This is a genomic window from Litorisediminivivens sp. KMU-197 (assembly GCF_056858395.1).
Genome location: NZ_JBXEQG010000003.1, coordinates 387059 through 444353 on the forward strand (window position 1 = coordinate 387059; position 57295 = coordinate 444353).

Here is a 57295-nt window from a genome sequence, read left to right on the forward strand (position 1 = left end):
GACGCCCTCCTTATACCTTGATGTTCACCAGCCAGCGCATGACGACGAGGTTCGCGGACAGGAACCCTCCGACGACAAAGCAGGCGGGGATGAAATATGCGTGGTCGATGACTTCGTCGTAGTAGTGCGGATCGGTGACCTGAATGAAGACGAGACAGGCAATGGGGAAGCCGGACAGGAACTTGCCAGACCACTGCGCCTCGGCGGTGATCGCCTTGACCCGACGAAACAGCCGGAAACGGGCACGGATCACCGTGCTGAGTCCGGCAAGCACCTCGGCCAGGTTACCGCCAGATTGCTGCTGGATGGTCACCGCCACCGCAAGGAAGCGCAGATCCTGCATGTCCAGGCGGTCGGCCATCTCGCTGAGCGCCTCGCCGACGTCGCGGCCATAGGCACTTTCATCGGCAATGACCCCCAGCTCCGAGGCCAACGGGTCGCGCACTTCCTTTGACACGATGCTCAGCGCGGACGAAAATGGGTGCCCCACCCGCAGCGAGCGCACGATCAGCTCGATCGCGTCGGGCAGCTGTTCCTCCAGCATGCCCATCCGTTTCTTCGCCTTCATGTTGACCCAGGTATAGACGCCGCCGACACCCATCGCGATCGAGCCCGCGACACGGACCACCAGTCCGGTTTCGGTGCCCAGCGTCAGGCCGACGAAGGCCATGAAGGACACCACGACCATGATCACCATCAGTTGCGTGGGCGTAAAGGCGATGGCCGCCTTCTGCGCCTTGGCAGCCAGCAGTGAGTAAAGCGGGATTTTCCGCGACTTCATGTGCTGGGTCATCTCCTTGCGGAGCTTTTCCAGCACCTCGTCGCGGCGGCTGCCCTTGTCCATCATCTCGAGCCGGCGGTTGACCCGGCTGTTGAGGCTGATCGACTTGCCAAAGATGGTCAGGTAGACGCCCTCGACGACCGCAAGGACGCCGATGAAGATCAGGCCGTAGATAATCGGTTCTGCTGTGATTTCCATGACCTACTCCGCAGCGAAGGGTTCAAAGATGGCCGCTGGCAGATCGTAGCCCCAGAGCTTGAAACGCTCGGAATAGTGGCTGCGGACACCCGTGGCGGTGAAATGGCCGACGATCTTGTTGTCGGGGGTGAGGCCGACGCGCTGATAGCGGAAGACCTCCTGCATCGAGATGACCTCGCCCTCCATGCCCGTCACCTCGGTGATCGAGACCATGCGGCGCGAGCCGTCCTGCAGGCGGCTGGCCTGCACGATAAGATTGACAGCGCTTGAGATCTGGGAGCGCACCGCCTTGATCGGCATCTCGATCCCGGCCATGGCGATCATGTTTTCCAGGCGGGAAACCCCGTCGCGGGCGCTGTTGGCGTGGATCGTCGTCATCGAACCGTCGTGGCCTGTGTTCATGGCCTGCAGCATGTCGATGACCTCTTCGCCGCGCGTCTCGCCGACGATGATGCGGTCGGGACGCATCCGGAGCGCGTTTCTCAGACAGTCGCGCTGGCTGACCGCGCCCTTGCCCTCGACGTTGGGCGGGCGGCTTTCCATCCGGCCCACGTGGGTCTGTTGCAGCTGCAGTTCCGCCGTATCCTCGATCGTCAGGATACGCTCGCTGTCGTCGATGAAGGACGACAGGGCGTTGAGCGTGGTTGTCTTGCCCGAACCCGTACCGCCCGAGACGATGACGTTCAGCCGGCAGGCGACAGCGGCCTGGAGATAGGCAGCCATCTCTTCGGTGAAAGCGCCGAAGCTGACCAGGTCGTCGACCGCCAGCTTCTCTTTCTTGAACTTACGAATGGAGACGAGGCTGCCGTCGACCGCAATCGGCGGCACCATCGCGTTGAAACGCGAGCCATCGGCGAGGCGGGCGTCGACGTAGGGGTTCGATTCGTCGACCCGGCGACCAACGGCAGAGACGATCTTGTCGATGATCCGCAGCAGGTGCTTTTCGTCCTTGAAGGTCACATCCGACAGCGTCAGCTTGCCGTTGCGCTCGACAAACACCTGTTGCGGGCCGTTGACGAGGATGTCGTTGACCGTGTCGTCCTGCAAAAGCGGCTCAAGCGGGCCGAGGCCCTTCACTTCATTGTAAAGCTCCTGGATCAGGGTCGCGCGGTCGTCGCGGTTGAGGACGACGCCCTTTTCGTTGAGGAACTCCTGGCTGATGTCGCTGATCTCGGCCTTCAGGTCATTCTCTGTCGCGTTTTCCAGGGCAGCAAGGTTCAGGTTGTCGAGAAGCGAGCGGTGCAGCTCGAGCTTCAACTCGCCCATCCGCTCCTTGCGCTTCTGTTCCTTGTCGGAAGCCTCGGGGCGCGCGGCCTGCGTCTTCACCACCGGACGACGCATCGACACCGGTTTGGCCGGTGCTTCGGTCTCCGGCAATTTGGTGACGTTGTCGGGCTTGGCCTGGGTGGGGCTGGCGGCAGGCTTGCGATATTTGGAAAACATTGGTGTCTATCCTCAGGCAGCTTCGGCGTCGTCTTTGCCGATCTCGTGCAGTGACTTGGCCAGCTTGGCGATCTCGCGGCGCAGCGGGTTTTTCGACGCGGCCGTCGCCAAGGGCAGGCCGTGATCACAGGCCTGGGTGATTGCCTTTCCGCCGTCGGGGAAATGCACGTCGATGGCGATGCCGAGGCTCTCGGCCATGCGCTTGACCCGGCTCTTGCCGGTCAGGTCGGTGAATTTCGGGGCGCGGTTCAGCAGGAACCGCAGCTTTTCGAAGGGCAGGTCTTCGGACTGAAGCGCCCGCTTCATGCGCAGCGCGTTCTGTGCGGACCGCATGTCGATTTCCAGCATCGAGAAGTAGACATGTGCCATGGTCAGCACCGTTTCCGACCACTGCACCAGCGTTTTGGGCATGTCGACGATGACATAGTCGAAGTGCTCGGTCGCGGTATTCAGCAGCTTCTCGATATCACCCGGCGGCAACAGGTCCAGCGGCAGCATGTCGGCCGGCGCGGTCAGCACCTGCATCTTTTCCTCAAAGTCGATCAGGGCCTGGCTGAAGCTGTCGGCGTCCATGTTTTCGATGTCCGACAGCAATTCATAGACCGCCTCGCGGCGGGGCAGGTCGAGGTAGGTCGCGACCGACCCGGTCTGCAGGTCGAGGTCCACAAGGCAGACCTTCGGGGCGTCCGACTTGGAGATATTGGCCAGTTCCCAGGCAAGGTTGGTGGCGAATGTGGTCGATCCGACGCCGCCGGCCAGCCCGTGTACGCCGATCAGCACGCCATCGCGGGGCGCGCCCTTCTTCAGCTTGACCTTCTTTTCGCCAGGCTGGTCCGCTGCGTCTTCTTCTGTTTCCGACGTCTGGACGACCTCGGGCGCGGGGGCAGGGGCGCGGACACGGTCAATGGCGAACTGCAGCTCAGCTTCGGGAAGCGGGTAGGGGACGAACTCATCAGCACCCTTGCGCATCAGGTGATGCAGGGCCGCCGGCGAGACGTCTTCGGTAATCAGGATGGTTTTGATACCCTGAGCGCTCGCGGCGGCGATGATGTCGGCCAGAAGAGGCAGATCCGCTTCGTCCTCGGCGTCCATGGCAATGGCGACAAATTCAAGTGACCTTGCATCTTCCTGACTGAAGAAGGGGATCGCTTCTTCGAAACCGAGATCGCCCCACTGCTCGCCGAGCGCGGTCTCCATGTCTTCGATCAGAAGCTCGAAGTCCTGCACATTGCGACTGATGGTGCAGGCGACAATCGGGGGTATCTCCATCTCAAGCGCGGTCTCGTCGGTCATGGCCTTACATCCTCTACCAAGCTTTCCCGGGAAAACGTTCCGCAAGGTCTGGCTTCTGCTCGTGCCAGCTATCCCCACCTGTCCTCCGGGATCGCGCCGCCAGGGTGATGGACACCCTGAGACGCAACTCACTACTGGGAAAGTGCTAAAAAATTCAGGCGACATTGCGGCCAAAAAACCGTCTTTTCGCGGATTCGCGACAATACGGCGATGCCGGGGGGAATTGGTTACTGGACGCTGAAACGAAAAAGGGGACGGTGATGCCGTCCCCTTTGCCTGCCGGTTACGAGGTTGTTTCTACTCGGCGCCGTCGCCGGTAGAGGTCTGCTCACCCGACGAGATGCCGGTGGTCAGGGTGGATGCGGGTGCGCCGGATACCAGGTATTCGCGGTAAACGACGGCGGCATAATTTCCGTCCATCAGCTGCGGATGTCCTGCCACGAAGCCGATGACTTCGGTCACGGTCCTGCGATTGCGACGCTCACGGCCTTCGGTCACGATCAGCGGCTGGGTTTCGCCGAAGCTGACAACCGCCTCGAGCCGCGACCGCGAGATGCCGTGCGATACGAGGTAATGGACCACCGCATTGGCGCGGCGCTGTCCAAGTGCGCGGTTGTAGGCGGCGGAACCGACCTTGTCGGCATGGCCGTAGACCCGGAACCGCACCTCGGGGAAGCGTTTGATCCAGGCGGCCTGTTCACGCAGCGTGTCGCGCGCGCCAGCGTCAAGTTCGGCCGAGTTGAAGGCGAAATTGACCGTGGTCAGAACCTCTTCGGCGAAGCGCTGGGCCATGTTGTAGACCCACTGCTTTTCGCCGGTCATGTAGGCCTGGTTGTTCAGCGTCGCCGTGCCGAAGTTGCCAGCGTCGATCAAGGCGCCGGATTCACGAAAGAACGAGCCTTGGACCGGTCCTCGGTTGGGCGAACATCCCGCCAGGACGCCGATCACGGCGGCCGTGGCGAAGAGATATGTCAAGCGCGGCTGCTGCATTCGATCAATCCATCACATAGCCATAGGACCCGCTGAAATCCTGCTTGGCGACTTCGGCAACGGGTCCTTTTGAACGTGCCGTGTCGCTGGCCACGCGGCCATGGAGGAAGAGGTCTTTCTCGGACGGCGGACGCACCCGATCGGTGGGCAGCGCCAGCGCCTCGCCACGTGTCGGTGTGACCAGGTGCGGGGTGACGATGATCACCAGCTCGGACTGCTCGCGCTGATACTCGGCCGAGCGGAACAATGCGCCGAGGACGGGCACGTCGCCCAGCCACGGGACCTGACCATTGAGGTCCTGAAAGTCGTCCTTCAGCAGGCCGGCGATTGCAAAGCTCTCACCGTCGCGCATCTCGACCGTGGTCGAGGCCTCGCGCCGGGTAAAGGCGTCCAGCTGGAAGTCATTGAAAAGAAACCCGTTTGTCGGATCAATCGCCGACACCGCGGTCTTGAGTTCAAGGTTGATCAGGTCACCGTCGACGACGCGCGGGATAAAGCTGAGCTCGATCCCGAAAGGCTTGAACTCGACTGTGATCGAGTCGTTGCCGGTTCCGATCGGCACCGGATATTCGCCACCGGCCAGGAAGTTTGCCTCTTGGCCCGAAAGCGCGGTCAGGTTGGGCTCGGCCAGCATCCGGACCATGCCCTTGCTCTCCAGAGCCTCCAGCAGCAGCGCCACCTCGACCGCGCCGAGGTTGAAGCCGAGCGCAGCGGCAATTTCACTTTCGCCTCCGGGAAGACCGCCGCCCAGGATCGATCCTTGCGCCGTGCTGCCGACAGCCGCCCCGCTGCCCAGCTGGATACCGGCGTCACCGCCGAAGATGTCACCACCGAGGGCCAGCGACGAGGCCAGCTTCTTCGAAACCGTCCGCGACATTTCCGCGAAGCGGACCTTGAGCATCACCTGCTGCACTCCGCCGACGCTCATCAGGTTGGACACCCTTTCGGGCGCGTAACGCTGTGCCAGGTCAAGGGCGCGCTGCATTTTCTGCGTCGACGAGGCGACGCCCGACAGCACGATGCCGTCATCGGCGCTGCGCACCTCGATCTTTTCGCCCGGCATGATCTGCCGCAGGCGCTCTTTGAATTCTGTCAGGTCGAATGTGACGTGCACGTCGACATTGGTGATCAGGCGCCCGGACGCGTCCAGCAGGGTCAGGGTCGTGGTGCCCGTTCCCTTGCCCAGCACGTAGATCGTCCGATCCGACAGAGACGATATGTCGGCGATCGCCGGGTTGGCGATGCTGAGTTCCGCAAAGGGAATATCGCTTTCCACCACCACCGCGCGGTTGATCGGCACCGACAGCTTCGACGAGGTGCCTTGCCGCACAACCGTCAGTGTCTCGGCAAAGCTGCTGGTCGCAAATGAACCACTTGTCAGGACAACGCCCATGAGGGCGGCCCGAAGGAATGACTTGAATTTCATGTGACCTGCCTTTCCGATCACGCCTCATTTCGCAGATCTTGCGTCTGCATTTGACGTCACCTTGCGGGAAAACCTGATTTTTTGCAAGAATCAAAGGGTTCGGCCGCAGACTTTATGTGGGTATCTCGCAACAGCCGTTTAAAAACAAAACGCCGCAATACGAGATGCGGCGTTTTCAGGCTTGAGACCTACCCGATATTGGGCTTGGCGGATCAGTTGGTGCAGGGGATGGGAATCTCCACGGCCTCTCCACCTTTGCGGGTGCGGATGGTGCAGACCTGCTCCTTCTCGACTTCCACGACCTCCTGCACCTCGGGCGCTTCGAGGCCCAGCAGGCTCATCTGGTCAACCTCGACCGGGCCCACCTCGCTGGTGTCGCCGTTGCCGACAAGCGCCAGTGAAAGCCGGCCGGTGGATTGCGCCTGTGCCAGAGCCGCAACCTGTTCGGGACGGACCGACACTGTCACTGTCCGCGCGATGGTGGCCGAATTCTTGTCGCCATAGGCCTGCTGGTCGATGGCGATCAGCTTGACGCCGGTCTCGATCAGCTTGGTGACATCGGTGGAATTGCCGCGGGTGTATTCGTCGACCATCTTCTCGACCCGACCGGTCCAGTACACATCGACGCGATCGCTGGGACGCAGGAAACCCGAGACGCCGGATGCCACGTCGACCTTGATCGCGAAGGCGCGCATGCCGCGTCCAAGGCGAGAGGTGATGCCGGCGTCCTGGCCGGGCTCGGTGACACGGGCGGCGACAATGGCTTCGCCCTTCTCGATGGCGCGCAGGACATACCGTTCGTCACCGGTCTCCGGAAAAAGATCGGGGATGTCGGTTACGCGCAGGCCCTCTACTTCCGGATCGAATTCGTCGGTCGCGGCCTTCTTCAGCGTTTTCTGGGTAAGTTCATCGAGCTCTTCCCAGGGTTTGTAGTAGGGGGCCGCTCCGCCTGAGGCGAGGAACGTGCCGTCCGGGACCGACGCTCTGGGGAATTGCACCACCCGCACCGAGTCGGCGAGAAGCTTGTCGCCGTAGTCCAGCCGTTCGGTCGCGACGTAGACGTCGACGGTTGCAACGGGCTCGGCCTCTTGGGCCTCTGCCAGCGCGACCTGGTAGGACGTGACGTAGCCGTTGGCCATGTGGACGGCAAAACCTGCCAGTCCGATGCCAATTATCAACACCAATCCGAATATCAATCGCATAACCTGCCCCTTTCCTTACTGCTCTTCCCGGTCGTTATGCCGGAAAATTGTGGTCAAACTTAGCCAGACCCCGGGCAGCGTGGCGGCAGGCTAGGATTATTCATGGTGATTTGTAGGAAGAGCGTGCCCTCGGTCATGTCCTGTTCCGGAAGGGTGCTCGTGCGTAGGCCGCCCGATGGCGGCAGACGCGAAGGTCTCTGGCTGCTGCGGCGAGCGCCGAGTTGTCCGCGCGGCTTACTTGGAGAGTTCCGCCTGAATGTCGGCAGCGGCTTTGTCGCGCAACAGCAGTGCCTGTTCTTCGATAGAGAGATAGGCGACAGCGGCAAGGCCGACGATGGCTGCGCAAAGCACCACCCAGTCGACAGTGACGGCACCGTCTTCGCTGGTAAAAAAGGACGTGAGTTTCTTGGTCATTGGTACGTGTCTCCTGAACTCTCGATACACCGGCCGGACCTGGCCTGCGTAAATGGCAACCCTTACTGACCTCCCCAGTCTGGTCCGGGGGACGCGCGTGGCTGGGCTTGGCCCGGTGTCACGCCCTGTGTCGTGGCCCTGTCATTAAAAAGCCGCCAGGCTCGGCGGCAGGCCTTGATGGCAGGGTAGACCCGGCAGTCGCGCGTCTTCGCGCGCATCTGCCGGGAAATCGCTCAGGCGATTACTTCGCCAGTTCGCCCTGGACGTCGGCTGCGGCTTTGCCGTACAGCGCGGCGGTCTGGGTCTCGATCGAGCCGTATGCTGCGATGGCCAGGCCGACGATAGCGGCACAGAGCACCACCCAGTCAACAGTCACGGCACCGTCTTCGTCCTTGCGGAAGTTTTTGATGAATTTGGTCATGGTCATTGTCCTCGTGTGGCCGGGTGGCCAGTGTTTGTGGGATCAAGCCTTCGCCCGTGCAGGGGGTGCGGTGGCGAAGGCCTTCATCGTCAGACAGTCAGACGATTACTTCGCCAGTTCGCCCTGGACGTCGGCTGCGGCTTTGCCGTACAGCGCGGCGGTCTGGGTCTCGATCGAGCCGTATGCTGCGATGGCCAGGCCGACGATGGCGGCACAGAGCACCACCCAGTCAACAGTCACGGCACCGTCTTCGTCTTTGCGGAAGTTTTTGATGAATTTGGTCATGGTCTTGGTCTCCGTAGGTCAATTTGCGTTTCGTTAACCTTGCCGGGGTGATCTGACCTGCCTCTCACCTCAGGTCTGTCCGACTTGGTACGACGCAAATAAGCCAGCGGATTGGGGCGGCAGTTTGGCAGCAATCGCGCGATTTTAAATTTCTCTGCGCCCAACTGCGAAAATCTAGTTAACTGTATGTTCAGAAAGGAATTTTTAGTTAATCAGGTTTTTCCGTCGCGATGGAGAAGCGGCCGAGGCCTGCAAATATGGCGCTTATGCCGCTTTTGATTTCGACAAAACTAGCGTCATGGCAGGTTCTTTGCGAAACTGACGACAATAACAACGCCCGCAACGAGGCTGAGCAGGTTAAAGACATGAAAACGATTGCCAGGACCGTGGCGGTCCTTGTCTGTCTGGGCATGGTGCCCGCCGAGGCAGAGACACCCACGCCCCCGCCGTTCAAGGATTTCCAGCCGCGCAGGGTAAAACCGCCCAAGGCAGGAACAACCAAACGTATCCTCGTACAGATCACGGCACCAGCGCCACGTGCGCCCGTCACTCAGCCTGACTCCAAGGTGCCCGAGGCCCGGCCGGCAACTGCGCGGTATGGCTGGTTCTGGAAATCGATCTCGCCCAGCCAAGATGACAGAAGCGCGGGCCGGCTGAGCGAGGCGCTCGCGGCTCTGAATGCCGCACCCGCAGGCCAGCGCGTGGCCACGCCGAGGCTGGACGAATTGCAGGACCTTGCCAGTCTGCGTGGCGTGCAGATCCTGAAGGCCACCATCGGCACACAGGTATCACCGGCGCTGGTACTGGCGGTGATGGCGGTGGAAAGCGGAGGCCGGGTGGACGCGGTTTCATCGACCGGTGCCCAGGGGCTGATGCAACTGATGCCGGACACCGCCGAACGTTTCGGCGTCGTGGATGCGGCAGTTGCCGAAGACAACATTCGCGGCGGCGTCAAGTTTTTGGACTTTCTCGTGCGCAAGTTCGACGGCGATCCGATGCTGGTGCTGGCAGGGTATAACGCGGGCGAAAATTCCATCGGCAAGCACGGCGGGGTGCCGCCCTACGCCGAAACGCGCGACTACGTGCCCAAGGTGCTGGCGGCCTATGGCGTGGCGCAGGGGCTTTGCATGACACCGCCGTTGCTGATCTCAGACGGCTGCGTCTTCGTAACCATGAACTGATCCGCGGATCGGTCGTCCCTGAATGCGACCGGGCGCGACATCAGCCGCGCCCTGTTTCGTTTTCAAGTTTCAGGTTCAGACGATCGTTGCTTCGGTCGCGGCGCGCACTTCGTCCTCAGTCACGCCGTCGGCGCATTCAACGATTTTCAGGCCGCCCTCGACAACGTCCAGGACACCGAGATTGGTGATGATGCGGTCGACAACACCCTTGCCGGTCAGCGGCAGGGTGCATTCCTTCAGCAATTTCGAGTCGCCATGCTTGTTGGTGTGGTCCATCACCACCACGACCCGGCCGACGCCGGCGACAAGGTCCATCGCGCCGCCCATGCCCTTGACCAGCTTGCCGGGAATCATCCAGTTTGCCAGGTCTCCGTTTTCGGCCACTTCCATCGCGCCGAGGATTGCTGCCGCGATCTTTCCGCCCCGGATCATGCCGAAGGAGGTTGCCGAATCGAAATAGGAGGTCCGCGCCAGCTCGGTAATGGTCTGCTTGCCGGCGTTGATGAGGTCCGGGTCTTCCTCGCCCTCGTAGGGGAAGGGGCCCATGCCCAGCATGCCGTTCTCGGACTGGAGCGTGATGTCCTTGTCACCCACGTAATTGGCCACCAGCGTCGGGATGCCGATGCCGAGGTTGACATACATGCCGTCTTCAAGCTCTTCGGCGGCGCGTGCCGCCATCTGGTTACGATCCCAAGGCATTATGCATCCTCCCGCTTGCGGACGGTCCGCTGTTCGATACGTTTTTCGTGCTGCCCCTGAATGATCCGGTGCACGTAAATCCCCGGCAGGTGAATGTGATCGGGGTCAAGCGAGCCGCGCTCGACGATCTCCTCGACTTCGACAACGCACACCTTGCCGCACATCGCCGCCGGCGGGTTGAAGTTGCGGGCGGTCTTGCGGAACACGAGGTTGCCGGTGTCGTCGGCCTTCCATGCCTTGACGATGCTCAGGTCGGCAAAGATGCCCTCTTCCAGGATGTAGTCCTCGCCCCGGAACTGCTTTACTTTCTTGCCCTCGGCGATCTGGGTGCCCACGCCGGTCTTGGTATAGAACCCAGGAATGCCGCATCCGCCGGCGCGCATACGTTCGGCCAAGGTGCCCTGCGGGTTGAACTCCAACTCAAGCTCACCGCCAAGGTACTGGCGCATGAACTCCTTGTTCTCACCGACGTAGGAGGACATCATCTTCTTGATCTGCTTGGTCTCGAGCAGCTTGCCGAGGCCGAAGCCATCCACGCCCGCGTTGTTGGATGCCACCGTCAGATCCTTGACGCCCGACTCGACCAATGCATCGATCAGCAACTCCGGAATGCCGCAGAGCCCGAAGCCCCCGGCTGCGATCAGCATGCCGTCGCTCAGCAGTCCGTCCAGCGCTTCGGACGCCGAACCATAGACTTTCTTCATGGAAAATCTCCCCTTCATGGTGATTGCCGCAATTTGTGGGTCACGCGCCGTAAAGAGTCAATTCGATTGCCGCGCCGCAGCAATCCATGAGGGCCCAGAGGCCGCCCGTGCGATCATTCCACCAAAGGGTTGATTTAACCTGCGCCTCTCGTTATTCAACCTTATGGCTAAACGAGACGACACCCTGAACAACATCCTGAAAGCTGCAAGCGATCCGACGCGGCGGGCCATACTGACGCTTCTGGCGCAGCAAGGTCCGCTGAAGGTCGGCGACATTCACGCCCGGTTTGACATGAGCCTCAACGCGATCTCGAAACACATCAAGGTGCTCGAGAACGCAGGGCTGGTGCGCCGCAGGACGGAATGGCGGGAGCATTTGATTGACGTGCAGATGGAGCCTTTGGCCGAAGTCGACCGATGGTTCCGCGACCTGCGATCGATTTGGGACCTGCGTCTCGACGCTTTGGAAACCCTGATGACGGAAGGAAAGACCGATGACGGACCTGACCCTGCAAGTTGAGCGCACCATTGCCGCCCCGCAAGAGGCGGTGTTCAATGCCTGGCTCGACCCCGAAATGCTGAAGCGCTTCATGTTGCCCGGCGGACCGGACATGTCGGTGCCGCGCGCCGAAACCGACCCGCGTGAGGGTGGGCGTTTCGAGATCATCATGCTGGCAGGTGGGCAGGAGCTGCCCCATCGCGGCACGTACCGCGAAATCAAGCCGCACGAGCGGATCGTATTTACATGGGAAAGCGGCCATTCGACCGAAGCGGACAGCGAGGTGACGCTGGACTTTGCCCCGGATGGCAACGCCACGCATGTGACGCTGACGCATGTGCGCTTTCCAAACGAAGAAAGCCGCGCCAACCATGAAAAGGGTTGGGCGGCGATCTTGGAGGCTCTGGCGAAAGTCGAAGTCGCGGCCTGAGCGTGCGGCGATCCGTCCCCTGACCGGGGGCGGATCGACCCGCTGTCAGATCATCCGGACCTGGGTGCCGATCGGAGTGATTGCGTAGAGCTCTTCGATCTTCTCGTTGTAAAGCCCGATGCAGCCGTCCGAAGACCGGCGCCCGATCTTGCGCGTGTCATGCGTGCCGTGGATCAGATAGGCCGGCCAGTCGAGGTACATCGCGTGGGTGCCCAGCGGATTGTCCGGCGATCCGCCCGCAACCGGCTCCCACTCGGGGAAGCGTTCCAGTTGGCTGGGCGTCGGTGTCCAGGTTGGGCCGATCTTCTTGCGCACGATCTGGGTATAGCCGCGCTTGGTCAATTTGTCGGTCTTTGGCACCGAGGTGGGATAGACCCGGTAATCGCTGCCATCCGCGGACCAATAATGCAACGCGCGCGATTGCGTGTCGCAGACGATGGCGCCTTTGCCCAGGGTATCGAAATGATCCCGCCAGTCCTGATGCACGAATGCCGAAATGTTGTTGCGCACACTGCCCTGCACCGTTTCGGCACGCAGGATGGCAGGTGTCATCAACATCGCACCCGTGGTGGCAAGCAGGCGGCGGCGAGTCATCGGCGGTTGGCTCATGGGTATTCCTTTCGGCCTGGAGTCCATGCGCTTCCAATACGCCAAGCTGACGCTGGGGGAAACTCACACATTCTTGACCATGAATGTCTGTGCGGAAATGCCACAAGGGATCGGCGGGGGCAGGTGCCCCCGTCCGGTCAATCCTTTTTCGCGGTAGCTTTTTTCGCAGCCGTCTTCTTGGCCGGCGCTTTCTTGGCAGCGGTTTTCTTCGCCGCGGGCTTCTTGGCGGCGGCCTTTTTCTTTTTCGCGCCGCCCTTTTCCTCGATCAGCTTGACCGCCATTTCCATGGTCACATCCGCCGGCTCGGTCCCCTTGGGCAGCGTCGCGTTGACCTTTCCGTACTTTACATAAGGCCCGTAGCGGCCTTCCATGACATTGACCGGTCCGCCATCCGGGTGCTCACCCAGTTCACGCAAGGGCTTGGCGGCGGCGCCGCGTCCGCGCCCCGGGTTTGCACGTTTTTCCGCCAAAAGCTCGACCGCACGGTTCATGCCGATCTCGAAGACGTCCGCCGGGTCCTTGAGGTTCACGTATACCGGTTTTTCCTCGTCGGGCTTCTGGTGCATGATATACGGCCCGAAGCGGCCGAAGTTCGACTTGATCGTGCCGCCCTCGGGGTGTTCGCCGATCTCGCGAGGCAGGCTGAGCAGGGTCAGCGCCTTGTCGAGGTCCATGTCGTCCTTGTTCCACCCGCGCGGCAGCGAAGCGCGCGGCGGCTTCTTGTTCTCGGGCGTCGGTTCGCCGCGCTGAACATACGGTCCGAAACGACCCGCTTTCAGCCAAATCTCGTCGCCCTGATCTTCGCCCAGCAGGCGTTCGTCGCCCTCGGCGCCTTCGCCGGCGATGGGGCGGGTATAAGTGCATTCGGGATAGTTGCCGCAACCGACGAAGCCGCCGGTGCGCGAGGATTTCAGGTGCAACTGCCCGGTGCCGCATTTCGGGCAGATCCGGGGATCGGAGCCATCCTCGCGCGGCGGATAAAGCTGATCCGACAGCGCGTCGTCCAGCACATCCAGCACTTGCGCGATGCGCAGCTCGGTGGTCTCGGCGATGGCGGCGCTGAAATCCTGCCAGAACCGCGCCAGCAGCGCCTTGTAATCGGCCTCGCCGGCGCTGACCTTGTCGAGCTCTTCCTCAAGTTCTGCGGTGAACTCATAGCCGACGTACTTGCGGAAGAAGTTCAGCAAAAAGATCGTGACGATCCGGCCCTTGTCCTCGGGGAACAGGCGGTTGCCTTCTTTGCGGACATATTCGCGGTCCTGGATGGTGGTGACGATGCTGGCGTAGGTCGAGGGACGGCCGATGCCCAGTTCCTCCATCTTCTTGACCAGCGTCGCTTCGGTATAACGTGGTGGCGGCTGGGTGTGGTGTTGCAGCGCCAGTACCGACTGGTTGTCGGACATGACGGCGCCACCCTTTTCGGCCTTGGCAAACTCGGCCTTGTAACCCGACTTGGCGAAATGCGCCGGTTCGCCTTCCATGATCTGCGGGAGGATGCGATCGTCGTCGCCCTCGACGACGTCATCCCGGCCTTCCTCGTAGACCTTCAAAAAGCCCTCGAACAGGATCCGCTGGCCATTGGCGCGCAGCCCCACCTGGCCGTCCTTGCTGGCGATCTCGACCACGGTGCGCTCCATCCGGGCGCTTTCCATTTGGCAGGCCATGGTGCGTTTCCAGATCAGGTCGTACAGCCGGCGCTGGTCGGTTTCGGTCAGCCTGAGCGACTCGGTGTCCCTGGTCATGTCCGTAGGCCGGATGCATTCGTGCGCTTCCTGCGCGTTCTTGGCCTTGTTCTTGTAGATGCGCGGCTTGTCGGGGACGAAGTCGGCCCCGTAGCGGTCTTTGATCGCGGCGCGCGTGCCATCCACGGCCTCGGGCGCCATGTCGATGCCGTCGGTCCGCATATAGGTGATGTGGCCGGCTTCATAGAGGCGCTGCGCCGCGTTCATCGCCTGCCGCGCGCCCATGCCGAACTTGCGGCTGGCTTCCTGCTGCAGCGTCGAGGTCATGAAGGGCGGCGACGGGTTGCGCGAGGCGGGCTTGGCCTCGACCGACTGCACGATAAGCTCACGCGAGGTGACGGCTTGAACCGCCAGCTCGGCGGCGGTTTCGTTTTCCAGATCGTATTTGTCGAGTTTCTTGCCGGCGTGAACGGTCAGGCGGGCCTCGTATTCCTGACCGCGCGGGGTGGAGAGCAGCGCCTTGACCGACCAGTATTCGCGCGGCTTGAAGGCTTCGATCTCCATTTCGCGCTCGACGATCAGCCGAAGGCAGACCGATTGCACCCGGCCGGCGGATTTCGCGCCGGGCAGCTTGCGCCAGAGCACCGGGGACAGGTTGAACCCCACGAGGTAATCCAGCGCGCGGCGGGCAAGGTAGGCCTCGACCAGCGGCGCATCCACCTGCCGTGGGTTCTTCATCGCCTCGGTGACGGCGGCCTTGGTGATGGCGTTGAACACGACGCGGCTGACCGGCGTGTCCTTCTTGATGGCGCGGCGTTTGCGGAGCGCTTCCTCAAGGTGCCAAGAAATCGCTTCGCCCTCGCGGTCGGGGTCGGTGGCGAGGATCAGGGCGTTATCGTCCTTCAGCGCATCGGCGATGGCCTTGACGTGCTTGCGGCTGTCGTTGCCGACCTCCCACTTCATCTCGAATTCGTTGTCGGTATCGACCGAACCGTCCTTCGGCGGCAGGTCGCGGACGTGACCATAGGAGGCAAGGACGGTGTAATCCGGGCCGAGATATTTGTTGATCGTCTTGGCCTTGGCCGGAGATTCGACAACAACGACGGGCATGAAATTTCCTTTCGACTCGGACGAACTGCTCTGGCGGCGGAACATGGGGGCGGAGGGGTTGTAAAGTCAATGCGGGCAATCCGAGGCTCTGCCGGACCGGTGTGGAGGGTCCAGCCGGGTCGCAAGGCCATCAACCGGCGATCAGCTTTGTCCGAGGGCAGTCGTCATGCACTGTCGCCGTCTTCGGCACGATCGGCGAGGGGCAGGTCGCCGGCAGGACCCAAGCCGCGACATCAGCTGTCATGACGGGCGGCGTGAAGGTTCCGGGGAACGGGTAGTGCTCGGCTTCGTCCGATCGAGAGGCGGGCCTTACGACGACAACGAGACAAGGCCGCCCGCATGGCGCGTGATCTTGCCCGACAATTCGAGATCGGTAAGCTGCGCCGCGACTTCGCGCGAATTGCCGTCGAGATCGCGGATCAGTTGGTCTTCCGACACCGGAGAAGGCGCGAGCCGCGACAGTATCTCCGTATGCAGCGCCGCGGTGTCCCGCAACGATCGCTTTTGCGATGGAGGATCGGGCAACAGGGGCAGATCGGGTTGTGCTTTTCCCGGCTCGACCGGCGACAGCGCTTCAATCACGTCTTCGGCACGGCGCACAAGGTGGGCACCATCGCGAATCAGCATGTTGCATCCGCTCGCCCGGGCATCGAAGGGGTGACCGGGCACAGCAAGAACTTCGCGGCCCTGGTCAAGTGCGTTACGCGCGGTGATCAGGCTGCCGGATTTCGCCGCGGCTTCAACCACCACGACGGCGCGTGCCAGGCCCGAGATGATTCGATTGCGCAGCGGGAAGTGCCGGGCCTGCGGCGTCAGGCCAATGCGCTGTTCCGACAGCACCAATCCGCGGGCGGTGATATCCTCGGCCAGCTTGGTGTTCTCGGACGGATAAAAAACATCGACCCCGCCGCCGAAGACCGCGACGGTGCCGGTGTCGAGCGCCGCCAGATGAGCGGCCGTATCAACCCCGCGTGCCATGCCGGAGACGATTGCGAAGCCTTCTTCCGCAAGGCCCCGCGCCAAAGCACGTGCCATGCGGGTGCCCAGTGATGAGGCATTGCGCGCCCCGACCAGCGCGATCATCGGGCGTGACAGAAGGGCCGTGTCACCACGCACCCAGAGCAACGGTGGCGCGTCGGAGATATCGGCGAGGTCCGATGGATAATCGGACTCGCCCCGGCACACCAGACGCGCGCCCAGCTTCCGCCCGGCGCTGTATTCGGCATAAGCCGTTTCATGTGTGCAGGGCGTGTACTTGTCGATGCCGGCGTCCTGCGCGATGCCCGGCAGGGCCTGCAGCGCGGCTGCGGCGGAGCCATGTTCAGCCATGACCCGGTAAAAGGTGGATATCCCGACGCGTCGGGAACGCAAGAGACGGAGCCAGTCCAACCGGACGTCTTCCGAGGTGGGTGGGAGTAGGGGGTGAGTGGAAGATTTTGTGTCGTCAGCCATCCAGACCCCGCCTGCTTGCAGAATCATATCTACAATGTGGCTGGTTAACAGCGGGTAAACCAATTCATTCAACTTCTTCCGAACCGGCAAGATACCGGAGCGACGCAAGCAATTTGGAAGCTGGCCATGGGGCAGGCGGGTGTCACGCACCCGCCGCCAGGGTCTGGCCGGAGATCAGGCCGCGGCGCCGCCCACCGTCAGCCCGCCGATGCGCACCGTGGGCTGGCCGACGCCCACCGGAACCCATTGCCCGGCTTTGCCGCAATTGCCCAGCCCCGGGTCAAGCGCCATGTCGTTGCCCAGTGCCTGAATGCGCATCAGGGCCGAGGGCCCGTCGCCGATCAGCGTAGCGCCCTTGACCGGTTCGCCGACCTTGCCATTGCGGACGCGGTAGGCCTCGGTGCAGGAGAACACGAACTTGCCGTTGGTGATGTCGACCTGACCGCCGCCGAAGCCCACCGCCCAGATGCCATCTTCCAGCCCGGCGACAATTTCCGAAGGATCGGTATCGCCGCCCAGCATGTAGGTGTTGGTCATCCGCGGCATGGGAATGTGCTGAAAGCTCTCGCGTCGCCCGTTGCCGGTGGGCGCGACACCCATCAGCCGGGCGTTCTGGCGGTCCTGCATGAATCCGGTGAGGATGCCGTCCTCGATCAGCACGTTGCGGCCAGAGGGCGTGCCCTCGTCATCCACCGACAGCGATCCGCGCCGGTCGGGCAGGGTGCCGTCGTCCAGCACGGTGACCCCCTTCGCCGCGACCTGCTTGCCCATCAGCCCGGCGAAAGCGGACGAGCCCTTGCGGTTGAAGTCACCCTCTAGACCGTGGCCGATGGCCTCGTGCAGCAGGATCCCCGGCCAGCCCGGGCCAAGCACGATGTCCATCACACCGGCAGGCGCCGGCACGGCATCGAGGTTGACCAGCGCGATGCGCAGGGCCTCGCGCGCCTTGTCCTGCCAGTCGGCGGGATCGAGCAGACCGTCCAGCCCGACGCGGCCGCCGCCACCTGCCGTTCCGCTTTCGCGTCTCCCGTCCTTTTCCACGATCACCGACACATTGACCCGCGCCATCGGCCGCACGTCGGTGACATGCAGCCCGTCGGGACGCAGGATCTCCACCTCCTGAAGCGAGGCCATGATGGTGGCCGAGACCTGCACGACGCGCCTGTCCAGATCGCGGGCAAAGGCGTCGATCTCGCGCAATGTCTCGATCTTGACGGGGAATTCCGCGCCGGCGATGGGGTCATCGTCCGTATAGAGCCTGCGGTTGGTGGCCTGCGGCCCGTCGGCCAGCGTGCCGCCCCCGTCGCCCACGGCCAGCCTGGCCGTCTCGACCGCACGTTTCAGCGCGCTCTCGCTGATCTCGGTGGCGTGGGCATAGCCTGCCACCTCACCGCGGACCGCGCGCAGGCCAAAGCCCTCGGACGCATCGTAACTTGCTGTTTTCACGCGGCCATCGTCGAAATGCAGCACCTCCGAGCGGCGCCGTTCGAGGAACAGTTCGCCGTCGTCGGCGCCCGCCGTGGCCTCCTGCACCAGCGCGAGCGCTCGGTCCTTGTCGATAGATGTCTGGAACGGGCGGAAGGGGCTGTCTGCCATGGGGGAAGCCTCGGAATCGTTGATGCGGTTCAAAAAGCGGCTCTTTGACGCGGCCACGGCGCTTTATCTCGTACACAGAATATGATTTTAAACGCCTGCGTTACAATGGGCGGCGCGGGAATGGATTCGACCCATCCCGCAGGGCCGCCCCCCGCAGACAGAACCGCATGAACCGACCAGGGTGTAAATGATGCAACTAAAATCACTGTTCACCGGCGTTGCCGCCTCGCTTGTCGCCGCGCCCGTCCTGGCGCAGGATCTCGAGGTGATCGGCAAGCCGACCCCGGGCGGCATCGGCTTCCAGCCTGCCGTGACATCGCTCGCGGCCGATATTCACTGGCTGGACGGCATGCTGCTGTGGATCATTACCATCATCTGCCTGTTCGTGGCGGGGCTCATGGTCTTTGCCTTCGTGCGGTTCAATCGCAAGTCGAACCCGACGCCGCGCAGCTTCACCCACCACACCCCGATCGAGGTCGCCTGGACCATCGTGCCGATCGGCATTCTTGTGCTGATCGGGGCGTTTTCGCTGCCGGTGCTGTTCAACCAGCAGGAAATCCCCGAAGGCGAGGTCGTCATCAAGGCCACCGGCTACCAGTGGTACTGGGGCTATGAATATGTCGACACCGGCGTTGAGGGCGTGGAGCCGGGCGTGATCGCCTATGACAGCTTCATGCTGGGCCGCGAGGGTCTGGCCGACGCGGGCTACAGCGACGATCTTTACCTGCTGGCCACCGACACCGCCGTCGTCGTGCCGGTGGGCACCACCGTGGTGATGCAGGTGACCGGCGCCGACGTGATCCATTCGTGGACCATTCCAGCCTTCGGCGTGAAACAGGACGGCGTTCCGGGCCGTCTGGCCGAACTGTGGTTCAATGCCGAGCGTGAGGGCGTCTACTTCGGCCAGTGTTCCGAGCTTTGCGGCAAGGATCACGCCTACATGCCGATCACCGTCAAGGTCGTCAGCCAGGAGGCCTACGAGGCATGGATCGCCCAGGCGGTCGAGGAATACGCCGGACTGCCGCAGCCCTACGACGTGGCCTCGGCCAAGTAAGACAGACAGGGCCGGGCTGAAACCCGGCCTGACCATCCTGCCGTAGGCCGGGCTTCAGCCCGGCACCCCGGAGACGCAAATGACCGACGCCAGCATCAACACAGCCAGCGCAGAGCACGAGGCCCAGTTCGGCGATTACTTCGCCCTGCTCAAGCCACGCGTCATGACGCTTGTGGTGTTCACGGCCTTCGTGGGCCTTCTGGCCGCGCCGGTGGCGGTGCATCCCTTCGTGGGCTTCTGCGCCGTGCTCTTCATCGCGGTGGGCGGCGGTGCCTCGGGCGCGTTGAACATGTGGTGGGACGCCGACATCGATGCGGTGATGAAACGCACCCAGCGCCGGCCTATTCCCGCCGGCAAGGTGGCACCCGAAGAGGCGCTGGCCATCGGTGTGGCGCTTTCGGGTTTCTCGGTGGTGCTGCTGGGGCTGGCGACCAACTGGGTCGCGGCCGGACTGCTGGCCTTCACCATCTTCTTCTACGTCGTCATCTATACCATGTGGCTGAAGCGCTGGACGCCTCAGAACATCGTCATCGGCGGCGCCGCAGGTGCCTTCCCGCCGATGATCGGCTGGGCGGCGGCAACCGGCGGCGTCTCGGTCGAATCGGTGCTGATGTTCTGCCTGACCTTCATGTGGACCCCGCCGCATTTCTGGGCGCTGGCGCTGTTCATGCGGTCGGACTATGACGTCGCACGCGTGCCGATGTTGACCGTGACCCATGGCCGCAAGTCCACCCGTGCACATATCCTGGCCTACACCGCGCTTCTCGCGGTGCTGGCGCTGGCCATCTCCTTCACCGGTGCGGGCGGACCGGTCTACCTGACCGTTGCCGTGGTGCTGAACGCGCTGTTCCTCAAGGGTGCCTATGACATCTGGCGCCGGGACGAGGCTGCCTCGGAGGCCGACAACTTCGCGGTGGAACGCCGCTTCTTCAAGCTGTCGCTGCTTTACCTCTTCCTGCACTTCGGCGCGATCCTCGCCGAAGCCGGGCTGGACCGCTTCGGCCTTGGCATGAGCCTCGGAGGTCTGCTGTGAACTTCCGCCGCGAACACGAGATGCACCAGCGTCGCAAGGGCCGAAACATCGGCGTCGGGCTGCTGCTGGGCGCTTTGATCGCCATCATCTTCGGGCTGACCTACGTCAAGATCACCTCGGAGGGCTTTCAGGTGCCTGCATCGGAGGTCAGCCAGTGACCGGTCCGAAAAAAACAGTGATCCAACTGGTGTCGGTCGTGGTGGTGATGGGCGCGCTGGCCTGGGCCTCGGTGCCGTTCTACGACTGGTTCTGCCGGGTGACGGGCTTCGGCGGCGTCACCCAGACGGCGCAATCGGGCAGCGACGTGATCCTCGAGAAGACCATCAAGGTCCGCTTCGACGCTTCGCTCGAACGCGGCATGCCGTGGGAGTTCAAGCCCAAGCAGCCCGAGATGACCATTCGTCTGGGCGAAACCGGGCTGGCCTTCTACGAGGCCTACAACCCCACCGATCGCCCTGTCGCAGGGCAGGCCAGTTACAACGTCGCACCCTACGATGCCGGGGCGTTCTTCACCAAGATCGACTGCTTCTGCTTCACCGAACAGGTGCTGATGCCGGGCGAGCGGGTCGAGATGCCGGTGACCTTCTACGTCGATCCGGAGATTGCCGAAGACCGCGACGCCAAGTACACCAAGCATATCACGCTGTCCTATACCTTCTACGAAATCGACCTGCCGGAGACCGCCACGCTTGACGCGGCACCGGAAAAAACACAAACGAACTGAGCCTTTTGCACGAGGGAAGAGACCAAAAATGGCCCATGTGAAAAACCACGACTATCATATCCTGAACCCCTCGATCTGGCCGTTCCTAGGGGCCGTCGCCGGCTTCTTCATGCTGTTCGGCGCCGTGCTCTGGTTCCACGACAACGGCCCGTGGATGTTCCTGATCGGGCTGGTCGGCGTGCTTTACGTCATGTTCGCCTGGTGGTCCGAGGTCGTGGCCGAAAGCAAGGCCGGCGATCACACCCCGGTGGTGCGGATCGGTCTGCGCTACGGCTTCATCCTGTTCATCATGTCCGAAGTGATGTTCTTCGCGGCCTGGTTCTGGACCTTCTTCAAGCACGCGATCTATCCGATGCACCCCGACGGTCTGTCGCCCGCGCTGGACGGTGTCTGGCCGCCCGCAGGCATCGAGACCTTCGATCCCTGGCACCTGCCGCTGATCAACACGCTGATCCTGCTGTGCTCGGGCGCGGCGGCCACCTGGGCGCACCACGCGCTGGTGCACGAAAACAACCGCGAGGACACCAAGTGGGGCTTGATCATCGCCATCGTTCTGGGTGTGATCTTCACTTTCTTCCAGGCCTATGAGTATTCCCACGCGGCCTTTGGCTTCTCGGGCAACATCTATGGTGCCAGCTTCTTCATGGCGACGGGCTTTCACGGCGCGCACGTGATCATCGGTACGATCTTCCTGTTCGTCTGCCTGCTGCGGCTGATGCAGGGCCACTTCACGCCGGAGAAACACATCGGTTTCGAGGCAGCGGCCTGGTACTGGCACTTCGTTGACGTGGTCTGGCTGTTCCTGTTCGCCGCTGTCTACATCTGGGGCGGCTGAGGCTTCGACGCCTTCTGAAATCAAAGAACGCCTGCCCCTCGGGGTGGGCGTTTTCATTTTGAAGTGCCTCCTTCGCGCGCCACGGCCCGGCATGCTGCGCGCGGTGCAGAGAGGCAGCGCTTTGCGTTTTGGCTCAGCGGGTTGTGGCGCGCAGAGGGCTGTGCACTATGTGGCACACGAGGCCATGAGAGCCTGCCAATACGGGGCCGGAAACGTGCGGATCGCCAGTTACAATATCAGGAAGGCAGTGGGGCTGGATTGGCGGCGCGATCCGGGGCGGATCTTGGCCGTGCTCGAGGAGATCGGCGCCGAGGTGGTGCTGCTTCAGGAAGCGGACAAGCGTGTCGGGCACCGAGCCGGCGTCTTGCCGCAAGATCAGTTGGACGCGCTGGGGTACCGTTTGGCGGATGTGTCGATCCGGCCGGCAAGCCACGGCTGGCACGGCAACGTGATCCTCGTGCGCGAAAACCTCGGGATCGCTTCGTCCAACCGGATCGATCTGCCTTCGGTAGAGCCGCGGGGGGCGGTTTCGGTGGTGGTCGAGGAACCGCGGATCGAGGTGATCGGCGTGCACCTTGGTCTCAATTCTGCAATGAGGCGCAAGCAACTGGCGGTGCTTGACGCCTATGCTCGCGCCAGCGGACACCCGGTGGTAATCGGCGGCGACTTCAACGAATGGCGGCGCGGGACGGACCACGTAGAGGATCTCGGACAGGTGATCGAGCCTGGGCCCACGTTTCATGCCTCGGTGCCGGTTGCGCCGCTGGACAAGTTCATTCTTTGCGGCTCTGTGACGCCTGTAGCCTCCTGCGTGCACACCTCGGCATTGGCGGTGCGGGCGTCGGACCATCTGCCGGTGGTAGTGGACGTCGAGATCGGGAGCACGGCATGATCGTCACCCTGCTTCTGGTGGCGAACGGGTTGGCGGTCTTGTCCTTTACCGTGCGCATCCTCCTGCGCGAGGACCTGTCGCCCCCGGCGCGGCTGGCATGGTTCATCACGCTGCTGGTGCTGCCCTTCGTGGGCGCAATAGCCTATTTCCTCTTCGGCGAGATTGACCTGGGGCATCGGGCGCGCAAGCGGCATGAGGAGATTTTCGAGCGGATCCGCACCCGGGCTGCGGATTACATGGGCGCGGCCGACGATGTGAACCGGCTGATCCGGCGCGAGTTCCAGCCGGCTTTCGGTTATGCCGCCAGCATAAACGGCTTCTACCCTGTGGCGGGCAACAAGGCGGAACTGCTGGCAGATGCGGAGGATTTCCTTGACCGTCTGGTGGCTGATATCGACGCCGCCGAGGAGCACGTGCACGTGCTGTTCTATATCTGGCTGGAGGATTACACTGGGCGTGCCATCGGCAGGGCCCTGATGCGGGCGGCCGAACGCGGCGTGACCTGCCGGGCGATCGCCGACGGGTTGGGATCGCGGCTGATGATCAAGGGGCCGCTCTGGAACCAGATGAAGGAAGCCGGGGTCGACCTCGCGGTGGCCTTTCCGTTGTCCAACCCGATTCGGACCATGCTGACCAGCCGCATCGACCTGCGCAACCACCGCAAGATCACGGTCATCGACGGGCGGGTGACATATTGCGGCAGCCAGAATTCCGCCGACCCGGAGTTTCGCATCAAGGCGCGCTACGCGCCTTGGGTGGACGTGATGGCGCGTTTCGAAGGGCCGGTGGTGAACCAGAACCAGTTGCTGTTCGCCAGCGACTGGATGCAGGCCACCGGCAACGTGCTGGAGGGCCTGCCGCTGCCGGCCGAGGAAATCGCCGGAGGGTTCCCGGCGCAGGTGGTGGGCGACGGTCCGACCGAGCGGCGCGGCGCGACACCGCAGATGTTTTCGCTGTTGATTGGCTGCGCGCGGGATGAACTGATCCTGACCACGCCCTATTTCGTGCCGGACATGACGGTGTTCGAGGCGCTCTGTGCGGCGGCGCAGCGCGGGGTGCGGGTGGTGCTGATATTCCCGCGCAAGAACGACAGTTGGTTCGTCGCGGCAGCCAGCCACAGTTATTACGGACGGTTGCTGGAAGCGGGCTGCGAGATCCATGAGTATCGCGAAGGGCTGTTGCACGCGAAGACGCTGACCATCGACGGCTGCATCAGTCTGATCGGGTCGTCGAACCTCGATCTGCGGAGCTTCGACCTGAACTATGAGAACAACATCCTGATGCAGGATGACGAGATGACGCGCGCCATCCGGGCGCGGCAGGAGAGCTATCTGCCCAAATCGGACCGCATCGCGCTTGAAGAGGTACAGCGCTGGCCGCATCTGCGGCGGGTCTGGAACAACGTGGTGGTGACGGTGGGGCCTATTCTGTAGCGGGTCGCAGGACCATCCATGAACACCCTTTTTAAGGTAATCGAGAGAGGGCCAGCGGCTGCGACCGAGGTCGAAACGGCCTCTCCTCCAGCTTGCATTCTGCGGCTGCATCTGAAATGCCTTTGCCGCAACAGGATGCCAGTTGAGAGGGCGCGAGCCCGATGAAGGAAATGCGCTTGGAGACCTTGGCCGCCGCACGATCGCCCAGTCGATTGGCGCTGAGCGATGTCAGCTATTCCCGTGAGACGCGTACCGTTCTGACCGGGCTGAACTTGAACCTCGATGTGACACGGCTGGGTGTCGTGGGACGCAACGGCTCGGGCAAGACGACGCTGGCGCGGCTGCTGGCGGGGCTGGTGGTGCCGGATCACGGGACCGTCCATCTTGACGGGGTGCAGGTGGCGCGTGATCGCAAGGCGGCGCTGGGACTGGTCGGAATCCTGTTCCAGAACCCCGATCATCAGATCATCTTTCCGACGGTGGTCGAAGAAATCGCCTTTGGGCTGATCCAGCAGGGCCACGCGCGGTCCGAGGCCGAAGACAGCGCCCGCGCCACGCTGGCGCGCTTCGGCAAGGCGCATTGGGAAACTGCCTATGTCAACACGCTGAGCCAGGGACAGAAGCATCTGGTCTGCCTGATGGCCATTGCGGCAATGGGCCCCAAGCTGCTGATCCTGGATGAACCTTTCGCGGGGCTGGACATTCCGACCCGGGCGCAGTTGATCCGCTATCTCGATCACTATGCGGGCAACATGATCCACATAACCCATGATCCCGCCGATATTGCCGGGTACGATCAGGTGCTCTGGCTGGATCAGGGCCGGGTGCGCGAAATCGGAGCAGCAGGCACGGTGCTGGCTTCCTATGTCACCCGGATGACCGAGCTGGGAGAGGCCGATGATATCGCTGAACTCGCCGGTTAGAACCCGGGCGCATGACTGGCCGGCCGGCGCGAAGCTGGCCGGGCTGTGCGTGGCGACGGTGGGGCTGTTCTTCATCGAGGGCGTTTTGGTGCATGCGGGGATCTTGGCCGCGGTGCTGGCGCTTTACGCCATGCCGGGGCGGGTGTTCCTGAAGGCCGGGCTGGCGCGGCTTCGGGTGCTGTGGCCGTTCCTGCTGGTTGTGGCGGTGTTTCACGCCATCGACGGCACGCCGGCGCTTGGCGCCGAGGTGGCGCTGCGTCTGGTCTCGGCCGTGGCGCTGGCCAATCTGGTGACGATGACGACGCGTCTGTCCGACATGGTCGTGGTGGTGCACCGGCTGAGCGCGCCGCTGCGCTGGCTGGGGCTGAACACGCGGGCGCTGGAGATCGCAATCGCGCTGGTGATCCGGATGACGCCGGTAATGTTGACCAAGGGCTCGGACCTGGCGCAGGCTTGGCGGGCACGGGCGCGGCGGCGGCCGACCTGGCGGATCGTGCTGCCGTTCACCCTGCTGGCGCTGGACGATGCCGACCATATTGCCGACGCGCTGCGCGCGCGCGGCGGACTGATTCCCACAAAGGACTGAGGACGATGGAAAGAAATGTAGTGATGATCGCGCTTTTCGCGGCGCTGATCGCCGTGCTGGGACTGATCCCGAAGCTGACGCTGGCCTTCGGCGTGCCGATCACCGCACAGAGTCTGGGCGTGATGCTCTGTGGCACCGTGCTTGGCGCCCGTCGGGGTGCGCTGGCGGTGCTGCTGTTCCTGCTGCTGGTGGCGATCGGGCTGCCGCTGTTGTCGGGCGGGCGCGGCGGGCTTGGGCTCTTCGTGTCGCCGTCGGCCGGGTTCCTGGTGGGCTGGCCGGTGGCCGCATTCGTGACCGGTTTCATCGTCGAGCGCTGGCGCAGTGCGCCGCTGGTCGTGGTGGCAAGTGTCGCCTCGGTGCTGGGCGGGATCGTGGTGATGTATGTGTTCGGCATCGTCGGTATGGCGATCGTGCTTGAGCGGACGATCCCCGAAGCCACCGCGCTGGTGTCGGCCTTCATCGTGGGCGACGCGGTGAAAGCGGTGATCGCCGGGATGCTTACTGCTGCGCTGGCAAAGGCGCGGCCCGCAAGCCTGCTGTCGCGCCCGGTCTAAGCCATGGGCTTTGTGACCACGGCCGAGTGCGACGCGGCGCTGGATCACATCCGCGCCGCGCCGAAAGACGGCGCGGTGATCGAACAACTGTGTTTCCGGCCGGATTATGGCGCGCGGCGCTTTCCGGATTACCTCGACCTGAGCGTTGCCGGCGGAATCGCCGGGGAGCGCTGGGCTGAGGCCGCCTGGCTGCGGCGGCCCGACGGCAGCCCGGATCCGCGCATCCAGGTTTCGATCCTGTCGCAGAGGGTCATGGACCTGTGCTGGCGGGACAGGGACGGTGCGCCGCATCCCGGCGACCCCATTGTCGTCGACATGGACCTGGGCGAGGACAATCTGCCGGTGGGAACGCGGCTTCAGGCCGGGACGGCGGTTCTCGAGGTGTCTGACAAGCGCAACGCGGGCTGCGCCAAGTGGCGCGACCGGTACGGCATGGAGAGCCTTGCGTGGATCAATCGCCGCGATACCCGGCCCTTGCGGCTGCGCGGGGTGTTGTGTCTGGTGGTGCGGGATGGACGGGTGTCGCGCGGCGACCGATTGGTGAAGCTTGGCGCGGGCGTAATCGGTTGAGGTTCAGGCCTGATCCCGTGATCGATCAAGCACTTTCGAGAAGAAGGGCGGTGCCGAGCCCGCCGGCGGCGGCGATGGCCGCGAGCCCGGTGCCGGGGGTGTGCTGCAGCTGGTGGAACAGTCGCACGGCGAGGATCGCACCGGACGCACCGACCGGGTGACCGCGTGACAGGGCGCCGCCGTGGCGGTTGACGATCCCGGGCGGCAGGTGTGCGCCCTGCGTGCAGGCGATGGCCTGCACGGCGAAGGCCTCCATTATCTCGGCGGTGACGAGGGACTTGCGCCTCTCCGGCGTGAGGATGGCCTTGATCGCGGCGACGGGGGCGAGGCCGGGAAGGTCCGGAATGCCGCCGAGGGTCCTGCCGGCGACCAGTTGCACCGTGTGGCCCGTCGATCGGGCTGCGATCCGGGGCGAAACCATGACGACGAAGGCGGCGCCATCGGCGGCGACGGCCATGTTGGCGGCGGTGATGTTGCCGTGGACGGTCGGGGCCTTGCGGCAATGGCGCTCGCTCAGATCGCGGGTAAAGGGGTCGCGCGCGAGGCCATTGAACTTCACCATCTCGGCCGTCAGCAGCGCCGCCGGGCAGGCACGTGCCTTGGCGTGGCTCTGGATCGCCCATGCGTCCTGGGCGGCGCGGTCGATGTTCAGATCGCGGGCCAGGCGGTTGGCGGCTTCGGCCATGTCGGGGTCGCGGTCGGGCCAGGGCGTGAACCGGGCTTGGTCGTACGGCCTGGGCGGCGTGCCGTCCGCAGATGTGCGCAGGCGGAGGGGGCGACGGGAATAGCTCTCGGCGCCGCCGGCGATGACGACATCGTGCTGACCCGAGCGGATCAGGGCATCGGCCAGCAACAGCGCGTCGAGACCGCCGGCGCATTGGCGGTCGAGCGTCAGGCCGGCCACGCGTTCCGGCAGGCCAGCGGCGAGAGCGATGGAGCGCGCCGGGTTGCCGCCTGCGCCGAGGGCATTGGAGACGATGACCTCGTCCACGTGATCCGGGGTGAGCCCGGCGTCGGTTAGAACGGCGCGGATCACCGGGGCGGCGAGGTCATGCAGGTCGAGGGCGGACAAGGCGCCGTCACGCGGGGCCACGGGGCTGCGGCGGGCGGCCGTGATGAAGCTCACGACAGGGCGTCCTGCAGGTGCTGAAGGGCCTGCAAGTCGGGCTTTCCGGCGGGCAGCATGGGCAGGCATTTCAACCGCACGAAGCGGTGGGGCACGGCCTGCGGGCCGAGGGCCGCGCGGCAGGCGCGACGCAGGTCAGGCTCGCTAGCGGTGCCGGTGAGGAAGCAGGTCAGCCGGTGGCCGCGCACGGGGTCGGGCGTCGCCACCACGGCGCAGGCGGTGACGTCAGGCCGCGTGGCAAGCAGGCGCTCGATCTCGTCGGGAAAGACGTTGTGGTCCGCGACGGTGACCCTGCGGTTGGCGCGACCTCGCAGGAAGAGGAAGCCGGAGGCATCGACGTGGCCAATTTCCCCAGTGGCTACCCATGCCCGCGCTGAGTGGGCCGGACCTTCGTCGTAGCCGTCGAAGAGATAGGGACTGCGGACAAGCACCTCGCCTGTGTCTGAGAGGCGGAGTTCGACGTCCGGGTAGGGGCGGCCGACAGACCCCTGCGGCGTGTCGGCGTCGCTCATGGTGATGAAGCTGGTTTCGCTCGTGCCATAGAATTCGCAAATGTCCGCGGCAGGGAAAACCCGGGCGAGGCGGGCATGCAGATCGGGTTGCAGCTTGCCGCCACCGGAGAAGATGTGCCGCAGACTGTCGATCGGTGATGCGGTGCCGAGGGTCAGCAGGTGAATCTGGGACGGGGTGGCGTAGAGGGTGGTGATCCCAAGGTCGGTAAGGGCACCGGCCTGCTGTTTCGGGCTTTGTGAATGCAGCAATGCAAGGTCGGCGCCGAGGTGGAGCGATTCGAGCGCGGCGTAGAGGGTGAGCGAATGACCGAGGCTGCCGAGAGTGGCATATCGGTCATGTGAACCGAGGCCGAAGTGGGTCCGGGTGATCTCGAACGAGGCCTGCCAACTGGACGGGCGGCGGCGGATGGTCTTTGGGGTGCCGGTGCTGCCGGAAGTTTCGCAGAACAGCCAGGGTTCGGTGGTGATCTCAGGTGACACCGGGGTGGCGGACTGGGAGGCGCGGATGGAAGCACCGGTGCGCAGCGCGTGAAGAAGCGGCGTGAGCCCGACGGCGTCGGGGGTAAGCAGGGCGCTTTGCGGCGAGAGTGTGAAGGCGGTGTTCATCGGTGCGTTCTAGCGCAGGCGGCGGCGTGAGGCGAGAGGTCGGGTGAATGGGTAGCGAGCACCCATCCTGCACGATGGTGGCTGGCACAGAGGTGCCAGATCGCGCTTGGGGATCGCGAGTCTCCCGCGAACTGCCTTGGCTCAGTAGTCGCGTTCGTAGAAGATGCCGATGCCGGTTTCGCCATCACTTGCAACGCTGCCCCTCACGGTGACGTTGTCGATCAGGTCGAGGTTCAGGTTGATCTCGCTCTCGCCCTCGGAATTCACGGTCACGTCGGTGTAGATATTGTCCGAGATATAGGTGCCGACCCGGGCTTCGGCATTGCCCTCGGCGTCGGTGCCGATGTCGAGATCGTCGACGCCCAGACCTTCGCGCAGAGTCCCCGTGAGGCCCAGCCCACCTTGCCCCGACAGCGTGCGGATCGCCGCGGCCAATTGCACCGCCTGAAGCGCCGAAATCGAGGTTACGTCGCGCCCGAAGAGGAATAGCGACAGCGCTTCGTCCTGCGGCAAGTCGGGGCTGGAGGTGACGGTCAGCTCGGGCGAGGAGGCTTCGCCTTCGATCCGCAGCGTGATGAGGACGTCCTCGACCTCGGTGGTGGCCTCGAAGAAGATCACCGGATTGAACGAGCCGCGCAGTTGCACGTCGCCTTGCGTGAGCGTCAGCCGCCGGCCGAGCAGGTCCAGCCGCCCGCGGATCAAGGAGAAGCTGCCGATGGGCACGATGTCCTGTGTCGTGCCGGTCAGGCGCAGTCGGCCGCCCAGTTCGGCATCCAGCCCGCGGCCCCGCACGAAGATGCGGTTGGGCGCGTTCACCGTCAGGTCCAGCGGATAGGCCGGGCCGGTGGAGGCAGTGCGCGCCGAGGGGGTCGGCTCGAGCCCGGCAAAGCGCAGGGTGCGCTGCACGTCGGCGGGCGGGCGGAAGTGGGTCAGCCCGTCGAGCGCCGAGTAGGACGGCCCGAGGTTCGGGATGCGCAGTTCGGCCTCGATCAGGTTGACGGTTCCGCCGATGACGGCGCCGCCAGTGAGCGGCCCGGTGACGGTGACGCGCCCGGCCAAGCGCGTCTCGTAGAGTGACGCGTCGCGCAGGATCACGTCGCGCAGGTCGATGGCAAAGTTGGCGGTATAGGGCGCATCCAGCGCCACCGGGCCGGTGATCTGCAACCGGCCGCCCGAGGACACACTGGCCGAGACATCGAGCCGCGCGGTATTTCCGGCAAGATCGGCGCCGCCGGAGATGTTATCCAGCGTGATGCCCTGCGCAGGAAGCGACAGCCGCGCATCGGCAAGGCTGAGCCGGCCAGAGACCGAGGACAGCGCCGGCGGGCCGTTCACGGCAAGGTCGAAGCGGACGAGCCCGGTGATTGCCTGTCCCTGAAGCTGCCGGTTGGCCAGAGCCAGGGGCACCACGCCCGAAGTCGAGATGTCGAGCCGCGATCCGTCGGCGGCAACCCGGCCACGGGCGGAAACCTGGATGCCGCCCGGCCCGGTGCCGGAGGCGTTTATCACATAGCTGTCGCCCTGTTGGGTCGCGGTGCCGGTGACGCTTGCCGGGCCGGGGAAGTCGGGCACCAGCACGCCGACGTTGGGAATGCCGATGTCGAAGGTCAGGTCGTTGCCGCCGGGGCCGGTGCTGCCGGAAATGGTGGCGTCGAGGTTCGGCCCGTCGAACACCGCGTTGCGGATGGTGATGTCGCCGCTGGCATCGCGGGCGGCATTCACATTGAAGCTGCCGGTGCCGCGCAGGAGCGGCTCGACCGCGGGCACGCCGAAGACCGGGCTGGTGACGCTGCCGTTCGCTTGCAGGTCGAAGGTGATGTTCAGCAGGTCGAATCGGCCTTGCGCGGTCACGTCGAAGGCGCCGCCGAGAGGGCGACCCACGATCGAGGAAAATGCCGAGAGGTCGTTGACCTGCGCCTGCAACACCCCGTCGGCCACCAGTTGCGTGGTGCCATCGCCGGTCACGGTGCCGTCGAAGCTGGCGCCGGTGCCGCCGGGCAGGTCTGCGGTGGTGTCGACGGTCCATGTGTCACCGTTGCGTTCGGCGCGGCCGGTCAGGCTCGCCGGCCCGCTCAGCCCGTCGAGTACGGTGCCCGCGTCGGTGAGCGAGACATCGTAGGTGACGCTGCCGGTCTCTAAACCGAAGCCGCCGGTCACGGTCGCGTCAAGCACCTGCCCGTCGATCACGGCGGTATCGATGGTGACGCTGCCATCGGCGGCGCGGGCGGCGTCGATATCGAAGGTGGTGGTGCCGCGCAGCAGCGGCTGGAGCGCGGGGATACCGAAGCGCGGGTCGGTGACGCGGCCTTGGGTGTCGAGGTCGAAGGTCAGGTTAAGCACGTCCACCCGGCCCTGCGCGGTAAGGCTGACCGCGCCGCCGAGGTCGCGGCCCGCGAGGGTCGAAAAGGCCGACAACTGCGCGATGTCGGCTTGCAGCAGCCCGTCGACGATCAGCTCTTCCTGGCCGTCGCCGGTGATGGTGCCGTCGAAGCTGGCGCCGGTGCCGCCGGGCAGCTCGGCCTCGGTGTCAACAGTCCAGGTGTCGCCGTCGCGCTGGGCGCGGCCGGTCAGCGTCGCGGGGCCGGTGAGGGTGTCGAGAACGCGGCCCACGTCCTGGATGGCGACCATGTAATCGAGCGTGCCGGTCTGCTGCGCCACGACGCCCGAGATCTCGGCATCGACTTGCTCGCCCTCGACGGCGACGCGGCGCAGGGTGATCGCGCCGTCGGCGGCGCGGGCGCCATCAAAGACGAAGCGGGTGTCGCCGGTCAGCAGCGCCTCGGCCTGCGGGATGCCGAAGACCGGATCCTGGGTGCGGCCCTCGGCAGTCAGGTCGAAGGTCAGCGCCAGCAGGTCGGCGGTGCCCTCGGCGGTGAACTGCGCCGCGCCCGACAGGTCGCGTCCTGCCACCTGCGACCACGCCGAAAGCTGGCCGACGCGGGCGTTGAGCGTGCCGTCGAGTTGCAGGGTGCCGGGCTCGTCAGGCGTGTCGGCGGCGGTCTGGAGGACGGTGCCTCGGTAGGAGGCCGCGGTCTGACCGGGCAGGGCGGCATCGGCGGTGACGTCCCAAACCTCGCCGTCCTGAGTGGCGTCGATGGTGATCTCGGCCGGGCCGGTGAGCCCGGGCAGGGCGCGCGACAGTTCAATTACGCGGGCGTCGATGTCGATGGTGCTGGCGCCGGTGGCCAGCGCGGCGGTGCCTTCGATCCGGGCGTGATCGGTGCGGACCAGCAAGGGTTCGATCCGGGTGCCGGATTCGTCGCGGGTGATCTCGATGTTCAGGGTGCCTTCGCCCTCGAGCAGCGGGTCGGCCTGTGCGATGCCGGTGGCCAGGTCCCGGGTGCTGCCGTCGAGTGCCAGCGCGAAGACGCCGGTCACAGGCTCGACACTGCCGCTGACAGCAAGGTCGGCGGCACCGGCCAGGCCCAGAAGGCCCGAGAGGTCGGCGAAGCGCGACAAATCCTCTGCCGCGACCTGAAGTTCGGGCACCACGGTGACCGGGGCGTCGCCGCTCAGTCCCGCGACCGAGACGCGGCCCGTGAGGCCGTAATCCTTGCCCGCAAAGTCGATGTCGCGCAGGCGCAGCGGAGCGTCCAGCGACCAGTCGAATTGCAGCGCGCCTTGCAGACGTGGGCCGATGGCCTTGGCATAGGCCGCGTCGGCGGGGGCGATCTCGGCGGCGACGAGCTCTAGCGCGCCGGTGACGCTGCGGGTGTCGCGGGCGATTTCGCCCGAACCGGAGAAGTTGACCGTGTCGACCTTCAGGCCGGGCTGGTCGAAGCCGTTGGCGATGCCCACCACCTGCCAGGTGTCCCCGGCCGCGGAGTCGAAGACGGCCTCCAGCGTGACGCCCTCGACCGAGGTCTGGCCGCCGGGCACCGGCAGCACGACGCTTTCGCCGTTGGGCGGCGTGATGCTGGCTTTTAGGTCAAGCTTTTCTGGCCAGCCGTCGGCGGCGACATAAGCCTCGCCGGTAACCTCCAGCGCCGCCGCCCGCAAGCGCAGTTGATCGAGGCTGAGCGCCCCGTCGGGATCGCGGCCGCCCTCGGCCACCAGTTCGACCTGATCGCCAAGGAACTCCGCGAACTCGGGAATGAATACCGGCGCAATGTCGCCGCTGAGGTCGGCGGCAAACCGGCTGGCGCCCTCTTCGAGGGACATCAGTGTGACGGTGCCCGACAGCCGCTCTTCGCCTTCGGTCGACATTTCGATGGTGGCTTGAAATTCATCGATCGGGTCCTCGCCGGTCACGGTCAGCGCCAGCGATGGCCGTCCGGGAATATCCAGCAGGTTGACGGCGATGCCGTCCTCGGGCTCGATCAGGTTGAGGTCGAGCGCGAGCACCCGGCTTCCGTTGTCATAGGCCCCGTCGACGGTAAACTCGCCATCCTTGTCGAGCCGCTGGATGGCCAGTTGCGCTTCGCCCGCGCCGCCCGCCAGTTGCGCTGAACCGGTGAAGCTGACCTCGGCGGCTTCGCCGAAGACGGTGGCGCCAATCACCGCACGGTCGATGCGCATCTCGGCGATGTCGACGGAAACCGGCAGGTCCGGCAGTGCGAAGGCGGTGCCGGTGGCTTCGGGCGCGGGGGTCTCGGTCTCTGCGGGCAGCGGCAGGCGGGGGAATTCGATCAGCCCGATCGAGATCTCCTCGATCTCGACGCGTCCGCGCAACAGCGCGCTGCGGTTCCAGTCGAGCGCCACGTCACTGGCGGTCAGCCAGACGCCCTCGGGGTCGGTGATGACGATGCGGTCGATGGTGGCGCGGGTCGACAGCGCCCCGGCGAACCCTTCCAGCCGCACCGAGCGGCCCGGGGCCGACAGGGCATCTTCGAGGATGCCCTGAATGAAGCCGCGGTCGCTGTCGTCGTCCTGTGCCAGCGCCGCGAGGGGCGTCAGCAGCAACAAGCAAAAAAGAAGAAATCGCATCAGAAGGCCTGTCCTATGCCGATGTAGACCTGCACGCCTTCGCCGGTATCGCCCGCCACAGGGGCAGCGACGTCAAGGCGGATCGGGCCGACGGGTGTCTTGTAGCGCAACCCCAGACCGGCACCGGCGTGCATCTCGGCCTCGTCGAAGCTGAAGCTGTCGGGCGCGATGTAACCGGCGTCAGCGAAAGCCACCACGCCGATGGTGTCGGTGACGCCGAAGCGGCCCTCGGTGGACCAGCCGGCGAACAGCTTGCCGCCCAGCGTGGTGCCGTCGTCATAGGTGGCGTCGAGCGACTGGAACGGCTGGCCGCGCACGGTGCCGCCGCCGCCGGAATAGAACAGCATGCCCGGCGGCGCATCCGACGCGTCCGGGCCCACCAGCGTGCCCAGTTGCAGGCGGTTGGCGAGGATGAAGCGTTCCTCCTCGCCAAAGGCGCGGTAGGCGCGGGCGTCAAGCGTCAGGTGGGCGCCGGGCTGACCCTCGATTGTCTCGTAGAACGGCGTTGCCTCGGCGCGGATGTAATAGCCCGAGGTTGTGTTCAACTCGTCGTCGCGGCGGTCGTAGGTCAGCGCCCCGGGCAGGGTGAGCAGTTGCAGCGCACGGAAGGTCTCGGGCTTTTCGAAGCGGTCGGTGATTTCGGAATAGCTGACGCCAATGCCCAGTTCACCGGTCAGGTTGTCGGTGAACTCGCGGCTGACGCCGGTGGACAGTTCCACCGTGCGTTCGATGAAATCCGGCTCGTCCTCGTAACTCAGCCCGCCTTCGAGATAGAACGAGGTGTCGGGTCCGTAGACGGCGGGTTTTTCGAAGCGGAACGACAGGCCGTAGTCGATGCCTTCGACCTCAAGCCCGATCTGGCTGACCTCGGCGTCGATGCGCAGGCGCTCGGCCCCGCCGAACAGGTTGCGGTGAATCCAGTAGGCATTCGCCGACAGGCCATCATAGTTCGACAACTCGAGCCCGGCGCCCAGCCGGCGCGGCTTGCGGTCGATGACGTTGATTTCAAAATCCAGCGTGCCGTCGGAGTTGACGGTTTCGGCCTCGGTCAGCACCACCGAGCGGAACGTGCCGGTGCGGCGCAACCTGCTGGCGGCCTTTTCGACCTCGGCCGGCGAATAGACCTCGCCCTGCGGCAGCCCGGCAATCTGGCGCACGCGCGGGTCGCGCACATCGCTGTCGCCCGTGACGGCGGTGTCGCCAAAGCGGACGCGGGGGCCGGGGGCGATGCCGATCGCCACGTCGAGCCGCGCGCTGGGGTGACGGGCGGTGATCCTCTGGTCCGAGACGCGGGCCTTGGCATGGCCGCCGTCCTCCCAGTCCGATACGGCGGTCTGTGCCGCGTCACGCACCACGGTGGCCAGCGCCGGGGCGCCGGTGCGGAATTCCTCGACCGGCGGATTGTCGCCGGCGAGCGGTGCGATCTCGGCCTGACCCAGCGTGAACAGCGGGCCTGCGTCGACCCGGATCACCACGTCGCCGATGCGTGCAGGGGCACGGAAGGGATCGATCCGCGCAGCTTCCCGCCCGTCGATAAGGATGTTGACGACGGCGGAATAATAGCCCTGCGCATACAGTGTTTCGACAAGTCGGGTATAGTCGGACTGGGCAGCGGCGATGACGTCGCGGGGCAGCGTTTCGGGCGCTGTCTCAAGGCTTTCGAGCACCGATGTAGCCAGCAGGCTGTCCGCCAGGTCGGGGTTGTCACGGCCCATCAGTTGCAGCGTCACCTGGTCCAGCGCCATGGCTGCGCCCGGCAGGATCAGCGCCAGAGCGCCGGCTGTAATACGTCTGCCAAATTCGTGGAATTTCACCCGATGAGCCCCCCCCGTTTGCCGTCAGCCTATTTCAGCAGAAGCTGGCCTTCCATAAGCAATCGGCAATCCTACACGGGGAATTTATCGTCGGTGCTGCCAACTCCGACAGGGGCGTCATGCAGAGACCTGCTGATTTTGCAGGCAGCGATGCTTTGGCGTGACAGGTGCCACCCGGATCGGTTTGACTCTGCCGGCGGGGCTGCGCGAGGGTTAGGCCACAACGGGGACACCAGAAGAACCGAAACGATCACGAGGCCCGAACATGTCCAGACCATCCGGAACGTTCAGCGCCCGGCTCACGGCGCTGGTGCGCGAGATATATCCCGATCTGGACGCCGACATCCTGTCCAGCCAAATCATCGATGCCTTCTGGCCCGAGGGCACCCACCGCCGCAAGCGTGGCCGGCCGCCGTCGAACAACCTGTGGTCCGAGCATGACGCGGTGCTGATCACCTATGGCAACTCGATCGTGGACGGTCAGCACAAGCCGCTGGACCTGCTGAACGATTTCCTGCTGCGTCATATGAAGGGGGTGGTGAACGGCGTGCATATCCTGCCGTTCTTTCCCTATACCTCGGACGACGGTTTCGCGGTGACAGATTACCGCGCGGTGAATGCCGAACTTGGCGGCTGGGCGGACATCCGGAGGATCGCGGACGGCTTTGCGCTGATGTCGGACCTCGTGCTCAACCACGTGTCGTCGCAGGGCCCGTGGTTCAACGCCTACCGGCAAGGGCAGGCACCCTACGACCGCTATTTTTTCGACGCCAGCCCCGAGGATGATCTGGACACGGTGGTGCGGCCGCGGACCAGCCCGCTGCTGCGGGAAGTCGAGACGCCGAACGGGGTGCGGCACGTGTGGTGCACCTTCAGTCACGACCAGGTGGACCTTGATTTCCGCAATCCCGAGGTGCTGATCGAGATGCTGCGGATCATCCGGCTGCACATCGACAACGGCGTGCGCATCCTGCGGCTGGATGCGGTGGCGTTCCTCTGGAAAGAAATCGGCACCTCCTGCATCCACCTGCCGCAAACGCACGCTGTGGTGCAGCTGATGCGGCTGCTCTGCGATTTCGCGACCGAGACGGTGGTGCTGCTGACCGAAACCAACGTGCCCAGAACCGAGAACCTCAGCTACTTCGGCAACCGCAACGAAGCGCATATGGTCTATAACTTCCCGCTGCCGCCGTTGATCCTGCACGCGATGCAATCCGGCACGGCGCGTTATCTGCACAAATGGCAGACGACGATGCCACCGGCGCAGCTTGGCTGCGGCTACCTGAACTTCACCGCCTCGCACGACGGCATCGGCATGCGCCCCGCCGAGGGCGTGCTGCCACCGGACGAAAAGGCGCGCATGATCGAGACGGTGCGCGAGGCGGGCGGGCTGGTGTCGATGCGCACGCTGCCGGGAGGCGGGGAAGAGCCCTATGAACTGAACTGCTCATTCTTCGAGGCGATGCGCCGGACCTTTCGGGGCGAGGACGCGTGGCACATCGACCGCTTCCTGTGTTCACAGACCATCGTGATGTCGCTGGAAGGGACGCCGGCGTTCTACATCCACTCGATGCTGGCCACGCCTAACGATCACGAGGCGGTCGCGCGCCGCGGGATGAACCGGGCGATCAACCGGCACCGCTGGGATTACCCGACGCTGCTCAAGCGGCTGGAGGACCCGGACAGCGACCAGTCGGTGGTGCTCAGGCGGATGTCGGAACGGCTGAAACTGCGTGGCAGACAGGCCGCGTTCCATCCCAATGCCACCCAGTTCACCCTGACGCTGGACGAACGGATCTTCGGGCTGTGGCGTCAGAGCCTTGACCGTTCGCAATCGATCTATGCCTTGCACAACGTCAGCGGCGACGAGGTGGCGATCGTGCCGTCGGTGCTGAACCTGATCGACGGTGACACCTGGGTGGACCTGATGACCGGCGAAGAGATCGCGGCCAGCGGCGACCAGATCACCTTTGCGCCCTATCAGTGCCGATGGATTTCCAACCGGGGGTGAGGAGGCGGCTCAGGCCCCAGCATAGTCCTTTTCGTCCGCCGCCACCGCTGCCTTCAGATCGCCCAGGAAGCCCGGTTCGGCCGCATGAACGCGGTTCCATGTCGGGATGAACGGTGTCTCGTGCGGGTTGTCGAGGAAGACCTGACCGGCGCGAATGATGTTCTCGGCGAAAAGCTCGATGGATTGCTCCTCGCTGTGACGGTCGAGCGACAACCCGTTCATCCGGGCGTCGGTGTAATATCCTTCAAGCAGGTCCAGAGCCGAACGGTAATAGGTGGCCTTGAGCGTACGGAAGACGTTGGGCGTGAAGACCGTGCCCTCGGCCGCCAGCTTGCGGAACACCGCCTTGCAGATGTCGGTGGACATGCGCGACAGTCCGGTCGAGGCGTCCTCGGCCGAAAGCTGCTGGTGCTTGTGGTCATAGGCGTCGGAAATCTCGACCTGGCACACCGACTTCGGCGCGAGGTTGCGCCAGGCTTCGGACAGGGTGCCGATCTCGAGCCCCCAGTCTGACGGGATGCGCAGATCGGGCAGGATGGCGGTGCGCATGGCGAATTCGCCCGACAGCGGATAGCGGAAGCTGCGCAGGTAATCGATGTAGTCATTGTCGCCGACCACCTTCTTCAGTGCGATCAGCAGGGGCGAAACCAGCAGACGGGTGACACGGCCGTTCAGCTTGTCGTTGCCGATCCGGGGGTAGTAGCCCTTGGACATCTGGAACGGGAACGATGGATTGGCGACGGGATAGACAAGCCGCGCCAGCATTTCCCGGTCATAGGTGACGATATCGCAATCGTGCAACGCCAGCACCGCGCTGTCGGCGCAGGCTAGAAGGTAGCCGATCGAGGTCCAGACGTTCTTGCCCTTGCCGGGTTCTACCGGGGCGAGGCCGTGGCGGTCGAGACGAGCGCCGAGCTCCTGCATCCTCGGACTGTCGTTCCAGATCACCGTGTGGGTCTGGGGCAGGCGGGCAAAGAACTGGCGGGCGTATCTGAACTGCGCCTCGTCGGCGCGGTCGAGGCCGATGATGATGCGATGGACGTAAGGCACCTTGCCCAGTTCGTCGAGGATCTTGGGCAGCGCCTCGCCTTCGAGTTCGGAGAACAGGGAGGGCAGGATCAACGAGATCTTGCGGGTCTGGGCGAAGCTGGTGAGTTCGTACTCCAGATCGTCGAGGTCGCGGGTGCGCAGGTTGTGCAGGGTGGTGATGTTGCCGTTTTGATGGAAGTCAGCCATTGCTCTGGGTCCCTATCGCCATTCCGTAGCCTTCAAGTAATCCGAGCACGGACGTGTTCCAGCCTTCGGGACCGGGCATTGCCGTGCGGGTGACGCGGCCTTCGGCCTCACCCGGTAGCGGCGGCAGGCTGGGGCCGTGCGGGTTGGCGACGACGACGGCATGATCGGCGGCCGCAAGCATCTCGTCGTCGTTGGGTGCATCGCCGAGCGCGAGGGTCCGGGCGGGGTGCAGGCGGACGATCAGTTCCTTCATGCGGTCGGCCTTGGTGTGACCCAGCGAAAAGGTGAGAAAGCGGCCGCCCCGGCGGGCGTGAAGACCTGCGGCCTCGGCGGCGACGAGAAAACGGTCGAGATCGTCGGGCGGGCCGGTCCAGACCCCCGGCTCGCTGAACTGGCGGCTGCGTGCGAGGGCCGCATCGGTGACGGACAGGCCGGTGATCCCGGCGACCTCGGCATCGCTCATGTCACCGAAGCCACGGAAATGGCCGGAGCCCTGCGTCAGACCGGCGAGCCGCCCGCGGATGTCGCGGTAGGCGGCATCGTCGGAGGCCACGCTCGCACCCGGCTCGAGGATGCCGGCGCCGTTCTCGACGATTGCGGGCCATGCATCCAGCGCCATCGCGCTGCGCAGCGGAGCCATCTCGGCGGCGGTCTTTGAACTGGCGAGGACGACACCGGCGCCGATGTCCGCAAGGGCCCGCAGAGCCGGGCGCGCGGGCGCGAAATCATAGGTCTCGTGGTCGAGCAGCGTGCCGTCGAGGTCGGAGAAGACGAGAAGAGGGAGTGACTGGGTCATGCTGCAAGATTAGGCGGCGCACCGCCAAAAGCCATCGAATGGTGCCCTGTTTGAGCGCGGCTTGTGCGGTTTGCCCGGAAATCGGGCAACCCTGCGCGGGCAGGTCGCGCAAGCGTGCCTTGAAATTGCCGCCCGGGCCGCGTATCTGGCCCTTCAACCCTTGCAAGGACAGATCAGATGGCAACGACAAATCCCCTTCAGTTCATTCAGCAGGTGCGGGCCGAAGTGTCCAAGGTCGTCTGGCCGACGCGCCGCGAGGTGCTGCTGACCACGGTGATGGTGTTCATCATGGCGACGCTGACGGCGATTTTCTTTGCGCTGGTTGACCTTGCGATCCGCGGCGGTTTGCAGGCCGTGCTGGGGATGTTCGGCTGAGGGCCGGTTCCGCGCGCTGAAACCACGCTGCGCGCCTCTTGAAATCGGGCCGTGCCGGGGGTAGGAAGCGGCCATCCCAAGACATCTGGCGCGTGGCGATTCGGCCCACGCGCCGCTTTTTTGTTTCGGGAAGTCATGCCGGGCGATGTGCTAAGGCATTGAAAGAACAACGTATTCGGTCGGGCAGGCCGGCAAACGCAAGGTGAGCGCCAGATGGCAAAACGGTGGTATTCGGTCAGTGTCCTCTCGAACTTCGAGAAGAAGATTGCCGAACAGATCAGAACGGCGGTGGCCGAACAGGGCCTGGAAGACCAGATCGAAGAGGTCCTGGTGCCGACCGAGGAAGTGATCGAGGTCCGCCGTGGCAAGAAGGTCTCGACCGAGCGGCGTTTCATGCCGGGCTACGTGCTGGTGCGGATGGAGATGTCGGACAAGGGCTATCACCTGATCACTTCGATCAACCGCGTCACCGGCTTTCTGGGCCCGCAGGGCCGTCCGATGCCGATGCGCGATGCCGAGGTCGAGGCGATCCTCGGCCGCGTCGCGGAAGGTGAGGAGCAGCCGCGCACGCTGATCCACTTCGAGGTCGGCGAGAAGGTCAAGGTCTCGGACGGTCCGTTCGAGGACTTCGACGGCATGATCGAAGAGGTCGACGAGGATAACCAGCGGCTCAAGGTGTCGGTGTCGATCTTCGGCCGGGAAACCCCGGTTGAACTGGAATTCACTCAGGTCTCGAAACAGAGCTGAGGGACGATGGGTGCCGAGCACCCATCCTACGGGCAACTCGCCCGTTCGTTCGTGGGAGGCAAGGGCACGCGTGCCGAAGCCCGACCACGCTAGCAAGGAGGCCGGAGCGCGCTTCGGTCTTACAGGGTGGGCCCCAGAGTCCGCCGATGACAAAGGAGAAGGCCAATGGCCAAGAAACTCGCCGGGAAGATGAAGCTTCAGGTTCCCGCCGGTCAAGCGAACCCCTCCCCGCCGGTCGGTCCGGCGCTGGGTCAGCGCGGCATCAACATCATGGAATTCTGCAAGGCGTTCAACGCCAAGACGCAGGACATGGAGCAGGGTGCACCTTGCCCGACCGTGATCACCTATTATCAGGACAAGTCCTTCACCATGGACATCAAGACGCCGCCCGCGTCTTACTACCTGAAGAAGGCCGCCAAGCTGAAGTCCGGCGCCAAGACCCCGTCGCGTGAGACCGTGGGTTCGGTGACCGTCAAGCAGGTTCGCGAGATCGCCGAAGCCAAGATGAAGGATCTCAACGCCAACGACATCGACGCCGCGATGAAGATCATCGTCGGTTCGGCGGAATCCATGGGCATCGAGGTGAAGTAATGGCCAAGCTTGGAAAACGTACCCGCGCCGCGCGGGAAGCATTTGCTGACAAGGAAAACGTGTCGGTCGAGGAAGCTGTTGAACTGATCAAGTCCAATGCCAACGCCAAGTTCGACGAGACCGTCGAGATCGCCGTCAACCTTGGCGTCGATCCGCGCCACGCAGACCAGATGGTCCGCGGCGTCGTCGGCCTGCCCAACGGCACCGGCAAGACCGTGCGCGTTGCTGTCTTCGCCCGTGGCGCCAAGGCCGAGGAAGCCGAGGCCGCTGGCGCCGACATCGTCGGTGCGGAAGACCTGATGGAAACCGTGCAGTCCGGCAAGATCGAGTTCGATCGCTGCATCGCCACCCCCGACATGATGCCGATCGTCGGTCGTCTGGGTAAGGTTCTGGGCCCGCGCAACCTGATGCCGAACCCCAAGGTCGGCACCGTGACAATGGACGTGGCCGAAGCGGTCAAGTCGGCCAAGGGCGGTCAGGTTCAGTTCAAGGTCGAGAAGGCCGGTGTGGTGCACGCGGGCGTTGGCAAGGCGTCCTTCGATGCCGACAAGCTGGCTGAGAACGTGCGCGCATTCGTCGGTGCCGTGTCGAAAGCCAAACCGACGGGCGCCAAGGGCACCTACATGAAGAAGATCTCGCTCAGCTCGACCATGGGCCCGGGCGTGTCGGTCGCCGTGGATTCGGCCAACGCCGAGTGATCTGACTGCCAGTCGTGACTTGAAGAAGGCGTCCTTCGGGGCGCCTTCTTTGTTTTGGGTGTCTGACCGATGCCGGGCGCTACGCGGCCCAGCCGCAATGACCTGTCGGCGGGGGCGAAGCCGCTGGGTGCAGAGCAAGCTCGGCAAGTGCGGATAAAGATGGTCGGAATATTGCCGCTCCAAGCCGAAGGGCCGGGTGGTGCTGTGATCCTGATGGACCTCCTGAGGCCGTAGTGGATGGGATCGAGGCCACCCGCCGCATCCGCCACTTTTAGAAGGCTCAAGGCCGGACCCCGGTCCACATTATCGCGGTCACCGCGAATGTCATGCATCTCCACCGCGACGGCTATCTGGAGGAGGGCAAGGACGATGTCCTTGGAAAACCGGTGGCGAAACAGCAGTTGATTGCCCGGCTGGCAGCGCGCGGCACCAGCGTGCACAAGAGCATGGCGGGGATTGTCTGAGCCGTATCTGGCGGGGTGCCTGCCGGCCAAGGTGTCGTATTCCGGGGCAAAACCGGCGGAGTTTGCTTGTGCTCGCCCGCCCGCCCGCGATAGCCTTCGGGGATCACGCGCGGCTGCGCGTGGTGGGGTGTCAGGACGCATGGACGCCTTGCCTTGACGGCGGAAAGCCGGTCGGACCGTGGGATTTGCGGGCTGCCGTCGCCGCTGTCGACGCCTTTCGGGGCTGCAACAAGAAATAATCGACAGGAGGCCATACATGGCTGAAGACACCTCAGCACAGGGCATACCGGCCCCCGACGGTGCCAGCGAAGTCATCGATACCGAGTACGAGATCGGGCAGGACAATATCGAGACGAAGCTGGGGCCCGTGCCGCTGGACATCCACAACCCGGTGTTCCTGATCTCGGGGCTTTCGATCGTGGCCTTCGTGGCCTACGCGCTGATGGCGCCCGCGCAATCCAGCGAATTCTTCGGCTGGCTGCGGCCGGCTCTGACATCGAACTTTGACTGGTTCTTCCTCTGGTCGGCCAATATCTTCGTGGTGTTCTGCCTTCTGCTGATTGTGACGCCGCTGGGGTCGGTCCGGCTGGGCGGAGAGAATGCGACGCCGGATTACGGTTACGCCGGCTGGTTCGCGATGCTGTTCGCCGCCGGCATGGGCATCGGGCTGATGTTCTTCGGGGTGCTTGAGCCGGTGTATTACTTCGGCACACCCTGGGGGGATGAGCCTCTGGGCGTGGTGCGACCCTTCACCGAGGACGGCGCGCTGATCCCTGAAAACGTCGAAGCCGCGCGCCGCATGGCTCTGGCCGCCACGTCGTACCACTGGGCGCTGCACCCATGGGCCATCTATGCGGTGGTGGCGCTGGCGTTGGCGCTGTTTACCTACAACAAGGGTCTGCCGCTGACGATCCGCTCGGCTTTCTACCCGATCTTCGGCGAGAAGGTCTGGGGCTGGACCGGGCATGTCATCGACACGATGGCGGTGTTTGCGACGCTGTTCGGGCTTGCGACCTCACTAGGGTTCGGGGCGCAGCAGGCCAACGCCGGGCTTGAGTACGTCTACGGTGTCCCGATGAGCGTGACGGTGCAGGTGGTCCTGATCATCGCCATCACCGCGGTGGCGCTGATTTCGGTGCTCAGGGGCCTCGACGGCGGGGTCAAGGTGCTGTCCGAGATCAACATGGTGATCGCGCTTCTGCTGCTGCTCTTCGTGCTGTTCGCTGCCGGGGCCGGGACGATCCTTGCCCGCTTCGGCGAGGGCATCGTGGACTACTTCCGCAACGTGGTGCCGCTGTCCATCCCGCACGGGCGCGAGGATACCGGCTATATGCAGGGCTGGACCGCGTTCTACTGGGCGTGGTGGATTTCCTGGTCACCCTTCGTCGGCATGTTCATCGCCCGCGTCAGCCGTGGTCGCACGGTGCGCGAGTTCGTGACCTGCGTCCTGATCATCCCGTCGCTGGTCTGTGTGCTGTGGATGGCGGTGTTCGGCGGCGCGGCCATTGAGCAGGTGATCTCGGACCCGGGCGGAAGCGCGGTCAAGGCGCAGGTGATCGACAGCTACAACCCGCCGCTGTCGCTGTTCGCGATGTTGGAAGGGCTGCCGCTGGCGGCCATCACCTCGACCATCGGGATCATTCTGGTGATCGTGTTCTTCGTGACTTCGTCGGATTCCGGGTCGCTGGTGATCGACACCATCACCGCGGGCGGCAAGGTCGACGCGCCGGTGCCGCAGCGGATCTTCTGGTGCACCTTCGAGGGGCTGGTGGCGATCGCGCTGCTGCTCGGAGGCGGGCTGGGCGCCTTGCAGGCGATGGTGATCTCGACCGGGTTGCCGTTCACGGTGATCCTGCTGCTGATCTGCGTGGCCATCGTGAAGGGGTTGATCCAGGAACGACGGAGCACCTGACCTCTGCTGTTTTGAACGATGAAGGGCGCCCCACGGGGCGCCCTTCGCATCTGAGGTCAGTCGGCCTTACCGGAGAATTCGCGAAGCGCTGCGACCACACGGTCGGTGGTTTCGACTTTGTCGATGCAGGTTGCATTGTGGTGCAGGGCATGCAGCATCGCGGGTTCGGTCACATGGCCGCTGTAGATGACGGTGGGCGTATTCATCATGCCCAGCACAGCGAGGATCTGACGGCCCTCGCGCCCCGGCCCCAGCGGATCGTGGGGAAACTTCCCCAGATCGAGATCGAGCACGCAATGCGTAAAGCCCCCGGCATCGACGGCGGCAAGGGCGGCGTTATAGGTTCCCACAGGTCCGACGGTCTCAAACCCGGACTCCGCGACAGTATAGGCGAGGTCTTCGGCAATCAGGCCGTTGTCCTCGATGATCAGAACGGTGCCCTGTGTGATGGCTCTTCCCCCAAAATCGCGGCTCTGGACAAGAAGTCTACCGGCTCGCGTGAAGGTTGCAAACGCAGAACTCGCGATTTGGTTCCCTGCGTGGGCAATGTCTCGCCGGGCAAGAGCTTGTCCTTTGTCGACAAAGGCTTTTTAGTCGGTGCGGGAGGTGCTTCATGGCAGATGTGTATCGCGGCATGGATCAGGAAACGCTTAATCGAGAATACAATGCCCGAGCAACAGTGACGGATTTTGAAGCCGAGATGGCGCGATACCGCCGGATGAGCGACGAAAGTCATGCGTCCTGCGAAGTGGTGGAACTCGCTTACGGCGATCATCCCGACGAACGGGTGGATTTCTTCCCGGCAGGCGCCGGTGCGCCGGTGCTGGTCTACATTCACGGCGGATACTGGCGGCTGCTCGGCCGGTCTGACAGCGCCTTCATGGTGCGGGCGATGGTGGCCAGGGGGGTCGCGGTGGCGGTGGTCGAGCACACGCTGGCGCCCGAGGCGGACCTCGACCGGATCGTCGCGCAGTGCCGCAGGGCGGTGGCCGAGGTGCACCAGCAGGCGGGAGAGTTCGGTGCGGATGCGGACAGGCTCTGGGTCAGCGGATCCTCCGCGGGCGGACACCTTGCCGCGATGTGCATGGCGACCGAGTGGCCGGCCTTCGGTCGGCCGGCGGGGGTGGTGCGGGGCGCAGTGCTGGTCAGCGGGTTGTTCGATCTGCAACCGGTGCGGCTTTGTGCGCCGAACGCATGGCTGAAGCTGGACGAGGCAGGGGCGCAGCGGAATTCTCCGATGCGGATGGCGGTCCCGTCCGGGGTTCGGGTGGCGCTTTTCTGGGGATCGGAAGAGACCGGCGAGTTCAAGCGGCAGAGCCTGGATTACGCGGACGTCCTGAGAGGCCAGGGGCTGAAGGTGACGGCGCGGGAGGTGGCTGGGCGGAACCACTTCGACGTGGTAACAGGGCTGGGCGAGCCGGAGAGCGCGATGTTTGCCGAGGTGGTGGGGATGATGCGGTAGGGGCTTGGTGAGCAGCCGTGCGATTGCCGGCCCTCGGGGAGGGTCATGCCGGAGGTATGCCCACTGCACGACGATCGCGCGGCGGCCTTCGCCCCTGATTCCGCGGAAGGCGCCCAGATCAACCCTTGCGTCGTAACGCGTTCCGTCCTACTCCACCCCCCTGTACCGCGGCCCGATTCGGGACCCGTGGTGCATTTCGTCCAAGACGGTGGGTGGGGCCTGGCCTCTTAATATCCTGCCTGAGACGGGAGAAGACCAGATTGGCCGAGGGCTTTTGCACCTCGGGCGCTCTTGGCGGACCCCCGTAAAAAGGACCTGAACGCCGGGCCTCGTGCCTGGCAGAACCGAGCCGGGGGGCAACCCCCAATACTGGAGTGAAACTGTGGATAGAGCCCAGAAAGAGAAATTGGTCGAGGAACTCGGCCAGATCTTCGAAAGCTCTGGCGTCGTGGTGGTATCCCACTACGAAGGTCTCACGGTTGCCGAGATGCAGGACCTCCGTGCGCGTGCGCGCGACGCGGGTGGCTCTGTGCGTGTCGCCAAGAACAGGCTCGCCAAGATCGCCCTCGAGGGAAAGCCCTGCGCAAGCATTGCTGACTTCCTTTCGGGCATGACCGTGCTCACCTATTCCGAGGACCCCGTGGCAGCAGCCAAGGTGGCCGAGGACTTCGCCAAGGAGAACAAGAAGTTCGAAATCCTTGGCGGTGCGATGGGTGAAACTGCACTGGACCGGGCCGGTGTCGAGGCCGTGTCGAAAATGCCGTCGCGTGATGAGCTTATTGCTACCATCGTGGGCATGATCGGTGCACCTGCTTCGAACATTGCCGGGGCCATTGGCGCACCTGCTTCGAATATCGCCTCCATCCTCTCGACCATCGAGGAAAAGGCCGAAGCGGCGTAAGGCAAACCGAGAAGACTTTCGTGGGGCATCCGCCCACACGTTGGAACACATCTAGATACGGAAAGAGTCTAAAATGGCTGATCTGAAGAAACTGGCAGAAGAGATCGTCGGTCTGACCCTGCTGGAAGCACAAGAACTGAAAACCATCCTCAAGGACGAGTATGGCATCGAGCCCGCCGCTGGCGGCGCGGTCATGATGGCCGGCCCCGCAGGCGACGCCGGTGGCGAAGCTGCCGAAGAGCAAACCGAATTTGACGTCATCCTGAAAGCGGCTGGCGACAAGAAGATCAACGTGATCAAGGAAGTTCGCGGCATCACCGGTCTTGGCCTGAAAGAAGCCAAGGAACTGGTCGAAGCCGGTGGCAAGGCCGTCAAGGAGCAGGTCTCCAAGGACGAAGCCGAAGAGATCAAGAAGAAGCTGGAAGCCGCAGGCGCGGAAGTCGAGCTCAAGTGATTTCGGCACTCCGGGCCGGTCGGCTCGGGGGCGATGGGTGGGATCACCCATCCTACATCTCAGGCAGGCGCTCCCGGTTCGGGGGCGCCTGTTGCCGTTTCAGGCAGCCTGCATGGCAACAACAGGCTGACGGAATAAGCCGTCCTGCTTGACCCCGCCGCCGGTTTTTGCCACACTCGTCGGACGTCAAGAAAACGCGAAACCCTCTCGGGGGGTCTTGCGTTCGCGTTGTTCACCGAATATTCGGAAGTCTCCCGCGGGTTCGACCGATTCGAACCCGTGTGTCTTTCGTTTTGCATATGAGGTGTTGCCGACGCATTGATAAACCCGGACATGACCCCATATACGGACCTCTTCAACAGACATGTGATGCAGTGGCCCATCTTGGCAAGCCCCCGATCGGGGGGTTTTCCAAGGCAGGGAAACAGGGATCGAGTGGCGCACGGTGGGACGCGCGCCGAGAATGGATCCGTTTCACGCCGTCACTGACGAGAATGCGCCTTTGCAGCCCCGGCACTGCGCGCGTTCGGGCAGAGAAAATCGAAAGGGCACTCCCCTCATGGCGCAAAGCTTCCTTGGCCAGAAACGTCTTCGCCGCTATTACGGCAAAATCCGCGAAGTCCTTGAAATGCCGAACCTCATCGAGGTTCAGAAGTCCTCGTACGACCTGTTTCTGAAATCCGGCGACCAGCTCGAGCCGCTTGACGGCGAAGGCATCAAGGGTGTCTTCCAGTCGGTCTTTCCGATCAAGGACTTCAACGAGACCGCGGTTCTCGAATTTGTCGACTACGCGCTGGAAAAGCCGAAGTTCGACGTCGAGGAATGTCAGCAGCGCGACCTGACCTACAGCGCACCGCTCAAGGTGACGCTGCGCCTGATCGTATTCGATATCGACGAGGACACCGGGGCAAAGTCGGTCAAGGACATCAAGGAACAGGACGTCTATATGGGCGACATGCCCCTGATGACGCCCAACGGCACCTTCATCGTCAACGGCACCGAGCGCGTCATCGTGTCCCAGATGCACCGTTCGCCCGGCGTGTTCTTCGACCATGACAAGGGCAAGACCCATTCCTCGGGCAAGCTGCTCTTTGCCTGCCGCATCATTCCCTACCGTGGCTCCTGGCTGGACTTCGAGTTCGACGCCAAGGACATCGTCTTTGCCCGGATCGACCGTCGCCGCAAGTTGCCGGTGACGACCCTGCTTTATGCGCTGGGGCTCGATCAAGAGGCGATCATGGACGCCTATTACGACACCGTGACCTATACCCTGCGCAAGGGTGAGGGCTGGGTCACCAAGTTCTTCCCCGAGCGCGTGCGCGGCACCCGCCCGACCTATGACCTGGTGGATGCCGACAGCGGCGAGATCATCGGCGAGGCCGGCAAGAAGGTCACGCCCCGCGCGGTCAAAAAGCTGATCGACGAAGGCAGCGTCAAGGACCTGCTGCTGCCGTTCGAGCAGATCGTCGGCAAGTTCGCTGCCAAGGACATGATCAACGAGGAAACCGGCGCGATCTATGTCGAGGCCGGCGATGAACTGACCTGGGAAGTCGACAAGGATGGCGATGTCACCGGCGGCACCCTGAAAGAGCTGATCGACGCGGGCATCACCGAGATCCCGGTGCTGGACATCGACAACATCACCGTCGGTGCCTACATGCGCAACACCATGGCGCAGGACAAGAACATGGGCCGCGACAGCGCGCTCATGGACATCTACCGCGTCATGCGCCCGGGCGAACCGCCCACCGTCGAAGCCGCCAGCGCCCTGTTCGACACGCTGTTCTTCGACGGCGAGCGTTATGACCTGTCCGCAGTGGGCCGGGTCAAGATGAACATGCGCCTCGCGCTCGACAAGCCTGACACCCAGCGCACGCTGGACCGCGAAGACATCGTTGCCTGCATCAAGGCGCTGGTCGACCTGCGTGATGGCCGCGGCGATATCGACGACATCGACCACCTCGGCAACCGCCGGGTGCGCTCGGTCGGCGAACTGATGGAAAACCAGTACCGCGTCGGCCTGCTGCGCATGGAACGCGCGATCAAGGAACGCATGTCCTCGGTCGAGATCGACACGGTGATGCCGCAGGACCTGATCAACGCCAAGCCGGCGGCCGCTGCCGTCCGCGAATTCTTCGGTTCTTCGCAGCTGTCGCAGTTCATGGACCAGACAAACCCGCTGTCGGAAGTCACCCACAAGCGCCGCCTGTCGGCACTTGGACCGGGCGGTCTGACGCGTGAACGCGCGGGCTTCGAGGTGCGCGACGTGCACCCGACGCACTATGGCCGGATGTGCCCGATCGAGACGCCGGAAGGCCCGAACATCGGTCTGATCAACTCGCTGGCCACCTTCGCCCGCGTCAACAAGTACGGCTTCATCGAAACGCCCTATCGCGTGGTCAAGGACGGCCAGGTGACCGACGAAGTGCACTACATGTCCGCGACCGAGGAAATGCGTCACACCGTGGCGCAGGCCAACGCCAACCTCGACGAGAACGGCAAGTTCGTGAACGACCTCGTGTCGACCCGGAAATCCGGCGACTACACGCTGTCGCCCAACGAGAATGTGGACCTCATCGACGTGTCGCCGAAACAGCTGGTGTCTGTCGCGGCCTCGCTGATCCCGTTCCTTGAAAACGACGACGCCAACCGCGCCCTCATGGGCTCGAACATGCAGCGTCAGGCGGTTCCGACACTGCGCTCGGAAGCGCCGCTGGTGGGCACCGGGATCGAGGGCATCGTGGCCCGCGACTCGGGTGCATCGGTGATGGCGAAACGTGCGGGCATCATCGACCAGGTCGATGCCCAGCGGATCGTTATCCGGGCCACCGAGGACATGGAGCCGGGCGATCCGGGCGTCGACATCTACCGGATGCGCAAGTTCCAGCGGTCAAACCAGAACACCTGCATCAACCAGCGTCCGCTGGTCAAGGTGGGCGATACCGTGGGCAAGGGCGAAGTGATCGCCGACGGCCCGTCGACCGACATGGGGGAACTGGCGCTCGGCAAGAACGTCGTCGTCGCCTTCATGCCCTGGAACGGCTACAACTACGAGGACTCGATCCTGATTTCCGAGCGCATCGCGCGTGACGACGTCTTTACCTCGGTCCACATCGAGGAATTCGAAGTTGCCGCCCGTGACACCAAGCTCGGGCCGGAAGAGATCACCCGCGACATTCCCAACGTCGGCGAGGAAGCCCTGCGCAACCTCGACGAGGCGGGCATCGTCTATATCGGCGCCGACGTGGAGCCGGGCGATATCCTGGTGGGCAAGATCACTCCGAAAGGTGAGTCGCCGATGACGCCGGAGGAGAAACTCCTGCGCGCCATCTTCGGTGAAAAGGCATCAGACGTGCGCGACACCTCGCTGCGGGTGAAACCGGGCGACTTCGGCACCGTTGTCGAAGTGCGTGTGTTCAACCGTCACGGCGTCGAAAAGGACGAACGTGCGCTGCAGATCGAGCGTGAGGAAATCGAGCGTCTGGCCCGTGACCGGGACGACGAACTCGCCATCCTCGACCGCAACATCTACCAGCGTCTGAAGTCACTGATCCTCGGCAAGACCGCGGTGAAGGGCCCGCGCGGCGTGCGCTCGAACTCGGAAATCACCGAAGAGCTGCTGGACAGTCTGTCGCGTGGCCAGTGGTGGCAGCTTGCCGTCGCCGAAGAGGAAGACGCAAAGATCGTTGAGGCGCTGAACGAGCAGTACGAGGCGCAAAAGCGTCAGCTCGATGCGCGCTTCGAGGACAAGGTCGAAAAGGTTCGCCGCGGCGACGACCTGCCGCCGGGCGTGATGAAGATGGTCAAGGTCTTCATCGCGGTGAAGCGCAAGCTGCAACCGGGCGACAAGATGGCCGGTCGTCACGGCAACAAGGGTGTGATCAGCCGCGTGGTGCCGATGGAGGACATGCCGTTCCTCGCAGATGGCACCCCGGTCGACTTCTGCCTCAACCCGCTGGGCGTTCCGTCGCGGATGAACGTCGGGCAGATTCTCGAAACCCACATGGGCTGGGCCGCGCGCGGTCTGGGCATCAAGGTCGACGAGGCGCTGGACGAATATCGCCGCTCTGGCGACATGACCCCGGTGCGCGAGGCCCTGCGGATCGCCTATGGCGACGAGGTCTATGAAGAGGGCATCGCCGGCATGGAAGAGGCGCAGATGCTGGAGGCAGCGGGCAACGTGACCCGCGGCGTTCCGATCGCGACGCCGGTCTTCGACGGCGCGAAAGAGGGCGACGTGAACGATGCGCTCGTGCGTGCGGGCTTCTCGGAATCTGGTCAGTCGATCCTGTTCGACGGCCGCACCGGCGAACAGTTCGCACGTCCCGTCACCGTGGGCGTCAAGTACCTGCTCAAGCTGCACCACCTTGTGGATGACAAGATCCACGCGCGTTCGACCGGGCCCTACAGCCTGGTGACCCAGCAACCGCTGGGCGGCAAGGCGCAGTTCGGTGGCCAGCGCTTCGGGGAGATGGAGGTCTGGGCTCTGGAAGCCTATGGCGCCGCCTACACCCTGCAGGAGATGCTGACCGTCAAGTCGGACGACGTTGCGGGCCGGACCAAGGTCTATGAATCGATCGTCAAGGGCGAGGACAACTTCGAGGCGGGCGTTCCCGAGAGCTTCAACGTGCTCGTCAAGGAAGTCCGCGGCCTCGGCCTGAACATGGAACTCCTGGATGCGGAGGAGGATGAGTAAGCGCAACGCGCCGGAAACTTTCAAAGTTTCCGGCCCGGTTTCTTTCAAGGAAATCGGCGCCATCACAGCCTCAACCGCCAGCCTCTAAGGATAGAAAATGAACCAGGAACTGACCAACAACCCGTTCAACCCCGTCGCCCCGGTCAAGACCTTCGACGAGATCAAGGTCTCGCTGGCTTCGCCCGAGCGGATCCTTTCGTGGTCCTACGGCGAGATCAAGAAGCCGGAAACCATCAACTACCGCACGTTCAAGCCCGAGCGTGACGGCCTGTTCTGCGCGCGTATCTTCGGTCCGATCAAGGATTACGAATGCCTCTGCGGCAAGTACAAGCGCATGAAGTATCGCGGCGTCGTCTGCGAGAAATGCGGCGTGGAAGTCACGCTGCAGAAGGTCCGCCGCGAGCGTATGGGCCACATCGAACTGGCCGCGCCCTGCGCCCACATCTGGTTCCTCAAGTCGCTGCCTTCGCGCATCGGCCTGATGCTGGACATGACCCTGCGCGATCTTGAGCGTGTGCTCTACTTCGAGAACTACGTCGTGATCGAGCCGGGCCTGACGGACCTCACCTATGGTCAGATGATGACCGAGGAAGAGTTCATGGACGCGCAGGACGCCTATGGCATGGACGCCTTTACCGCCAATATCGGCGCCGAGGCGATCCGCGAGATGCTGGCCGCCATCGACCTTGAGTCCGAGGCCGAGAACCTGCGCGCCGATCTGAAAGAGGCGACAGGTGAGCTGAAGCCCAAGAAGATCATCAAGCGCCTGAAAGTGGTCGAGTCCTTCCTTGAATCCGGCAACCGTCCGGAGTGGATGGTGATGACCGTGATCCCGGTGATCCCGCCGGAACTGCGCCCGCTGGTGCCGCTGGACGGTGGCCGCTTCGCGACCTCCGACCTAAACGATCTGTACCGCCGCGTCATCAACCGGAACAACCGTCTCAAGCGGCTGATCGAGCTGCGCGCGCCGGACATCATCGTCCGCAACGAAAAGCGGATGCTGCAAGAGTCGGTCGACGCGCTGTTCGACAACGGTCGTCGTGGCCGCGTCATCACCGGCGCCAACAAGCGTCCGCTGAAGTCGCTGTCGGACATGCTGAAGGGCAAGCAGGGTCGTTTCCGTCAGAACCTTCTCGGCAAGCGGGTCGATTTCTCGGGCCGTTCGGTCATCGTGACCGGACCGGAACTGAAGCTGCATCAATGCGGCCTGCCCAAGAAGATGGCGTTGGAACTGTTCAAGCCGTTCATCTATTCGCGGCTTGAGGCCAAGGGCCTGTCGTCGACCGTCAAGCAAGCCAAGAAGCTGGTCGAGAAAGAGCGCCCGGAGGTCTGGGACATCCTCGACGAGGTGATCCGCGAGCACCCGGTTCTTCTGAACCGCGCGCCGACGCTGCACCGTCTGGGCATCCAAGCGTTCGAGCCCACGCTGATCGAAGGCAAGGCGATCCAGCTGCACCCGCTGGTCTGCTCGGCCTTCAACGCCGACTTCGACGGTGACCAGATGGCCGTGCACGTACCGCTTTCGCTGGAAGCCCAGCTGGAAGCCCGCGTGCTGATGATGTCGACGAACAACGTTCTGTCGCCCGCCAACGGCGCACCGATCATCGTTCCGTCGCAGGACATGATCCTCGGTCTCTACTACCTCACCATCCAGCGCGATGGCATGAAGGGCGAGGGCATGGCATTCTCGTCGATCGAGGAAGTCGAACACGCGCTGAATGCCGGTGAGGTGCATCTGCACGCCAAGATCACCGCGCGGGTCAAGCAGATAGACGACGAGGGCCAAGAGGTTATGAAGCGTTACGAGACCACCCCGGGCCGTCTGCGGCTTGGCGGTCTGCTGCCGCTGAATGCCAAGGCGCCGTTCGAACTGGTCAACCAGCTTCTGCGCAAGAAGGACGTGCAGCGGGTCATCGACACCGTCTACCGTTACTGCGGTCAGAAAGAGAGCGTCATCTTCTGTGACCAGATCATGGGCATGGGCTTCAAGGAAGCGTTCAAGGCCGGTATTTCCTTCGGCAAGGATGACATGGTCATTCCTGACACCAAGTGGCCGATCGTCGAAGAGACGCGCGACCAGGTGAAGGACTTCGAACAGCAGTACATGGACGGCCTGATCACCCAGGGTGAGAAGTACAACAAGGTCGTCGATGCCTGGTCGAAGTGTAACGACAAGGTCACCGAAGCGATGATGTCGACCATTTCGGCTGACCGCACCGCAGAGGATGGCTCGGTCATGGAGCCGAACTCGGTCTACATGATGGCCCACTCCGGTGCCCGTGGCTCGGTCACGCAAATGAAGCAGCTGGGCGGGATGCGCGGCCTGATGGCGAAGCCGAACGGCGACATCATCGAGACGCCGATCATCTCGAACTTCAAGGAAGGTCTGACCGTTCTTGAATACTTCAACTCGACTCACGGAGCGCGGAAAGGTCTGTCGGACACCGCTCTGAAGACGGCGAACTCGGGTTACCTGACCCGTCGTCTGGTGGACGTGGCGCAGGACTGCATCGTTCGCATGAACGATTGCGGCACCGACCGGGCGATCACCGCGGAAGCGGCGGTCAACGACGGCGAGATCGTGTCGTCTCTGGCAGAGCGTATTCTGGGCCGGGTGGCAGCAGACGATGTCCTGACACCGGGCACCGAGGACGTGATCTGCAAGGCAGGCACGCTGATCGACGAACGCATGGCGGACACCATCGAAGAGGCAAGCGTTGCGAAGATGCGTATCCGCTCGCCGCTGACCTGTGAGGCCGAAGAGGGCGTCTGCGCCATGTGCTATGGCCGTGACCTTGCACGCGGCACCATGGTCAACTCGGGCGAAGCGGTGGGTATTATCGCGGCGCAGTCGATTGGTGAACCCGGCACGCAGCTGACGATGCGGACCTTCCACATTGGCGGCGTTGCGCAGGGTGGTCAGCAGTCCTTCCAGGAGGCCGGCACCGAGGGTATCGTCAACTTCGAGGGCGCCAACACGCTGCAGAACTCGATGGACGAGACGCTGGTCATGGGCCGGAACATGAAGCTCTTGATCCTCGACGAGCACGGCGCCGAACGGGCCAGCTTCAAGCTGGGCTACGGCACCAAGCTGTTCGTCAAGGAAGGCGAGAAGGTCGGACGCGGCGACAAACTCTATGAGTGGGACCCTTACACCCTGCCGATCATCGCCGAGAAGGACGGTGTCGCGCGTCACGTGGACCTCGTGAACGGCGTTGCCGTGCGTGAGGAAACCGACGATGCGACGGGCATGACCCAGAAGATCGTCACCGACTGGCGCGCGGCGCCCAAGGGCAACGAGCTGAAACCCGAGATCATCCTGATCGACGGCGACGGTGAGCCCGTGCGCAACGAAGCCGGCAACCCGATCACCTATCCGATGTCGGTCGACGCCATCCTGTCGGTCGAGGACATGTCGGAGGTGAAGGCCGGTGACGTCGTGGCGCGTATTCCGCGCGAAGGTGCCAAGACGAAGGACATCACCGGTGGTCTGCCGCGTGTGGCCGAACTGTTCGAGGCACGTCGTCCCAAGGATCACGCGATCATCGCGGAGATCGACGGCTACGTGCGCTTCGGCAAGGACTACAAGAACAAGCGCCGCATCAGCATCGAGCCGTCGGACGAGAGCATGGAGCCGGTCGAATACATGGTGCCCAAGGGCAAGCACATTCCTGTCCAGGAAGGTGACTTCGTCCAGAAGGGCGACTACATCATGGACGGCAACCCGGCGCCGCACGACATCCTCGCCATCATGGGGATCGAGGCTCTGGCCAACTACATGATCGACGAGGTTCAGGACGTCTATCGTCTGCAAGGCGTGAAGATCAACGACAAGCATGTCGAAGTGATCGTGCGCCAGATGCTGCAGAAGTGGGAAATCCAGGACTCGGGCGACACCACGCTGCTGAAGGGCGAACACGTGGACAAGGCCGAATTCGACGCCGCGAACGAGAAGTCGATCAAGAAGGGCGGCCGTCCGGCCGAAGGCGAGCCGATCCTGCTGGGGATCACCAAGGCGTCGCTACAGACCCGGTCGTTCATCTCCGCGGCATCGTTCCAGGAGACCACGCGCGTGCTGACCGAGGCTTCGGTGCAGGGCAAGAAGGACAAGCTGGTCGGTCTGAAGGAAAACGTCATCGTCGGCCGGTTGATCCCGGCGGGCACCGGTGGCGCGACCCAGAAGATGCGTCGCGTAGCGCAGGATCGCGACAACGTCGTGATCGAAGCGCGCCGCGAGGAAGCGGAAGCCGCGGCGGCCCTGGCCGCTCCGGTGGAAGACGACTACGTCGGTGGCGATGCCTTTGCACAGCCCATCGTGGACGAGGAAAGCCGCGATTAAGAACTACCTCTTATGAGGCGTATCCGCCCCGTCCGCTGAGAAGCGGGCGGGGTTTCTCTTTGCGTGGATGCCGGGGATTTGGGAAACTTCCATTGCGAGGCTATTGATCGCAGACCTTTCGTGCGGGCGTTTGCCTGCAGTCTTTTTGTCGGAGATTTTGTCATGAAGATTTTTGTGCCGGCTCTGATTGCCGGGCTTGTGTCCGGAGGATTGGCGCAAGCCCAGTCCTCCAATGCTGCAACCTACCTGATGAACCAAGAAATCAAGACGGCTTGCGGTGGCGGCGGGCGGATTGATCCGACGGCGTTCATCGAACGTGACCTTACCGGCGACGGACGCGAAGACCTCGTCGTTGCACACGAAGGCATCAGATGCGCGACCGGGGGGCGCAGCGGTTATTGCGGCGCTCAGGTATGCAGCGTCAGGATTTACGTCCGTGAAGGGCAGTTGCTGAACTTCAAGACGGAAGTGTTGGGCGGCGGTGTCAGCGTCGGCAGTGGTGCGATCCCGTCGATCAGCATGCACGGACACGGCGGGGGCAGGGGCGCGCTGAAGTGGAACGGGCAGGACTTCACGTGGCGCTGAGGCTGCGCTGACTTTTCGGCCGATC

Annotated in this window: 50 protein-coding genes; 28 read left to right on the forward strand and 22 right to left on the reverse strand. The window is 63.9% G+C overall.

Annotated elements, in window-relative coordinates:
• Positions 1-10: 10 nt before the first annotated feature.
• The 9 genes from AC04PT_RS09780 to AC04PT_RS09820 form a co-directional block, all read right to left on the reverse strand.
• Positions 11-979, reverse strand: coding sequence for a type II secretion system F family protein (locus tag AC04PT_RS09780; RefSeq protein WP_482873462.1), 969 nt, complete (start codon positions 977-979; stop codon positions 11-13).
• Positions 980-982: 3 nt separating this feature from the next.
• Entirely contained in the window at positions 983-2422 is a 1440-nt protein-coding gene (locus tag AC04PT_RS09785) for a TadA family conjugal transfer-associated ATPase (RefSeq protein ID WP_482873463.1), read from the reverse strand.
• 12 nt (positions 2423-2434) lie between these two features.
• Complete coding sequence (locus AC04PT_RS09790) at positions 2435-3715, reverse strand: CpaE/TadZ family protein (protein ID WP_482873464.1); 1281 nt, start codon at positions 3713-3715, stop codon at positions 2435-2437.
• 297 nt (positions 3716-4012) lie between these two features.
• Positions 4013-4705, reverse strand: coding sequence for an OmpA family protein (locus AC04PT_RS09795; protein WP_482873465.1), 693 nt, complete (start codon positions 4703-4705; stop codon positions 4013-4015).
• Positions 4706-4709: 4 nt separating this feature from the next.
• A complete protein-coding gene (locus AC04PT_RS09800) occupies positions 4710-6131 on the reverse strand; it encodes a type II and III secretion system protein family protein (RefSeq protein WP_482873466.1) in 1422 nt (473 codons plus the stop codon).
• Between the two features lie 212 nt (positions 6132-6343).
• Positions 6344-7333, reverse strand: coding sequence for a Flp pilus assembly protein CpaB (gene cpaB, locus AC04PT_RS09805; protein WP_482873467.1), 990 nt, complete (start codon positions 7331-7333; stop codon positions 6344-6346).
• A 234-nt stretch (positions 7334-7567) separates the two neighbouring features.
• On the reverse strand, positions 7568-7747 hold the full coding sequence (locus tag AC04PT_RS09810; protein ID WP_482873469.1) for a hypothetical protein: 180 nt from the start codon (positions 7745-7747) through the stop codon (positions 7568-7570).
• A gap of 241 nt (positions 7748-7988) precedes the next feature.
• A complete protein-coding gene (locus AC04PT_RS09815) occupies positions 7989-8168 on the reverse strand; it encodes a Flp family type IVb pilin (protein ID WP_482873470.1) in 180 nt (59 codons plus the stop codon).
• Positions 8169-8273: 105 nt separating this feature from the next.
• Complete coding sequence (locus tag AC04PT_RS09820) at positions 8274-8453, reverse strand: Flp family type IVb pilin (protein ID WP_482873470.1); 180 nt, start codon at positions 8451-8453, stop codon at positions 8274-8276.
• Between the two features lie 365 nt (positions 8454-8818).
• On the opposite strand from AC04PT_RS09820, the gene AC04PT_RS09825 reads away from it, so the two are divergent.
• On the forward strand, positions 8819-9634 hold the full coding sequence (locus AC04PT_RS09825; RefSeq protein WP_482873471.1) for a lytic transglycosylase domain-containing protein: 816 nt from the start codon (positions 8819-8821) through the stop codon (positions 9632-9634).
• A 75-nt stretch (positions 9635-9709) separates the two neighbouring features.
• Here AC04PT_RS09825 and AC04PT_RS09830 read toward each other — a convergent pair whose 3' ends face one another.
• Positions 9710-10333 (reverse strand): 3-oxoacid CoA-transferase subunit B, encoded by a 624-nt coding sequence (locus AC04PT_RS09830; RefSeq protein WP_482873473.1) that lies wholly within the window; start codon positions 10331-10333, stop codon positions 9710-9712.
• Entirely contained in the window at positions 10333-11037 is a 705-nt protein-coding gene (locus AC04PT_RS09835; RefSeq protein ID WP_482873475.1) for a CoA transferase subunit A, read from the reverse strand. The genes AC04PT_RS09830 and AC04PT_RS09835 overlap by 1 nt, the downstream gene beginning before the upstream one ends.
• Positions 11038-11200: 163 nt before the next feature.
• Between AC04PT_RS09835 and AC04PT_RS09840 the strand changes: the two genes are divergently transcribed.
• Both AC04PT_RS09840 and AC04PT_RS09845 read left to right on the forward strand, forming a co-directional pair.
• Positions 11201-11557, forward strand: a complete 357-nt coding sequence (locus AC04PT_RS09840; protein ID WP_482873476.1) for an ArsR/SmtB family transcription factor — start codon at positions 11201-11203, stop codon at positions 11555-11557.
• Positions 11532-11966 carry an SRPBCC family protein gene (locus AC04PT_RS09845; protein ID WP_482873478.1) on the forward strand — a complete coding sequence of 145 codons (435 nt, stop codon included), beginning with the start codon at positions 11532-11534 and terminating at the stop codon, positions 11964-11966. The genes AC04PT_RS09840 and AC04PT_RS09845 overlap by 26 nt, the downstream gene beginning before the upstream one ends.
• 45 nt (positions 11967-12011) lie before the next feature.
• Here AC04PT_RS09845 and AC04PT_RS09850 read toward each other — a convergent pair whose 3' ends face one another.
• The 4 genes from AC04PT_RS09850 to tldD all read right to left on the reverse strand — a co-directional run bounded on the left by AC04PT_RS09850 (position 12012) and on the right by tldD (position 18415).
• Positions 12012-12575, reverse strand: a complete 564-nt coding sequence (locus AC04PT_RS09850) for a L,D-transpeptidase (RefSeq protein ID WP_482873480.1) — start codon at positions 12573-12575, stop codon at positions 12012-12014.
• Positions 12576-12712: 137 nt separating this feature from the next.
• Positions 12713-15367, reverse strand: a complete 2655-nt coding sequence (gene topA / locus AC04PT_RS09855) for a type I DNA topoisomerase (protein ID WP_482873482.1) — start codon at positions 15365-15367, stop codon at positions 12713-12715.
• Between the two features lie 309 nt (positions 15368-15676).
• Positions 15677-16819, reverse strand: coding sequence for a DNA-processing protein DprA (dprA, locus tag AC04PT_RS09860; protein ID WP_482873556.1), 1143 nt, complete (start codon positions 16817-16819; stop codon positions 15677-15679).
• 174 nt (positions 16820-16993) lie between these two features.
• The gene (tldD, locus tag AC04PT_RS09865) at positions 16994-18415 is read right to left on the reverse strand and encodes a metalloprotease TldD (protein ID WP_482873484.1); all 1422 of its coding nucleotides are present in this window, start codon (positions 18413-18415) and stop codon (positions 16994-16996) included.
• A gap of 190 nt (positions 18416-18605) precedes the next feature.
• On the opposite strand from tldD, the gene coxB reads away from it, so the two are divergent.
• The 11 genes from coxB (at position 18606) to AC04PT_RS09920 (ending at position 27019) form a co-directional block, all read left to right on the forward strand.
• Positions 18606-19469: a cytochrome c oxidase subunit II gene (gene coxB / locus AC04PT_RS09870; RefSeq protein WP_482873486.1), complete on the forward strand. Its 864-nt coding sequence runs from the start codon at positions 18606-18608 to the stop codon at positions 19467-19469.
• A gap of 79 nt (positions 19470-19548) precedes the next feature.
• A complete protein-coding gene (gene cyoE / locus AC04PT_RS09875) occupies positions 19549-20502 on the forward strand; it encodes a heme o synthase (protein ID WP_482873488.1) in 954 nt (317 codons plus the stop codon).
• Positions 20499-20660: a cytochrome C oxidase assembly protein gene (locus AC04PT_RS09880; RefSeq protein ID WP_482873490.1), complete on the forward strand. Its 162-nt coding sequence runs from the start codon at positions 20499-20501 to the stop codon at positions 20658-20660. Before cyoE ends, AC04PT_RS09880 begins: the two co-directional genes overlap by 4 nt.
• A complete protein-coding gene (locus tag AC04PT_RS09885) occupies positions 20657-21226 on the forward strand; it encodes a cytochrome c oxidase assembly protein (RefSeq protein WP_482873492.1) in 570 nt (189 codons plus the stop codon). Before AC04PT_RS09880 ends, AC04PT_RS09885 begins: the two co-directional genes overlap by 4 nt.
• 28 nt (positions 21227-21254) lie before the next feature.
• On the forward strand, positions 21255-22061 hold the full coding sequence (locus AC04PT_RS09890; RefSeq protein WP_482873494.1) for a cytochrome c oxidase subunit 3: 807 nt from the start codon (positions 21255-21257) through the stop codon (positions 22059-22061).
• A 214-nt stretch (positions 22062-22275) separates the two neighbouring features.
• Positions 22276-22953, forward strand: coding sequence for an endonuclease/exonuclease/phosphatase family protein (locus AC04PT_RS09895; protein WP_482873496.1), 678 nt, complete (start codon positions 22276-22278; stop codon positions 22951-22953).
• A complete protein-coding gene (gene cls, locus AC04PT_RS09900; protein ID WP_482873497.1) occupies positions 22950-24386 on the forward strand; it encodes a cardiolipin synthase in 1437 nt (478 codons plus the stop codon). The genes AC04PT_RS09895 and cls overlap by 4 nt, the downstream gene beginning before the upstream one ends.
• Positions 24387-24556: 170 nt before the next feature.
• Entirely contained in the window at positions 24557-25309 is a 753-nt protein-coding gene (locus AC04PT_RS09905) for an energy-coupling factor ABC transporter ATP-binding protein (RefSeq protein WP_482873557.1), read from the forward strand.
• Positions 25284-25895: a CbiQ family ECF transporter T component gene (locus AC04PT_RS09910; RefSeq protein ID WP_482873499.1), complete on the forward strand. Its 612-nt coding sequence runs from the start codon at positions 25284-25286 to the stop codon at positions 25893-25895. The genes AC04PT_RS09905 and AC04PT_RS09910 overlap by 26 nt, the downstream gene beginning before the upstream one ends.
• 5 nt (positions 25896-25900) lie before the next feature.
• Entirely contained in the window at positions 25901-26449 is a 549-nt protein-coding gene (locus AC04PT_RS09915) for a biotin transporter BioY (RefSeq protein ID WP_482873501.1), read from the forward strand.
• A 3-nt stretch (positions 26450-26452) separates the two neighbouring features.
• Positions 26453-27019 carry an MOSC domain-containing protein gene (locus tag AC04PT_RS09920; protein WP_482873503.1) on the forward strand — a complete coding sequence of 189 codons (567 nt, stop codon included), beginning with the start codon at positions 26453-26455 and terminating at the stop codon, positions 27017-27019.
• Between the two features lie 25 nt (positions 27020-27044).
• Here AC04PT_RS09920 and AC04PT_RS09925 read toward each other — a convergent pair whose 3' ends face one another.
• The 4 genes from AC04PT_RS09925 to AC04PT_RS09940 form a co-directional block, all read right to left on the reverse strand.
• Positions 27045-28145 (reverse strand): acetyl-CoA C-acyltransferase, encoded by a 1101-nt coding sequence (locus AC04PT_RS09925; RefSeq protein ID WP_482873505.1) that lies wholly within the window; start codon positions 28143-28145, stop codon positions 27045-27047.
• The gene (locus AC04PT_RS09930; protein WP_482873507.1) at positions 28142-29263 is read right to left on the reverse strand and encodes an AMP-binding protein; all 1122 of its coding nucleotides are present in this window, start codon (positions 29261-29263) and stop codon (positions 28142-28144) included. The genes AC04PT_RS09925 and AC04PT_RS09930 overlap by 4 nt, the downstream gene beginning before the upstream one ends.
• Before the next feature lie 141 nt (positions 29264-29404).
• A complete protein-coding gene (locus AC04PT_RS09935) occupies positions 29405-34189 on the reverse strand; it encodes a translocation/assembly module TamB domain-containing protein (RefSeq protein WP_482873509.1) in 4785 nt (1594 codons plus the stop codon).
• Positions 34189-36003: an autotransporter assembly complex protein TamA gene (locus tag AC04PT_RS09940; RefSeq protein ID WP_482873511.1), complete on the reverse strand. Its 1815-nt coding sequence runs from the start codon at positions 36001-36003 to the stop codon at positions 34189-34191. The genes AC04PT_RS09935 and AC04PT_RS09940 overlap by 1 nt, the downstream gene beginning before the upstream one ends.
• A 265-nt stretch (positions 36004-36268) precedes the next feature.
• Here AC04PT_RS09940 and AC04PT_RS09945 point away from each other — a divergent pair, with 265 nt between their 5' ends.
• Entirely contained in the window at positions 36269-38014 is a 1746-nt protein-coding gene (locus AC04PT_RS09945) for a sugar phosphorylase (protein WP_482873513.1), read from the forward strand.
• 9 nt (positions 38015-38023) lie between these two features.
• Here AC04PT_RS09945 and AC04PT_RS09950 read toward each other — a convergent pair whose 3' ends face one another.
• Both AC04PT_RS09950 and AC04PT_RS09955 read right to left on the reverse strand, forming a co-directional pair.
• Complete coding sequence (locus tag AC04PT_RS09950) at positions 38024-39250, reverse strand: glycosyltransferase family protein (RefSeq protein ID WP_482873515.1); 1227 nt, start codon at positions 39248-39250, stop codon at positions 38024-38026.
• Positions 39243-40046 carry an HAD-IIB family hydrolase gene (locus tag AC04PT_RS09955; protein ID WP_482873517.1) on the reverse strand — a complete coding sequence of 268 codons (804 nt, stop codon included), beginning with the start codon at positions 40044-40046 and terminating at the stop codon, positions 39243-39245. Before AC04PT_RS09955 ends, AC04PT_RS09950 begins: the two co-directional genes overlap by 8 nt.
• A gap of 177 nt (positions 40047-40223) precedes the next feature.
• Between AC04PT_RS09955 and secE the strand changes: the two genes are divergently transcribed.
• The 6 genes from secE (at position 40224) to AC04PT_RS09985 (ending at position 44833) form a co-directional block, all read left to right on the forward strand.
• A complete protein-coding gene (gene secE / locus AC04PT_RS09960; protein WP_482873519.1) occupies positions 40224-40421 on the forward strand; it encodes a preprotein translocase subunit SecE in 198 nt (65 codons plus the stop codon).
• A 213-nt stretch (positions 40422-40634) separates the two neighbouring features.
• Positions 40635-41168: a transcription termination/antitermination protein NusG gene (gene nusG, locus AC04PT_RS09965; protein WP_482873521.1), complete on the forward strand. Its 534-nt coding sequence runs from the start codon at positions 40635-40637 to the stop codon at positions 41166-41168.
• 165 nt (positions 41169-41333) lie between these two features.
• On the forward strand, positions 41334-41759 hold the full coding sequence (rplK, locus tag AC04PT_RS09970) for a 50S ribosomal protein L11 (protein ID WP_482873523.1): 426 nt from the start codon (positions 41334-41336) through the stop codon (positions 41757-41759).
• Complete coding sequence (gene rplA, locus AC04PT_RS09975; protein WP_482873525.1) at positions 41759-42457, forward strand: 50S ribosomal protein L1; 699 nt, start codon at positions 41759-41761, stop codon at positions 42455-42457. Before rplK ends, rplA begins: the two co-directional genes overlap by 1 nt.
• 326 nt (positions 42458-42783) lie before the next feature.
• The gene (locus AC04PT_RS09980) at positions 42784-42921 is read left to right on the forward strand and encodes a hypothetical protein (RefSeq protein WP_482873526.1); all 138 of its coding nucleotides are present in this window, start codon (positions 42784-42786) and stop codon (positions 42919-42921) included.
• 256 nt (positions 42922-43177) lie between these two features.
• Positions 43178-44833 carry a BCCT family transporter gene (locus AC04PT_RS09985; RefSeq protein WP_482873527.1) on the forward strand — a complete coding sequence of 552 codons (1656 nt, stop codon included), beginning with the start codon at positions 43178-43180 and terminating at the stop codon, positions 44831-44833.
• A 56-nt stretch (positions 44834-44889) separates the two neighbouring features.
• On the opposite strand, the gene AC04PT_RS09990 is transcribed toward AC04PT_RS09985, so the two are convergent.
• Positions 44890-45126, reverse strand: coding sequence for a hypothetical protein (locus AC04PT_RS09990; protein ID WP_482873528.1), 237 nt, complete (start codon positions 45124-45126; stop codon positions 44890-44892).
• Between the two features lie 3 nt (positions 45127-45129).
• On the opposite strand from AC04PT_RS09990, the gene AC04PT_RS09995 reads away from it, so the two are divergent.
• From AC04PT_RS09995 to AC04PT_RS10025, 7 genes are all read left to right on the forward strand, one after another.
• Positions 45130-45516 (forward strand): hypothetical protein, encoded by a 387-nt coding sequence (locus tag AC04PT_RS09995; protein ID WP_482873529.1) that lies wholly within the window; start codon positions 45130-45132, stop codon positions 45514-45516.
• Positions 45517-45551: 35 nt separating this feature from the next.
• Complete coding sequence (locus tag AC04PT_RS10000; protein WP_482873530.1) at positions 45552-46295, forward strand: alpha/beta hydrolase; 744 nt, start codon at positions 45552-45554, stop codon at positions 46293-46295.
• Between the two features lie 382 nt (positions 46296-46677).
• Positions 46678-47196, forward strand: a complete 519-nt coding sequence (gene rplJ, locus AC04PT_RS10005) for a 50S ribosomal protein L10 (RefSeq protein ID WP_482873531.1) — start codon at positions 46678-46680, stop codon at positions 47194-47196.
• Positions 47197-47269: 73 nt separating this feature from the next.
• Positions 47270-47650, forward strand: coding sequence for a 50S ribosomal protein L7/L12 (rplL, locus tag AC04PT_RS10010; protein ID WP_482873532.1), 381 nt, complete (start codon positions 47270-47272; stop codon positions 47648-47650).
• Positions 47651-48209: 559 nt separating this feature from the next.
• Positions 48210-52346, forward strand: coding sequence for a DNA-directed RNA polymerase subunit beta (gene rpoB, locus AC04PT_RS10015; RefSeq protein ID WP_482873533.1), 4137 nt, complete (start codon positions 48210-48212; stop codon positions 52344-52346).
• Positions 52347-52443: 97 nt separating this feature from the next.
• A complete protein-coding gene (rpoC, locus tag AC04PT_RS10020; protein ID WP_482873534.1) occupies positions 52444-56685 on the forward strand; it encodes a DNA-directed RNA polymerase subunit beta' in 4242 nt (1413 codons plus the stop codon).
• Positions 56686-56847: 162 nt separating this feature from the next.
• Complete coding sequence (locus AC04PT_RS10025; RefSeq protein ID WP_482873535.1) at positions 56848-57270, forward strand: hypothetical protein; 423 nt, start codon at positions 56848-56850, stop codon at positions 57268-57270.
• The last annotated feature ends 25 nt before the right edge of the window (positions 57271-57295 follow it).

What these genes read in the sequence shown, in the direction of transcription:
- AC04PT_RS09780 (WP_482873462.1), bottom strand. Translation starts at nt 979, where the DNA reads ATGGAAATCACAGCAGAACCGATTATCTACGGCCTGATCTTCATCGGC.
- AC04PT_RS09785 (WP_482873463.1), bottom strand. Translation starts at nt 2,422, where the DNA reads ATGTTTTCCAAATATCGCAAGCCTGCCGCCAGCCCCACCCAGGCCAAG.
- AC04PT_RS09790 (WP_482873464.1), bottom strand. Translation starts at nt 3,715, where the DNA reads ATGACCGACGAGACCGCGCTTGAGATGGAGATACCCCCGATTGTCGCC.
- AC04PT_RS09795 (WP_482873465.1), bottom strand. Translation starts at nt 4,705, where the DNA reads ATGCAGCAGCCGCGCTTGACATATCTCTTCGCCACGGCCGCCGTGATC.
- AC04PT_RS09800 (WP_482873466.1), bottom strand. Translation starts at nt 6,131, where the DNA reads ATGAAATTCAAGTCATTCCTTCGGGCCGCCCTCATGGGCGTTGTCCTG.
- cpaB (WP_482873467.1), bottom strand. Translation starts at nt 7,333, where the DNA reads ATGCGATTGATATTCGGATTGGTGTTGATAATTGGCATCGGACTGGCA.
- AC04PT_RS09810 (WP_482873469.1), bottom strand. Translation starts at nt 7,747, where the DNA reads ATGACCAAGAAACTCACGTCCTTTTTTACCAGCGAAGACGGTGCCGTC.
- AC04PT_RS09815 (WP_482873470.1), bottom strand. Translation starts at nt 8,168, where the DNA reads ATGACCAAATTCATCAAAAACTTCCGCAAGGACGAAGACGGTGCCGTG.
- AC04PT_RS09820 (WP_482873470.1), bottom strand. Translation starts at nt 8,453, where the DNA reads ATGACCAAATTCATCAAAAACTTCCGCAAAGACGAAGACGGTGCCGTG.
- AC04PT_RS09825 (WP_482873471.1), top strand. Translation starts at nt 8,819, where the DNA reads ATGAAAACGATTGCCAGGACCGTGGCGGTCCTTGTCTGTCTGGGCATG.
- AC04PT_RS09830 (WP_482873473.1), bottom strand. Translation starts at nt 10,333, where the DNA reads ATGCCTTGGGATCGTAACCAGATGGCGGCACGCGCCGCCGAAGAGCTT.
- AC04PT_RS09835 (WP_482873475.1), bottom strand. Translation starts at nt 11,037, where the DNA reads ATGAAGAAAGTCTATGGTTCGGCGTCCGAAGCGCTGGACGGACTGCTG.
- AC04PT_RS09840 (WP_482873476.1), top strand. Translation starts at nt 11,201, where the DNA reads ATGGCTAAACGAGACGACACCCTGAACAACATCCTGAAAGCTGCAAGC.
- AC04PT_RS09845 (WP_482873478.1), top strand. Translation starts at nt 11,532, where the DNA reads ATGACGGACCTGACCCTGCAAGTTGAGCGCACCATTGCCGCCCCGCAA.
- AC04PT_RS09850 (WP_482873480.1), bottom strand. Translation starts at nt 12,575, where the DNA reads ATGAGCCAACCGCCGATGACTCGCCGCCGCCTGCTTGCCACCACGGGT.
- topA (WP_482873482.1), bottom strand. Translation starts at nt 15,367, where the DNA reads ATGCCCGTCGTTGTTGTCGAATCTCCGGCCAAGGCCAAGACGATCAAC.
- dprA (WP_482873556.1), bottom strand. Translation starts at nt 16,819, where the DNA reads ATGGCTGACGACACAAAATCTTCCACTCACCCCCTACTCCCACCCACC.
- tldD (WP_482873484.1), bottom strand. Translation starts at nt 18,415, where the DNA reads ATGGCAGACAGCCCCTTCCGCCCGTTCCAGACATCTATCGACAAGGAC.
- coxB (WP_482873486.1), top strand. Translation starts at nt 18,606, where the DNA reads ATGCAACTAAAATCACTGTTCACCGGCGTTGCCGCCTCGCTTGTCGCC.
- cyoE (WP_482873488.1), top strand. Translation starts at nt 19,549, where the DNA reads ATGACCGACGCCAGCATCAACACAGCCAGCGCAGAGCACGAGGCCCAG.
- AC04PT_RS09890 (WP_482873494.1), top strand. Translation starts at nt 21,255, where the DNA reads ATGGCCCATGTGAAAAACCACGACTATCATATCCTGAACCCCTCGATC.
- cls (WP_482873497.1), top strand. Translation starts at nt 22,950, where the DNA reads ATGATCGTCACCCTGCTTCTGGTGGCGAACGGGTTGGCGGTCTTGTCC.
- AC04PT_RS09905 (WP_482873557.1), top strand. Translation starts at nt 24,557, where the DNA reads ATGCGCTTGGAGACCTTGGCCGCCGCACGATCGCCCAGTCGATTGGCG.
- AC04PT_RS09910 (WP_482873499.1), top strand. Translation starts at nt 25,284, where the DNA reads ATGATATCGCTGAACTCGCCGGTTAGAACCCGGGCGCATGACTGGCCG.
- AC04PT_RS09915 (WP_482873501.1), top strand. Translation starts at nt 25,901, where the DNA reads ATGGAAAGAAATGTAGTGATGATCGCGCTTTTCGCGGCGCTGATCGCC.
- AC04PT_RS09920 (WP_482873503.1), top strand. Translation starts at nt 26,453, where the DNA reads ATGGGCTTTGTGACCACGGCCGAGTGCGACGCGGCGCTGGATCACATC.
- AC04PT_RS09930 (WP_482873507.1), bottom strand. Translation starts at nt 29,263, where the DNA reads ATGAACACCGCCTTCACACTCTCGCCGCAAAGCGCCCTGCTTACCCCC.
- AC04PT_RS09935 (WP_482873509.1), bottom strand. Translation starts at nt 34,189, where the DNA reads ATGCGATTTCTTCTTTTTTGCTTGTTGCTGCTGACGCCCCTCGCGGCG.
- AC04PT_RS09945 (WP_482873513.1), top strand. Translation starts at nt 36,269, where the DNA reads ATGTCCAGACCATCCGGAACGTTCAGCGCCCGGCTCACGGCGCTGGTG.
- AC04PT_RS09950 (WP_482873515.1), bottom strand. Translation starts at nt 39,250, where the DNA reads ATGGCTGACTTCCATCAAAACGGCAACATCACCACCCTGCACAACCTG.
- AC04PT_RS09955 (WP_482873517.1), bottom strand. Translation starts at nt 40,046, where the DNA reads ATGACCCAGTCACTCCCTCTTCTCGTCTTCTCCGACCTCGACGGCACG.
- secE (WP_482873519.1), top strand. Translation starts at nt 40,224, where the DNA reads ATGGCAACGACAAATCCCCTTCAGTTCATTCAGCAGGTGCGGGCCGAA.
- nusG (WP_482873521.1), top strand. Translation starts at nt 40,635, where the DNA reads ATGGCAAAACGGTGGTATTCGGTCAGTGTCCTCTCGAACTTCGAGAAG.
- rplK (WP_482873523.1), top strand. Translation starts at nt 41,334, where the DNA reads ATGGCCAAGAAACTCGCCGGGAAGATGAAGCTTCAGGTTCCCGCCGGT.
- rplA (WP_482873525.1), top strand. Translation starts at nt 41,759, where the DNA reads ATGGCCAAGCTTGGAAAACGTACCCGCGCCGCGCGGGAAGCATTTGCT.
- AC04PT_RS09980 (WP_482873526.1), top strand. Translation starts at nt 42,784, where the DNA reads ATGCATCTCCACCGCGACGGCTATCTGGAGGAGGGCAAGGACGATGTC.
- AC04PT_RS09985 (WP_482873527.1), top strand. Translation starts at nt 43,178, where the DNA reads ATGGCTGAAGACACCTCAGCACAGGGCATACCGGCCCCCGACGGTGCC.
- AC04PT_RS09995 (WP_482873529.1), top strand. Translation starts at nt 45,130, where the DNA reads ATGCGTAAAGCCCCCGGCATCGACGGCGGCAAGGGCGGCGTTATAGGT.
- AC04PT_RS10000 (WP_482873530.1), top strand. Translation starts at nt 45,552, where the DNA reads ATGAGCGACGAAAGTCATGCGTCCTGCGAAGTGGTGGAACTCGCTTAC.
- rplL (WP_482873532.1), top strand. Translation starts at nt 47,270, where the DNA reads ATGGCTGATCTGAAGAAACTGGCAGAAGAGATCGTCGGTCTGACCCTG.
- rpoB (WP_482873533.1), top strand. Translation starts at nt 48,210, where the DNA reads ATGGCGCAAAGCTTCCTTGGCCAGAAACGTCTTCGCCGCTATTACGGC.
- rpoC (WP_482873534.1), top strand. Translation starts at nt 52,444, where the DNA reads ATGAACCAGGAACTGACCAACAACCCGTTCAACCCCGTCGCCCCGGTC.
- AC04PT_RS10025 (WP_482873535.1), top strand. Translation starts at nt 56,848, where the DNA reads ATGAAGATTTTTGTGCCGGCTCTGATTGCCGGGCTTGTGTCCGGAGGA.